This is a genomic window from Bradyrhizobium australafricanum (assembly GCF_020329495.1).
GTDB classification, from domain to species: domain Bacteria; phylum Pseudomonadota; class Alphaproteobacteria; order Rhizobiales; family Xanthobacteraceae; genus Bradyrhizobium; species Bradyrhizobium australafricanum.
Window position 1 is genome coordinate 1 of record NZ_JAGKJL010000024.1, and the last position, 57,671, is coordinate 57,671.

Here is a 57,671-nt window from a genome sequence, read left to right on the forward strand (position 1 = left end):
CTTGGCACACCGAACTGAAGCGCTCATTCAGGATGTTCCAGTCGATCAGCGCTGCCAACCGCACCAGCGGATGACCCATGTCGATGATCTGATCAAGCGCCGGAAGCAACAGGTCTTTCTGGCGATCATCCCGCGGCTTGCTCATCGCATTCCCCAATGTCGACGACGCCGTCAGGGAATCACGAATCACCCAAAAGCAAAACCTAAAACGCAAGAAAGCGAGGTCCAATACCCCGCTTTCCTGCAAAATCGAATACTACATCAAGACCAATTCTGCTTATTTCTCAAGTCAATCCGCATTCTTCACGGACGACTTAGTAGGTCCCTGATTAGTCACAACGCACCAATAAGATCTGTAAGAAGCGGCCCCAGCGAGGAGTTCAAGCTGGGGCCAAGCTAAGTCCGCCGAGCCGCTGGTCGCCAAAATCAGCGGCCGTACTAGGGCTGAAAAAATACGAAATGAAAACTAACCTGGCTTGCGCTCGCATCAAGAATGAATTTGGGTTCCGGAAATAACGCGCGTGACTCTCAGCGAAGAAGAGTCAACATCCCGACCGGGAGGTATCATGATCTCGCCATTTCGTTTGCTCACCGGTTCCGTTTTCAAAATCCGGGCAGGATTTTCGCGTAACCATCGGTCTGGACGAACATGCTGTTAATTAATCGCATCTTCTTTGCGAAGGCGGGAAGGAGCCAAATAGGCCCACAAAGCCGCTCGCTATCATCTGTAGGCAGATGTGATCGTTTGGGCCTTGGACCGGTGATGGCATCATGAAACCTGGACCTGATTTGTTGTGAGCACTGACATCCCGTGCGGATCATTGGAAGGCGATCGCTCGCGAAAGGAGGTTTGGTCTCTCGGCCCGGAAATGAAACGCCACGAATTTACGACCGTTTGCAATTCATTTACAATCACTCGTTGTATGTAGATCAAGCTTGCGTGTCAGCTAGGGTTTTCATCGCGCGACTTAGCGGCAGCTTTCGCCGATGGTAGCCATGGATCCGGACATCTTCGCGGATTTGCTCGCTGACCGAGCGTACGACACGTTTCTTCCGCCAGTTCCTGTTGAGATCGATCGGAATGCAACGGCCTCGAGGAACGACGAGAAGGTCGTTCCGTTCGTTCAGGTAGACATCGTACATGGAAATCCTCACTCCGGCTGAACATAGGCCGAAGCTCGGATTCTTTGGTGACTTGGACGACACAGTCTCGAGAAAGCGCACAGGGCATTTGCTCTCGGTAGGCCAAAGGCTGCGCGGCACGATTTCAGCTTCATCGTAAGTAGCGGAGCTAAGCTGAAAGAAAACTCCGCGCTGGGACACCGTCTCGATCGGCGCGAGCCTCAGCTCTCGGTTTGGCACGGCCGTATGCTCGTCGTTGCCGCATTGGGCCGGCAAATGACGGTAGCATTCCTTGTTGCTTGCTTGCCGCCTGACGTCGACGATCTAACATCTGTGTTCGGTATCTTGACCGGCTATTTCCTGATGACTCTTTTTGAAATGGAGGAAGTTACAGACATCAAAATGTTGTATGTCGTTCAAGCGGAAGCCATACGCCGATATATGGTTCACGAGGAAGACCGGATCGAAAGCGAACGCCTGGAACCCGTTCGAGCAATCTAACCGAACATAGTCATCCGTGCGCACCACCTCCCGAACGGCAATGCCGCAAAGATCATAGTATTCGCGGCGAGCCAACGTTGCCGTCTCGCTCGTCGAAAAGAGCGACAAAGCTAGATCAAATGGCGTTTTACAGACCAGCGTCAGAAAGTCGATCGGCGCATCCATCGTACCAAGAAAATTAAATGGCAGTATGCAAAGCACCCTTTCCTCATATCGGCGCATTATCTCATCGACCAGCCGTGTTCTTTTGAAGAACTTTCCGGCCTCACAACGGATCACTGCTCCTCTCCTGCTCTTTAACCGGCGCACACGAGGTGGACTTATATCGATGCCAAGATAATCGTTATCGTCGCTTTTGATGCCGATAAGGCGATAGCCGCTACAGCCTACTTCTATGATCAACTCGTATCGGGTCGCATCCAGGAGATCGAGGTAGAACAGTTTCTCGCGGCGGTGGAACCGACGCACCTCGGCGGTGAAATAGGTCGGACGCATGAGACGTATGCCTTCGTCGCCTAGATAAATTGCCCGATTGACTTGCTGGGATCTGCAAGTGGAGGAGTTCACCGGTGCCTCATATCATTTCGTTCGGATGAGACGTAAAGTCTGCGGCATCGCCGTCCGATGCCTGTGGTCAATTCATCGCTCAGCATTTTCGCGGATGACGCCATATCTCCCACGGTTTGCTCGGGGCAAATGAGGTCCACCACCGTGCCTGGCCGTGTCCAATTCTCGTCCAGGTCAGTTACATCAATGGTAATAACATCCATCGAAACGAACCCGACGATAGGGACGCGACTCCCACATATGAAGACATGCCCTCGATTGCCGAGCGTACGCGGAAATCCATCGGCATAACCAATAGCGGCCGCCGCGATCCGCATCCGCTTCTTCACGGTGTAGGACCTGAAATAGCCAATGGCTTCTCCGCGCTCGACTACACGGGATTGGATGATTTTCGTTCGTAGACGGACGACTTGCTTTGGTTTGAAATCGGGATCATCGGACGTCGAGAAACCGAAGATTCCCCCGCCCGCTCTTATGAGATCAAAGTGAAATTCATATCCGGCGAGCAGTCCCGCCGAATTCGATAAAGAAAGAATCGCATTCGGGAACAAATGGGCAAGTCTGCGAAACCGATTTAGTTGTTCGAGGCAGACCTCGTTTCGCCACTCTGCACAAGCGAGCTGGCTCATGAACAGCACGACACGCATTTCCGATAACCCGCTTCCATTCCCGGCGATCGTGTCCAGCTCATCAATGGAAAAGCCCAACCGAGACAGGCCCGTGTCGACATGAATTCCTGCTGGCAGCGCGCGATTCCGAAGCCGGCAATGCCGAAGCCAAGCCTCCAATTGCTCCCTGCTGTTGAGAATTGGCAGCAAATTGTGCTGCTCGGCCGCCAGTTCCATGCCTGGCATAGCGCCGTGGAGCATATAGATCTTTGCGAACGATGGCACCTCATCGCGCAGGGCAATGCCTTCCTCCACATCGGCTACGAAAAAGTGCGCGCAGCCGAGCGAAGCCAGAAAGGGCGCGATCCGTGCCGCGCCAAGACCGTAGGCATCGGCCTTGACAACGGCGCCGCAAGCGCTGCGAGGCGCAAGCGCCTGGCACTTGCGATAATTGGCTTCAATGGCGCTGAGATCGACGATCATGGTCGATCTCGACGTCTCGCGGCCAGCAGCTGCAAGATCATGCTGGGGATCGGCTTTCATCCAATCGTATCTGGCATTTGTCTTCTCATCACGGCACGCCGGGAACCTATCGATGGTGAGAATACAGGGATCCTATTGCCTCTTCCGCACACGCCGGTCCGAAGCGAAACCCGTTACCCGATCCGCAGCCAATGACATACAGTCCGGCGACATCTTGAGCCGGACGAGAGAACGGGACACCATCGTCTGAATAGCAATCGCAAAACACACGCGCTGATGCCACCGCAGGCATGTCAGGGGAAAACCATTTTGCCAGGATTGCGGTGGCTCGCGCCAGATCGTCCGAACTGACCTGCAGCCCGCCGGCGTCAGGCCTCACATCCCATTCTTGCGATGTGAAGCTGAACAGCCAATACCCCTCCTCCATCATGGGAATGAGGAACGCGTAATCATCGAACAAGCCGATCATTGGACAGTTCGCGGTAGGACGCGCCGCCAAGTGAAGCGCAACGACCTTTTTTACTCGCAATCGCGGCTCGTCCGCGAGATGCGCGCGCAACGGTGATCCTTGAAGCCATGGACCGATTGCCAGAATGGCTCGCCTTGCCGAGCGTTCGGTATCATCGGAGGCCTGAAGAAGGATACGGTTTGACCCCTGCCGTATCCGTTCGATAGATGTGCCCTCGCATATCGAAATTCCCCCGGCTTTGAGCCTTTGGGCCAGATCCTGAAGAATGGAACGGACCGGGCAGTAAGACCCCCGATCCAGCATCACGGCCATATCGTCGGGAACCAAAAACCGCGGCAGCGAGGAAAGCCTCCCTGTGAGCGCGAAGGATGTTGATGGGGTGGTATCGCCCACGCAATTCATCTGAGCGAGTTCTCCCGGATGACGCGTCAACCAGAACACGTCACAGTTCCGACCATCGGGCCACCGCCCATCGGGATAGAGCTCTCGCCAAATCTTCGAACCGCGAATGAACAGGCTTCTTTCCTTTTCATTACGGCCGATGTTAATCTGGATTCCTGGAGCAAACCCGCTGGCACCTGCCCCTACGGTCTCTCGTTCGAAGATGACGATTCTGTCCCGAGGATTACTACGCGCTGCAATGAAGGCGGCACTCAGGCCCATGACCCCGGCTCCAATGACCGCGAGGTCATGAATGCTGTCGGTCATCGGGCCCGCTCCCAGGCGATGGACAAAGCGCTCAGAACTTCGCCACCACGATTTTCAAGATAGTGGGTTCGATCTGGCTGCAAAAACACCAGATCGCCGGCCTTGATAGCCAACTCTCCGTCATCCGTTATCACCCGCCCATGGCCGCTCGTGATGCGCCAGATCTCGCAGGACGGATGGGAATGAGGCGCCGACACCGCGAACGGATCCAGTCGGAATTCGATGAGTTCGACGGGACAAGCGGTCTCGGAATCTTGGACGGGCTGCAAGACTACACCGGGACTATAGACCGTCATTTCACCCAGGGTCATCAACTGTGCATTCTTCATCGTATACTCCGAACGACTATCGGCCGGTCCTGACATGGCGCAGACCTGTTCGCCGGTCAGCAGGAGGCCTCGGGATCAACGCCATCCCACCTGACGGCACCGGTTGCAGGGCCGCAGTCGTAAGCTACGCGGCCGATGATCGAATTGAGGATCAGCGAAGCACGCCAAGGAACCAGGCTCAGATTTGTATCGGCGATGCCATGCTGAAAGCGTGCGCCATTCTGGACGTACAAACGACACTTTCCGGGACCGTCAAAGCGCGCCGAGAACTGCTTGTCGACCATGATCTCTTGGGAGCCACCTGGGGCATCCAAGACCGTGAGCCGACCTGCGATCGGCTTTAGAAACGAAGGGATTTCGGTGCGATAGCCTGTCGCTAGGACGACAATGTCTGCGACAAGCTGTGAACAAGCGCCCGTCTCCTGGTGGCGCAAGCGCAAGCGAAAGGGAGAGACGCCGAGCAAGTCCTCAGCCGTCGTGGCCACGCGTATTTCTACATGCTCTGGATAGGACCGCTTATGAACTTCGCGATCGTACAGTGCATTGTAGATAGCGCGCAGCGTCGAGCCATTGACGCCGTCGCTGGCCAATATCTGTCGCTCAAGACTTTCCTTTCGGGCCGCCGCACTCTTGTCAAAGAACCAATCACCATGTTGCGGAAAGAACCATTCATTGACGAAAGGACTGTCTTCGAGGGCGAATATGTTTGCGCGGCATGTCACCCAGGTCAGAGTTCCCAACGGACCGCACGCACCACCAAGCAGGTGAAGAAATATTTCGGCCCCGCTTTGGCCGCCGCCTACGACCACAACGCGCTTGCCGGAAAGCTCACGCCGCTGCAGGAGAAGGGCACTACCGTGAAACACCTCATTTGGCGGTGCATTACGGCCCCACTCGGGGACAGACGGTACCCTGCCAACACCAACCACAATCGTACTCGTTTGGTAATTGCGGCAACCCGTTGTGATATTGAAGAGCTCGCCGCGCAATTCGACTGCGGTAACGTGCACGCCAAATCGAATGTTTGGCAGCTTCGCCGCCGCCCAGCGCAAATAGTCTTCAAATTCACTGCGGCTGACAGACGCCAGTCCCCGCACGATAGCTTGATAAAGACGCCTTTTATCATGCAAATAGGCGAGGAAGCTGTATGCGCTCGTTGGATCCGCCGGCGTGACTAGGTCTTTCAGCGGGCTAGTTTGCATGACCGAGCCTCCTATGAGCAGGCCGGGATGCCACCTGAGCGTCTCCGAACTCTCGAGGATGTTCAAGGAAACTTCCGGAATTGGAGTTGCGAGCGCTGCCAAGCTCAGATTAGCCGGACCCGCGCCGATCGCGACTACGTCATGGTTATCGCTTTGCTTGGGCATCCCGTGATTCTCCGCAAGAAGCTGGTCAGTGCGCCCGGCCGGCCGAGAACACCTGTGTCGTAAGAATTACGGCATTGGCGACGACAAGCATCATCATGCTCATCAGAAGATGATCGAAGCTGCTGGCCTTCACGATTTGTCCGGCGATGCTCGGAAATCCGAACAAGCCGACGAAGTAGGAGAGCGTGAATACCTGAGACGCAATGGCCAGGGGGGTCCCATCCCGGTCGGCAAGATCGACGGCCATGCTGTTCAGCGTCGAATAGCTTAGACCGTATCCCAGCGCGAACACCATTGTTCCGATGATGTAGATCGCTGTACTGTCTACATTGACGAAAAGGATCAACAGTCCCGCAATGGTGCACATGAAGAGCACCGCGACCGCGCGTTCAATGCGGACTTTTCCAATAATCGTTGCCACCGCAAATCGCATGAAGACGGCTGTCAGCGTGAAGACAAGAAAGAACGTGTCGGCAGATTGCGCCCGCGACGCGGCGTAAAGCGTTTGGAACGTGAAAAGACCGGCGAAAACGCATCCCCCCACGCCGATCATGATGATCGGATAGCGCGTGCTCGATCTGAAGATCTCCATCACGCCTTGCAGGGTGAGACCTATATTCGGCATCCTCGGTTGAGAAGCGTGGGCGCCCCTCCTGCCCGCAAGCTCGAAAAAGGTCGCGGCGACAAGACATGCGGCGGCGAACAGGGCATAAACTGCAATATAGGATCCTGCAGTCTCCGCGACGGCGCGCGCGAGAGGAGCAGCAAGTCCGATACCCAGCATTTGAGACCCTGAAAGCAGGGTAAGATACTTGATCCGAGCCTCAGACCGCACGTGTCTCAGGACTTCAAGCGGCGCCAGCATATAAAAGCCAGACCACCCAACGCCGAGAAAAAATCCGCCTGCGTAAGCGAAAAGCGTCGAAGTTGACGCGGACGCGAAACATGCCATCGCGATCGTCATCATCACCGCGGCCGCGCTGATAGTTCGCGTCAAGCCCACTGAATCCGCGATCCGGCCGACGAGGAGCGAACACAGTATTGTCGCGATCGTACCGGTCGAAATGACGGCGCCAGCGGTCGTGGCGCTCTGCCCAATGGACCTCAGGGCATCCACGAGGAAGAAGCTTGAGCCATAGGATGTGGCCAGGCTGATACTGCCAAGCATGAATGGGATGGAAACTTGCAACGGGACTGCACTGGGCAGTTTGTCCGCAGGAGCGATGTTTGCGGCGCGTGTCATGCTGCACCCGGAAGGCATCGTTCAATATCCGCAACCGCCAGCCTGCGCCCACCGATCTGCGGTGCGGTTCCGCATCGTTGGAATGAAGGCGTCGATGCGCGTGCAGCGACGGGATGTGCGCCATGACCGAACCAGTGCCACAAGGCTCCTGCTATCTTGGGCATCAGCGGCCAAGCCAGTATGCTGAATCCCATAAGCCAAGTGTAGGCGCAGTGATGGTCCGGCGCGCCATCAAGATGATCGACCCAATCGATAACCGGCCTCGACGCTTGTGATACGCGTAGATGATCGAGCGAAAGCGCGGCGCACTGTTTCTCGTAGAGCCCATCCAGCGTGGCCATCATCGCGCCATCGACGTGACATCCAGCGAGAGCCGGCATCGCGTTTATGGATTCCGTGCAGCGGTCGATGGCCGCAGATATCCTATCGAGAACTGCATTGTAACGATGGACCAGTTGTTCTGGCACCAAATCGGTTTCAGCTTCTTCCGGGCAGATTTCGGACAAGTACACTCTAAGTACATCGACGGATATATCTGGAATCGTGGCGATGTCACCTGCCCAGATCACGTGCCCGCGACTGGTCGAGAACTTCGATCCGTTCAGCCGAAGGAAGTGATTAAAGAAAATTCGATCGAACGAGCGAAACGAGTTCTGGCCTAACGCGCATCCAGTAACTCCGACAAGCATCGGAATGGTGTTATCGATACCGGTACCGCCGATGAGGAACGCATCGGACTCGCGCGCAAAAGGACTTGGCTTGCCCGCGTCCTCCGTGTCCTTTTGCCCGCAATAGAGAGAGTGAGCGTAGAGTAACGAGGAGTAGCTAAACAATATCTGCTGGGTGTCGAAATGCCGCGACTTCCAGGCCAACCCGTGGAGTCCCGGCACGGTCAGCCGCATTTGCTGTCCTTTGCGCGCGACATATCGATGTCCTATCTCCAGAAAGCCGGCTTCGATGGCAGTATCGTCCCAAGCTCGTAGAAGCAGGTCCTTTTCCGGAATTGAAAGGAACGCGGAAATATTCTCCGGCCACTCGACAATCCGCCCGCGCCTCGATAACGGATTCAACGCTTCCTCGGGCTCGAAATGATGTCCACACCGTTCGCAGAAGAAGCTACCTGCTGCGGCCAGGCAAACCGGACAGGTGGCACCGAACCAGCCTCCGATGCAGAACCGCTCTTCTCGTGGTGTGGCGGCAGAACCCGTATCGTCCATTGGCAAGTGGACCGCGGAGAAATGTAGCGAGCCCGCTGCAGATAAGGCGCCCATGAGCGCGTTGCCGACCTTCGAAAAGCGCCGTAGATTCCTGCCATATGCCGGATCATCGAATTGATCGAAAACGATACCTACCGAGGCGAGATCCTCGACAATTTTCGTATGGAAAGCGTGGGCTAAGTCGGACGGATCGACGTTCTCACGGGCCGCTCGAACAAGGACATGATTCTCGAAACCGTCGGTCGTCAGTCCCGAACGGACATGATGGCCCGCTCTCTTGAGGTGCTTCTGCACAATATCCATTCTGAGATACGGCCCCGCGGCATGGCCCAGATGTGCTCTGCCATTGGCTGTCAAGTTGACGGGAGATACGTACACATCGACGGGACGCGCATTCGCTACGTTTATCCGTGAGATCGTCGGGCTTCTTCTCATATCCGCACGAGTGACTTCTATGAACAGATATCTGGAGCGTCCAATCAAGTACCCCGACATTGCCTCTGGAAACACCAAGGCGCACGCGGCTTGCGGGCTCGTGGACGCGATCGGGCTGAGTATTTCGAACTGGGCTTCAGACGTCGAAGACCTGCAACGTTCTGTTCGAGATTTCAGTGCAGACGACGCTCTTTCGCTGGATACTCGACGTATCGCTCCACCACAGCTAGCAACATAGGTAATCTCCTGCTGACGCCGTGAATGAAGCAAGCGGCGCGCCAACTGAAGTCGCTGTTCTGCGCGCTTTCTCAGGGCCTGAGTACGTCAGCTTTCCGACATTCGTCATGAATCGCCGGCGCGGCTTCCATATTTCCGACAATGCGTTGACGGCGGCCTCAAGCGCCCTCCGGTCGACGACGTTGGGATCGAACTGCTCGGCGCCCTATAGGCGCACTTGTTTGGGTTCCGGATGTGAGCGTAGCCTGAGGCCCATTTGATTGGCGCTTGACGTCTATTTTGAGCACGTGGCGCGGTTGGGTCGCTGATGGCATCGAGGTATTCGCTTTAGCCCGGCGCACCGCCGACATCTTCCGGAGGACAGCGGCCGGCGGCCTCAAGCAAGAGGGGAAGTCCGTTGTCGTGTAGTCGAACCACTTATCGAGCTTGATCGCGAGCGTGTGGTGGCCACCCTCGGTAGGGCTCAGCGGGACAGCTTTGGCATTTTGAACAATTCCTCAGCCATTGATTAAGGCGCGGGAACATGGAGGTTCCCCGATTTTGAAGCGCGGCTCGTGTCGGATTTACCGTTCGTTCTGGTAGTGGAAGACGACGAACCGCTCCAGGAAATCCTTCGCGAGGCCCCGAAAAGGCGGGCTGGACCTTCTGACGGCCGCGTCGAAACCCGACACCGATGATGGGCTTAGCGTTGCTGTCCTCCGCACGAAGAAAGTGGATGCCTTTGCCGTAATCCGATCCAGCAGATCATTTCCGAGATCAGCCTCTCGATTGCGCATCGCCCGAAAACTAAGATTGTTGGCATCACATCGGCAGCTGCTCACAACTGCCCAGCCCCGCCTACGGAGCAACAAACAGATGAGAGCGCGTAATGTCAACCTGATCGTGATCGCCGCCGTCCACCCGCTGATGCAGTAGTTATGTCGGCAACGCTGGTTATGCTTGCGCCAAAATGTAAAACGCTCGGCCTTTCCTTTTTGGGCTCGGCTCTCCCAGTCTACCGCGTCAACGTCGCCAAGCCGGACTTGTTCAGACATTCAACAAAGCCGGGACATCCCAGAGCCGTTCGACCCAATCATCAATCGGTGCTGCGGTGCCGGCCGATCGGCGACGAGGTGGTCGAGATGCAGCGGCACGGGCCCGGGCCACTCTCATTGTGCGGATCGTCCAACCAGGGTCCGCGTAGCATCCACCACAAATACGCACAATCGGAGCCGTTCTGCTGCTGGGTCATGCGAGCTGGCTGCAGCCGGCGCGCAGTCTCTGCGAGCTGTTCCGCAACGGTGCTGTTGCGCGATCCGGCGGAATCGTAGTGATAAGCAACCACCCGTTCCGGCGCGTGGCGATCCAGCAGGAGTGGCGACCAATGGGCAATGTCACCTAGACCGTCGTCATCAATGACAGAAACAAAAGCTGGCTGTGTCGTTGCCATTCTGGTCGTGGACAATCCCCATTGAGGTTTCCTGAAGATCATTTCGCTGCCAGTAGATGACTTTGCGTGGGCCCAACCAGCCGCGTCTGCGCCGCAAGAAACTGATCATGCCTCTGCGACTGCTCGTGCAGCAGAGCGTAATCGGCCGCGATATCGTCAGCTGGCAAATCCGTGGCGCCGTCCACGAAGCCGGCATCGGCCAGGGCTCCCGGGTACAAACCCCGATTTGAAATGTTTGACATCACAAGTCGTGCGGTGTCGAGGGAAATCGAGCACAGATCCAGCACTGCGATGGATGTCTGACCGGGAGCCGTAGCAGTCTATAGTGACGTGGATCGTGGCATCTCCTCCTTAACCGAGCCAGATTGCCCAGCGTCTAGCCCGCCACCGGCGCAAAGATAGCCGTGCAGCTCGCTAAGACAAGCATCCGCGCTCTTGAGTTCGCGCCGGTCCTGTGGGGCAATCGTGAGATTGGCGAGCTTATACACAGGATTGCGCTGCTCCATCAGCTTTGTGATCATCTCGTCCCGGTCTGCGGTTTGTATTTTCGGACGGTTGGTGTCGTGTCGCAGGTTGCGCCTGATCACGTCCTCGTTGGTATTAAGCCAGATCGAGACCGCCTTCTCGCCGACACGACGGCGGACTTCTTCGGACATGAAGGCTCCGCCACCGGTTGCGAGCACCAGCGGCCCCCGATCGAGCAGACGGCAGATCTCATTCGCCTCGAGATCCCTGAAATGCGCCTCGCCATCCTCCGCGAAAATCCTGGTTATGGACTTGCCAGTCTTCGCCTCGATCTCTTTATCGGAGTCGACGAACGTCAGCCCCAGCTGCTTTGCGAGTGCAGGTCCCACAGTGGATTTCCCGGCCCCCATCATGCCAACGAGCACGATCGGGCGGTTGTCGAGGGCGCCAACAATCTCTGTAGCGCGTGCCGACCGCGCTGCGCGTGTCGGCCGGGTCACGTTCGACACACGAGCAGGGCGAGCGCCAACGCGATTGCCGGCTTCGGCTTCCCAATGGGGGATCTCTGTGGCACCCTCGGGGATGACAACCCTGTTGCACGCCCGTCGCACGCGCTCCAGGAGCTGCTCGGCTATAGACTCATCCGGGGGCTCTTCGCTCCCTCGCTGTAGCCGTCTGAGCTTCTGCAGCTCCTTGTACGTCTCATGATTGTCGAGCTTGGCCTTGTAGCTGTCTGCCGTGTGAAACTCGAGCTCAAAACGGTAACCGCCAGGCGTGCCGAACACTGTCTTGATGCCAGCGAAGGTCCGCGATCGCGTCCTGAACCAGTTAGTCGTGCTGACCTCGCTATACCCGCTCTCCTCGAACGCTAGAATGGCTTTCTTGAAGGCACGTGTAAAATCCCTGTCAGAGAATTCGAAGACGTGGCGTACAGCGTTGTTGAAAAGCTGGACGCCGGTCTCAGAGCTGGCCTGGAGTCCGGTGAGCTCGTCTGTCATTGAGCTTGGCGATCTAAGACGCTTAGCCAAATGGGGCATCTTCACCTCGATGCCGGCCACCTTAAGGGCTTCGGCAACCGCCTTTGCCGTCCGGGTGATGTCCTTCTCTTCGGCTTGAGCGCGGGAAACCTCCATTTGGGCGCGCTGTGCCGCCTCCTCGCGAGTCAACGTGATTGTGGTGGCGACATCTTCGGTAGCAAGCGTTAGATCCGAGGGTTCGCGCAGAATCCCCCGCTCGGCAGCGAGCTTGATCGAGGCTTGCATGATCGAAGCCGCCAGCGTCGGATTGTCCTTGAGATCCTCCAAGGCTGCATCGACATCGAAACGACCTTGGTTGAGGGTAGCCGCCAAGCTCTTGGTGTATGGAGCCGACTTCAACCCGGGTGTCTGTTGCAACAGGCGCTGAAGCTGCCTGCTCTTGATCATAAAGGCGTAAGCGCCAGTGTCGGATTTGTAGGCGTCAGTTCCGACTTTGATGCCGATGCTCAGCAGGTTTTTTGCACTTTGCACGAGGTCGTGCGGCATGTAACCATCCGGTCGGGGGTCGATGCGCGTAGGGTAACGATCGACCAGAAGCTGGACGCGGTCCCGTGGGTGAGCCGTTGCCGGATAGGTCTCGGCAAGCGGCGGAAACAGCTCGCAAAGCTCTTGGCTCATTGCGAGCTGTCTTTCATTCGCAGTAGCGGCTGTTTCGGGCAGGAGTTCGGGCGGGACTTGCTGGTCGAGACCAGCCGCCCACGCCTCGAGTTCGGTGAGAAGCAACTCGGCCGTCTCGCGCGCGATGGGATGGTGTGCCAGCTCGATATCGTGCCGCGCCTTCTCGAGCTTGTCCCGGACGTCGTGAGCACTAACCTGTTCCTGCTCCAGGAGGGCGCGGATGTCTCGCTTGAGCTCTCGGTCAATGCCTTCGTACGTGCCGAATATGGCACGTTCGGCAAACCACTGTCGGGCTTCATGTGATTGAGCCAGAAAACCTCGCTGCAGGCCGGTATAGGTTTCCAGAACGTTCCGCGTGGCGGCGAGAATCTGGCTGGCGCGACCGAAATTATAGCGACCGTCCTCAATCGCCGGGGTATGGGATTTTGGCGGCTTGAGCGAGCGGAGGCCGCGAGCTTGCTCCTCTTGGTCGAATTGCCTGACATGCTCGTAAAGCTGCGGCCGGTCGGCAATGATAATGGCCGTATCGCCATCGAAGTCGCCGTCGAGTTTTTTCTGCTCATCAGGCGGGATGGCAACCAGGGATCCCGGAGCGAAGATCTCAGTGGCCTGCAGGATCCCGATACAATCGAGCGCGCTGTCCGCCGTTACGCGGTCCTTGCCCTTGATCCAGCTCGAATGGCACTTGACGTCCTCGGCGGACATCACCAAGCCACGGTCGGCGAAGTCGGCCGGCCACATTTCATCAGGCACCACGATCAGAAGCCCCTTGGCAAAGAAAGTCGGATCATCGACTGCCAGTTCCTCCCCCGACTTCTGGGCGACGTTGAAGCTGTATTGTATGGTCACGCACTGATCGAGAAACGCCGCAGTCGGGTCCCCATCCGCAGCTGACCTGACCCGATCGAGGGCGAACGGGCGGAGGTTGGGTTGATCGTAGGGCGATCGCCCGATCAGCACGCCACCACCGGTCAATGTTTCGCTCTTGAGCCTCGGCACATGCAGACAGCCATCACCGGATGGGATGGCGATGGCGCCCGGACCATTGATGTTCGCGGCTGTTACGACCCGAAACAGCTCCTCCGACGTCAGTTCTTGCTTTACCCGACTCTCAACCCAGCTCATCGCCTTCTGCCGGGCCTCATCCGCTACTTGCTCGCTGCGCGGATAATGTTGCAAGGCCATCGCTGGCAAGGACGCTCTCGTTCCCTCGGCAAAGGCATGCACGCGGTCAGGACCTTCCTGCTCGCCGGCGCGGCGAACAGCTGGCATAAGCTTGGCCAGCGAGGCTCGGATGAAGCCGCAGCCGTCGTGCGGTCGCAATGCAATGGGTCCGTCCGGCCCCCTCAGCTGGAAGGGATGCCCCTCGTTGGCAGGGCGGTCCGGCAGCAGCGCCAGTTTGAAGGCGCCTTCCAGCGCGGAGTCGTGGGGTGACAGACCTTTGATCGCCGGAGGCGCCGCAAAGCCTCTGCGCTGAGTATAATAATAGGCCTCTTTGAAAGGGGCCCACGCGCGCGACAGCTGCTCGAATGCTGTACCCGGCGCGGTTTCGGCATAGGGAATCGCCAGCAGCTTCCCCCCCGAAGGCTTTGCTTGCTCGTCTCGAGTGCGGGTCGCAACTTGAGACACAGTCAATCGTGGCGGCTTTAACCTGCTGCCGCCGAACAGGTCCATCCGGTATGGGATACCGTTTACATTTACCGTACGCGCTAGCATGAATGCGCTTGGGGGTGCCGGCAGTTGTACCGCGACGACGGGCAGGACCCCCGAAGTCAGGCGATGGAAAATCGAGTACCGCGTCTCCGGCTCCATGGCCAACGGCCCCCCATGCATGTCCACGACCGGCAGCTGCATCAGTCCCGCCTCACCCTGCGGAGACCTCGGGGCGTGGTCCATGGCTCGCAATACCTGATGCACGTCGAACGCCGACGGAGGATGTTGCGCCTGGATCGCCGCCGCATCCTGCTCCATGAACAAGTCCAGCGCGTCCACTGGACTGTCAGCCTCGATCTGCGCAATCAGATTCCAGCTCATGCTGGACAGATCACCTTGAATCAGGTCGCGAGCGCTTGCCAGGATCTCTCTCGTGCCGCGCTGCAGCTCTTTCTGCCTGGCCCGTAAATTTGCCCCGTTGCCCTCGACATAGGGTGACCTGAACAATCGCTCCAGCGCCGCACGGGCCTTGAGCGTCTGATAGATCGATAAAGCGGGGCTCCGGCTCGCAAGGGGCCCACGGCTCCGCTCCGCATCGCCCGCGTTCAGATGCGCCTTGATCTTTTGCTCGAGCACGGGCTGAAGGTCGTTGAGCACGTTGAGGGCCTGCCTGCGGTGCCAGCGCAGTGGCTTCTCTAGGCTGCGCGCGAGCGGCAGCAGAGCAGCACTCAGATTACCCATAGTTTCAAGGTTGTTCTCGGCGGAAAAACCAGGAGCTGAACGCAATTCAGACAGCCGACTCAAGCCTGTCGGCGCGAGCAAACCGAGATCATCGAATAGGCCAGCCTTACCCAGCGCCTTGAAAATGTTCGTGATGCTCAGAACCTCAGCCTTCAACAGGCGATCATTATCATAGTGCAGGTAGTGGGCGAGCTTGTGCAACCGATCCTTCGGCAGAGCAGCATCCGTAATCTCCCCACTCTCCTCCGCTCTCATGATCGTTCGGGACAGAGCGTTGGCGAGCATCGCCAGCTCAGGCGTGGTGAACACACTAAATCGCTGCGCTCCAGCTCCCAATTCGCGCGCGATGTCCATGGTGGACTGACAGCATATCGGCTCCTCAGGCCACTTGCTGAAGCCGTTCAGAAGGTTCGCCACTGCCTGCGGAGGGAAATTGGAGAGCTGATGCTGACGGGTTTCCTGGGCGATTGCCATTGTTGCTTTGAGACAATCCTCACTCTCCGGCCATTTGCTGAAGCCGTTCACCAGGTTCGCAAAGTCCTGACGATTGAAATCAGAGAGTGCAAACTCATCGCGCGCGCCGCGGCGGAGGACCTCACCCGCAATGGCAAACGCAGCCTTGCGACAGTCCGGCGCCTCCGGCCACTTGCTGAAGCCGTTCACCAGGTTCGTCAATCCCTGGGGGGTAAAATCAGAGAGTTCGGCGCGGCGAAGGACCTCATGCGCGATCGCACAGGTCGCGCCGCGACAGTCCGGCGCGTCCGGCCACTTGCTGAACCCGTTCACTAGGTTTGCCAGTGCCTGCGGGGCAAAATCGAAGAGTTCGGCGCGAAGGACCTCACGCGCGATCGCAAACGTGGCCTCGGGACAGTCCGGCGCGTCCGGCCATTTGCTGAAGCCGTTCACAAGCATCGCCAAGTGCTGGTCGCTAAAATGCCGGGCACCGCGACGAAGGATCTCACCCGCGATCGCAAACGTGGCGCCGCGGCAGGCCGGCGCATTCGGCCATTTGCTGAAGCCGTTCACCAGGTGCGCAAAGTCCCGACGATTGAAACCAGAGAGTGCGAACTCACCGCGCGCGCCGCGGTGAACGACCTCACCCGCGATCGCAACCGTAGCGTCGCCACAGTCCGGCGCGTCAGGCCACTTGCTGAAGCCGTTCACCAGGTTCGCCAGCTCCTGCGGAGTAAAATGAGAGAGCTGGGTGCCGCGGCGAAGGACCTCATGTGCGATCGCAGACGTGGCCTCGCGGCAGTCCCGCGCGTCCGGCCACTTGCTGAAACCGTTTACCAGATTAGCGAGGTGCTGGTGGGAAAAATGGGAGAGTTCGGCACGGCGAAGCAGCTCACCCGCGATCGCAAACGTCGCCTCGCGACAGTCCGGCGCGTCCGGCCACTTGCCGAAGCCATTCACCAGGTTCCCCAGTTCCTGCGGAATAAACTGAGAGAGCCGGGCGCTGCGGCGAAGGACCTCACCCGCGATCGCAACCGTTGCGCCGCGACAGTCCGGCGCATCCGCCCACTTGCTGAGCCCGTTCACCAGGTTAGCCAGTTCCTGGTAGGTGAATTCAGAGAGCCGGACATGGCGGTCGCGGCGAAGGACCTCGCCCGCGATCGCAAACGTGGCGTCGCGCGTATCCGCCTCGTCCGGCCACTTGCTAAAGCCGTTCACCAGGTTGGCCACTTGCTGGTGAGTGAGTTTAGAGAGCGAGGCATAACGGTCGCGGCGAAGGACCTCACCCGCGATCGCAAGCGTAGCGTCACGACAGTCACGCGCGTCCGGCCATTTGCTGAAGCCGTTCACAAGCATCGCCACGTGCTGGCTCTCAAAATTCCGGGCGCCGCGGCGCAGGACCTCGCCCGCGATCGCAAACGTCGCATCGAACGAGTCCCGCGCGTCCGACCACTTGATGAAACCGTTCACCAGATTTGCCAGTTCCTGCGGTTTAAAATGGAAGAGCTCGTCGCGGCGAAGGACCTCACCCGCGATCGCAAGCGTAGCGTCACGACAGTCCCGCGCGTCCGGCCATTTGCTGAAGCCGTTCACCAGGTTAGCCAGATTCTGGTGATTGAATTCCGAGAGCCGAGCATGGCGGTCGCGGCGGAGGATCTCACTCGCGATCGCCAACGTGGCCTCGCGCGAGTCCGCCTCGTCCGGCCACTTGCTGAAGCCGCTCACCAGATTCGCCAGTGTCTGCGGCTCAAAATCGGACAGCCCGAACTCACGGCGGCGAAGAACCTCAGACGCGATCGCAAACGTGCCGTCGCGACAGTCTGGCGCGTCCGGCCATTTGCTGAACCCGTTCACAAGCATCGCCAAATGTTTCTGATCAAAATCAGAGAGCTCGCTGTTGCGGCCGGCACGACGGACCACGCGAGCAATAGCTTCCGTGCCCTCACGAGTTCCCGCCTCCTGCGTCCACTTGCTGAAACCGTTCACCAGCAGCGAGAGATTTTGGCTATTCGCCGCGCCAAGTACCTTGGGTTCATCACGACAAAACTCGGCAATTCTGATGACTCCATTGCGGCATGTCTTCGACTGCTGTTGCCGACCGAATGATGACGCGAACAGCGCAAGAGCAGCGGGTTTGAGTTCGCGCAGTAACGTGTTGGAAAGCTGCGACACCCGAGATGCCACCGCCTTGCAAGCTTCAAGGCCTTCCTGACCGCCGGCCTCGCGACTCACAGCGTTGCATGCCGTGGCGTAGCCCAAGGATTCCCTGCGGCGGATATCGTCCTCGAAGTGGGTGACAAATTGGCTTCTGAGCTGGGCGGCAGCCTTTTGTATAAAGGCCGCATGGATCTTCTTGTCCGCCCGCTGCAGTCGCTTGTCGTTTTCCACCACTGCACGTGAGAATTGGGCAATGTCGCGAGCGAAATAAATGGCGTCCAGAGCGGCGTTAGATTGCTGTTCTGAAATCGCAGCTTGCCTGCCCTGCGGGGCGACATAATCCAGGCGCCGCCGCTTTGGCGCTGCCTCCAGGTCCGATATAGATTGCCCGTGCGAGGAAGAGGCACCTCGTGAACTCCTGGGCTGTTCGGCACGGCGGCTCTCGGCACCGGAACGCGACGCACTTTCTTCCCAATTTGGCGCGCCGCGATGCGCCAAATACCGCAAAGCTGGCTCGTCGACATGCGTATTCACGGAAGGATCGGTTGACGTGCGGCGTCGGGCATCGCTGGCCGAAGTCGGCCTTCGGGCCGAGCCCGCAGTCAGGTCCTGATTTTCAGAGCGCAAGCCCTGCAAGACAGAACTGAACTTCGAGCGATCGTTTCCGCCGCCAAGATCTGCTTCAGGGCTGGACCAGTCCATCTCTGATCCGCGGGCTTCCTTCGCTCTCCAGTCGGCTCTCGTCAAAATCAATCTCCCATGCGAGCTAGAATGCGCCGATTCCGACGGTGGCAGAGGCCTGCGGCGTCGGCCTCAACGACTTTTGCTTCAGAGCGGAGCCCCTTGGCCGCGTCGACAGGACGTCACTCGCCACTAACCTGACGTGCGAGTCAGTTTTGTACGATTGTGCGCTCTAGCGCCGAAGATATGCCCTGGACCTGACGGAAATCTGATTAGCGTACAGCCGACTCGGGATTCATCGGAGTAGTTTCATTGGATTGGTTAAGCCGGATGAGAGTGGTCATAGGCGGTTTGACTTGCGCATGCGCGACGCCATTAGGCTGGCCATAACCGGCTGGTGGTCTTCGACGAACGGGCATCAACCGTGTCCGCGCCATAGGTTGTTTCAGCAGACGAGCGTGTCAGGGCTTCGACGGCGTCAATCGGTGGATTCGGTCGGTCAGGATCGTCCGGGCTACGTTCCGGGCGCCATTCACAGCGGACTCGCCGCTGATAGTCGGCTTGGTGACATCGGTTTTGGCGGCCACGATTTTGTGCCTCGCCCTCGAACTGTCACCCTGGCCGGCATCGAGTTCGTTGAAAATGGTGTGCTTCGCACACGGGGTCTATGCCTGAGCCGTCCTCCCGGGCCATAAGAGACGGCAATCGGTTGGCGCCTAAACCCGGCTCGACGAGGGTTGCGGCAAAGGTGTTTGGATATCGGATGGTAGATTGGCCACCGGATGGTGAACGACGCATCTGCTGTGTCTTGGAGCTTTGCAGCTTCCAGGAGCGCACAAACGTCGCCGATCGTAAATCATACCGTTCGGCCACTTTCAGAGCCGCGAACTTGATCGCTTGATCGGTCGGATGCGCTTAGAAAGCAGCCGCAACCGAAGGCGCGCCTTGCCAGTGGATCTCAAGTTTATGGCAAACCCAGATCACTCCGTCACGATTTCATCCCGATGGCGATTTCAACGAATCCATCCACGTCCTCACCAAGGCTCGCGCGACACCAAGATAGCCGCGATCCGCCAGGGGCCGATGCCGTGCACCCGCTGGCGGCGCGGGACAGTTCATTGCTGGGTCTCTGAACGGTCGATAGCTCGAACCGACGGCCGCAAGGCTCTAGCAAAGCCCGGCTCCGCTGGTTCAACGATGGGCCGGCGCTCTCACGCAGCCCGCCTGAGCCTAACGAATCCTCCATCCATTAGCTCGGCATTGTAAGCCCGACCATTAAGCGCAATGGTTGTTGGGTTGTTCGGGCTAGGCATGAAACCCGTTTCCCGCAGCTTCTCGATCAGGGCTAGAGGCGCCCACTGCTCCGGGAACGGGAATCCCCTGCGCCGGGTCTCAAAGATAAATGCTCCGAAATCTGGTAGCCCCGCCGGTCCGGCTCCAACATTTTGATCCTCCGGAGGGTTATGGATGAGACGCACGGCGTTGGACGGGTCCAGAGCAGCCGTGTAGCGGTGCCCCTGGATCTCATAAGTCATGATCGGCTGGTCGGTGTCAGGCAGGAGACCCAAGTGGCCCAGTCTCTCGACCATTCGGCCGGGAGCGGATTGAGAGCCGTGGGCAAACTTCTCGGGAACGGCGAATGAAACATCGTACGCCGTCTCCTCGGGCACGGCGGACGAGGATGGCCCGGGCTCATTGATGATCCGACTGAATAGATCCTGATCCTCTTGTGTCCAGGTGAACGCTCCTGGAGACCCTGGGGATCCACCGCCGTCGATCTGGTTACAATCCATACAGCTCTCCTTCTGTTTTGAGCACATAATCTCCTGCAGATCCGCCCGGCTTTTACTGTCACCAGTTCAGTCATAGGCCGCATCAATCGAGAGACGAGAGCCTATGCTAAGAGGCTTGGTTTTCGAAAAGCTGACGAGGGGGCAAGCCAAACGCAGGCTGCAATTGTGGATCACGGCAAAGGTGATGCCGCAGATGCGCGCTTCCCGAAACGAAGTCCAGGCCGTTTGTGATTTCTCGAAGCCGAACACGCTTTCACACCAGAGGCCGTGGTGCCTGACAGTTCCTCCCAAACGTGCCGGAGTGTCAGCATAGCAGCCAGGAACATTAGTAGTCCAAGGAATGCACGAGTTATCCGACGTCCGATATCTCGCGGCGAAGCAAACGGCTGGATGGGCTACCTATCGATGTCGGGCGGCCGCTATATCAACGTGCCTTCATCTTCGGGGCCGCCATGAGCTCCATTACAGCAAATTGTCGCATGCTAAAGGAGGACGCAGCTATCAGTGCGCCCCCCCCAACTTCAACGGGGCGCGGCCGCTCTCGATTCGGCTCGGTTCCGCGAAAACCGGGAAGGACACGGGCACGGTCGGAACGGCCGATTGAAAGCCCGATGCTCAGGTCATCCTTTGTGTGACGACCGTCGATATATCATGTCCGTTCAGGTTGCTGTAGCGGTCGGCGAGGCTTTTGAACAGCTCACCCATTTGGTCCGACCGAACGGTAAACTCACCATAATTGGGATCAAAGAGCGTCGTCATTCCATTCGACGTGGACGTTGCCATAGTGTGTGCGCCACCTGCGGCGAACCGTAAGCCGAGTAAATAAATCGACGGGTCGGCGGTGACTTCGTTCACTATCTGGGCAATACGCGAAGATGAGCCAAACCTATATCGCGTCTGTTCGTCAGCTGGCTCCAAACCCGCTTCGCGCAGCATTGTGCTTTTTGCCTGAAGGTTGTGAGAACCTCCCGCCCTGTCGTTTCGCAACTCAGTCTTGATATCTTCATACCGCCGCTGCCGCACCGCCGCCGAGGCATGGTTTTCAGCGCCCGGGCGCAGCGCGCCCATTCGGGATGCAGGGCTGCTGTGCTGATTGCGGAGCCACTCCGCTGCCAAACCGACGCAGATGCCGTTGACATTGGCCCCGGGCAATTCAGCCGTCCTGTATTGAAACAGGGGACGAATCGGCCCCCCCGGAGAGGACGGATTGGAATCTGAGGACTGAGAGGACGTGCTGGGGCTCGAGGAGCCCGGGCTGTAAACGTTTGCGTCTGAGGTATGAGGCCTGCTGCAGCAGAGTCCCATTCGGTCAGACAACTCCTCAGGCGGCAAGCTCTCTCGTTGCACGCACTCGGTAAGCGCTTGCGCAAAGCTGCCACTGTCAGCGGACTGATTTGATTCGTCGGCCTGATCAGAGCGTATCGATTGGCCACCAACTCGATTATACATGATGGTTCGCCTGTCTCTTCAGCGTACGTTTAGTCTAAAGCGAGTGCGGGGAGCTCACGCCCTGCCTACGAATGATATTGCTGCAAGCTGTCGACGAGCTGACGAACTGATAAGCTTTGGAAGAGCGTCGCACTCGAGCCCGACTATTCGGCGAGCCCACGCTTCAACCGCCGTTTCCGATTTCAGACGCAGGGCAGCGGCCGACAAGCAAGCAATTCTGGCCGGAGTGGTTGCCCCCGCTGAAAACAATCATCATCCCGCCCGCAATGGCACAGGCTGCTCCAGCACATGAAACATCTCTTGCGTCCACTTTATAGAGCACCTCCCGCCTGGTGTGCGGATATCAGAGGCAAGACTTCCGCACTTGCGACTGGCGGAAAGCCCCGACATGTCGGCGGCCCCCTGCCTTCCGGCGGTGCAGAACCACCCCTGCGGCACCGGCTCGGATCTTTTCTTCAGGAAATCGTTGTCCTCGTCATGCCGTTGCGCTCATTCGTGAGAACAATATTGCCGCTTCGGATGGCTCTAACCCGACGATGCCCACAAAGCTTGCTGGCGGCATCGGGATGTCCCGATGGATTGGTTTCCACAGATGCAGACAATACCGACTGTTATTGACATATTGCGAATGCGGCGGATGCAATTGCATCACGCATTCTTCTTCGTTCCAAAATAGGTCCTTTACGAAGCACATCTCCTCCCAGTTTGGACAACGCCGCGGCGTCGAGACAGCGACGTGCTCCCAGCTAGGACGAACTAATCCACTGATTTTGAGCTCACACCCGCAAGGCCCCTGCACAAGAAACAGGCCATGAGGGCCCGATCCAGGCACACTGGCGAACCGGCCGTATTTTACCCGGCCGGCCTCCAGCTTCTCTATAATCTGCGCTCGCACGCCCCCTCCTTTGCTTCCCGGATCGCCCTGAAGTCCACATAGATGACATTGTCCGGAAGCTGATGAACTGGCGCCAGCTCAGTCCTCAGCGCAGCATTCCAGAACCACTCTTCAGCGAACCATCTGCTGAGAAAGCCGCAGATGTTCATCATTACTTGCTCCCCTACTATCGGTTTTCGGATGCTCATATCTTTTGAGAACCAGATGAATGCTCTCACGGACGCTGAATACGGGCCCTGCACGCTCCGCTCCATGCGACACAGCCTACAGATGGATTTCCAAGCTCATCGCAACCCGATGGGCGAGCCCGCCGAACAACTCCGTCACGAAGTCGAGCCTCACGCGCCCACCGCCGAACAGAGCCGGCCTTAGCAACGGCACATCTGCCTTTGGGCCTCTGACACCTCAAAACAATCGCTCATTGGCCTGCCCGCTCGGATCATCGGACGATCTGCTCGAACATATGAAGCGGGCCGATAGCGGCCCATCAACTCGTGGCCGATGAATCGATTGTCATCCTGGCAGCTCTTTATGATCGCCTCTGATGCTTGCTTGTTCATCTCATTACGGCTCGCAAACCACGTGGCCAGCGCGTGACAATTCGAGGGCTGCGCCTCGGCGCCGTACTGCCATGTTGTACCCGATAGATAGCAGCACCCGCTTCTCGCCGGGTGTGAAACAGTGCCAATGCGTCATCTATGTGACGATGCTCGAGCCGTATGAGCGCTAAATCGGCCGAGCTCGCATTAGAGTAAGGACGGCCGGCCACCGGAAATATTGGGGCTAATACCATCAAGTTCTTTCGAAGCGATTCTTCGTAAGGTAGCGGTCAGGGAAGATGACTAGTCCATCTCATCGACTCTCAACGTCGACCATCGTCGCTCCTTCAGACTATCAAGAGATGCAAATCCTAACGCACTGTCGCCAGTATAGCGCTGGTGGCGCATTCACTCTACCGGCTATTGTTTGATTTCAGGCATCGATGTCGCAAACTCTACTACAGGCAGCTAATCCATTGCACCGGAGCAGACGGACATCATTTTTTCTCCTGTCAAAGGAGGGCGCAACACCTCTCCGGTCATGGCATACTGATTGCTCTGGTGACGAGACACGAAATCAACAAGACGCGTTGTATCCAGGGCCAATTCACAACGCGACGTAGGTCTTGATTCGTAACGCCCCGCCTGAGCTGACGAAGCGCGATCCAAATCACCAAGCCGGATGCCTGTCACGCGGCAAACAGCTTCTCGATTCTCGATCCTTGAAAGAACACCGCGAACTCATGAATGACACGAGACTTCTAAAGAAACGCGATTCTTCGCGTGCCAGCGCGTCGTGTGGTGAATGATGCATTGGCGCACACCAAAGCAACCCATGATGAGGCAATACGTCGCTGATTTCGGCTCTTTGCAAGCGCAAAGGCGGTGGAACCTGTGGCCGCTGGTCGGGCTGCTCTTAAATGCGCTGCTCTGGGCCGGTATCTACTGGATCACCACAGCGTTCCTTTGAGCGAACGGACCCGATGCACTGGCGACAGTCACGATGAACAAGGTGGCGCACGTGCGCTTCTCGAAGCCTCTTTGGGCCCGCACTGATCCAATCGTGCGGGGGATGGAACAGACGCGCCGTCAGTTTGACAGTTGAACTCCGTTTTTAGGCAAGCTCCAGGGCGACACTTAGGCGCAACTACCTCGCACCCCGTCGGGCCCTTCCGACGCAAACGTAATAGCAGACGCAAGAGGATGACATATCGGGGTCGGCGAAACCGATGAGCCCATCAACATCCTGCCACGAGTCCATCAGCATCCTGCCTGGAGTGACGTCGGCTATTACCGACCAGATCCACAACTGCGGGCGGACAAGTGCTCTGCGAAACCACGCACACGAATGGCAACAAGAATCGGGCGATCGGTGTCCACTGTGTCGCGATTAGCAGATCCCACACAGCCACCTCGTCTCCCCCCGAGATCCCGACCCCCGCTGTGCAGATCTGCGCACACTGCATACAAGCCAGCAACCGGCATTGCCCGGCGCTGAGCATCATCGCCCTCATAATGAAATTGCGAGCCGATCGGCGGGACCGGTCGTCGAAGCGAAGTGAGTCCTCACAACTCTTAGTCGGGCCAACTATCGTCGGCGGTTCGGCGCGCTTGCCAGTCTTGGGCCCGCCGAGCGAGCTTGTCGTATTCCATCGCGATCTTAAGAAGCCTATCTCTGGGTCCTCCGTAAGCGAGTGCTTCCGCTTTCTTTCGCGTTGCTTCAGCTCGGCCCCGCCAGTGATCGGGTTCGTAGAGTTTGCTTTTCGGATTCATGGTGGTGAGCATGCAATCCGCAGATCAAGGAAATGCGACACCAGAACTCCGTACAATTACGTAAGACCGAGGCGCACGGCCACGGCACAATCGACAGCAGCATCTCTGGTTATGCGCTGACACTCACGCCGTCCCGGCCTCACGCAAATCCCTCGTTCAGTGATACGACCTGCCATCTTCCAGCCGAGACGCTCTCTCGCAGCGTCGGTGTAGGACGTAATATGATCATCCAGAACATCTTTGGCTGGCGCCCACTAAGAGGCTTGAACCGCACGCTGCGTCAGATTGTACGATCCTCGACAATTGGAACCGTCTTCGACAATCTAGCCGCTTCCTGACAGCGATGATTGCTCACCCGGCGCGTTCTCCCCGGTTAAAAGGTCTCCTTCGCCTGATGCAAGAACGACAATCGCAGCCTCACCGACTTGAAAGGATATCATGACTGAAAGCCAACGGATCGCTTTGGCCTCGCTCCTCAACGCTACCTGCGGCGCGATCGCTCTTGCTGCCATATTGACAGCTGCAATTCCCGATCCCGTGCATGCGCGCGATCAAGCGCCGACGGAAGAGGAGAAAGAGGCTTGCATGGAGGACGTGTTCCGCCATTGCAGCAACCACATACCGGATCGCGTCGCCATCATTTCATGCCTCAGATCAAAGCAAGCGAGCCTCAGCCGGCAGTGTCGATATGTGGTGTCAGGTCGCGACAGCGGCACCAAAAACAGCAATTCGAAGTGAGGATTGATAACTAAGCGGCAGTTCCCTTAGCACACCGGTCGAACGGGAGCTCCAGGCCACCCCAGCAATCTGAGAGCAAATGAGCGCGGCCGATCGAGAGTGGCACTAGCGCTCGCGGTTGACAGAGGCAGCGGCGTTTCGCCCGAGCAATCGCTCTCCGCGTTGCTATAGCTCAAACGATAGAAACCTATGCTAAGTTGAGGTACGCGTTTGATCCTCGGTTCGTGTTTAGACGGCCGCATTCTTGGACGCGTATTGAGTTCGTCGGCCGACGATTTCGCGTTGATACGACGCCGAATCGAGAACTTGACCCTCACGTAGCGTCAGGTTGTAGCGTCGCCGAGTGACCCACAGCTTCACTGCTCGTTTCATTCAATGAGACGTCTGTTCCTCGCGAACGTGCCGCTGCCGCAAAGCCGCCGCCACCGATGACATGCCTCCTCAGCGAAAGTCCCGGTCGAGCGCGAGCGCCTGAGGTCTGGACAGGAATCGTGTAAAGTTCGATGGAAGCGCTCAAATCGATTATTGGCAAAGTTGCTAGCGGCGCCACTCTGAGTCGAGAGGAGTCCGCGTTCGCATTCGACGGTGTGATGTCGGGTCGCGCAAGCCCCTCGCAGATCGGCGGCTTACTGATGGGCTTGAGGGTCCGCGGCGAAACAGTCGAAGAAATCACCGGCGCGGCCTCCGCAATGCGGAAGAGAATGCCGTCCGTCGAGGCAGGATGCGACCCCATTTATATCGCCAGCACGAACGACACCTCTTTGTGTGCGGTCAACGTGTGGACCTGCGCCTCCTTCATCGTCGCGGGAGCGGGCGTTGCTGTCGCAAAGCATACCAACTGCGCTGCGTCTCTAGGTTCGGGCAATACTGCAGACGTCCTCGCGCGCATCGGCGTGAAGATCGATCTTGAGCCTGACGCCGTTATGCGTTGCGTGCGCGATGCCGGCATCGGCTTCACGTTTGCATCGGCCCGCTATCCGGCAATGCAGCGCGTAGCCCAGATCCGAACCGCGCTTGGCACCCACACTATCTTCAACCTCATTGGCCCTCTGTCGACTCCGGCCAAGCTTAAGCGTCAGATTGTTGGGGTCTGCTCTCGTGAATGGGTACAGCCTCTGGCGTACGTGTTGAAAAATCTTGGCGCCGAGTCGGTGTGGGTGGTTCATGGTTCCGGTGGACTCGATGACATAACCCTCGCCGAGCCGACCTTTGTTTCCGCGCTTGAGGCGGGTACAGTCCGCACCTTCGAAGTGAGGCCGGAGGAGGCCGGATTCCCTCGCGGCCTTAGCAAGGCACTGGATAGCGGCGATCCCGACAACCTCGCGCTGCAAAGCATACTCGATGGCGCACCAGGTCGAATTCGCGACGCATCACTTTTTACGGCTGCGGCTGCATTGATTGTGGCCGGCCGGGCTTCGACGCTGCAGGAAGGCGTAGCGATTGGGCGAGAATCGCTTGATCGCGGCGCAGCAGCCGCTCGACTTAAGCACCTGATTGCGGTTTCCAACGCGTGACCGCTGAGTCTGTCGATGTTCCAATCCTCCGACCAAGGACGACATGCACAAACGTCAGAGATCGCAACCGTTAACGTGCGTCCCTTCCGCGCGGTTCGAAGAGCATGCGGCGCCTACCCGCCTAATTATCGCAATTCCCGTCAAGTATCATGGCGTGAGAGGTACCCTTCCGCTTTGGCGAGGGAGCCAGCTGCAACACGTCGTTGCGTTCGGGCCGCATCAAAGTGCGCGCTGCGCCTCAAAGGAGATAATCGATGACGGCCCCGCAGGACATGGAAGCGCTCGGCTCCATAGCACTGATCGAACACATCATTCGAAAATTTCGAGAACTGATCGACACAGATAGTTCAATTCCGTCGGAGCTGCGGGGCGCGCTACACGCTACGCTCGACGAGCATCTTCTTGATGCAAAGAAGCGTGTCCTCTTAAAAACACATTAGCATCAGGCTGCGACCAGAGGCGAAGAGCATCAGCACGGCGCCGACAACCGGATCATCCGCATGGGCTCGCGGAAACACTCCAATCCGGCCGCAATCGCCTCGCCGATTCATGAGCGATGGGCAGGCTCTTTGCCGGACAGATCGGCGCGTTTTCTCGTTGGTCGCCCCTCCAAGACAGGTGGCGGCAGCTCGCATTTCCGCCTGCTATGGCTACGCCCCGCGCGATACCGTCCTGCGCATCATCCTGGTGGCTGAGGCTGTTGAGCAGTAGCGGATCTCAATGTGTGTTCGCTTCGGACGCTCAATTCCGACATCGTGCATCAATGTCGAACGCGCCCGCAAGCACGCGGATTGACGCTATGGAAATGCAATTTCGCAAGTATCGAAAATAGCAACAGCCACTATTCGCCCCAAAAGCGCCAGCCCACGACAATCCCTCAAGATCAACTATTGCTTCAACACCTACCAGCTCTGGTAGCTCCGTTATGGGGAGCCGCGTAGCATCATCCGCTGCGGCAGATCAAGCTCAGAGGGACATCCGACCTCCTACGGCTGCGCCCTGACGGCCGTCCACGCTGGATCCTGGCGCAATTGAGTGGAACAAGTGATGTACGTCGCATTGGAAGGCATCAGATAATGTCCAGCAACCCGTTCGAAGCAGCGATGATACTCGACGGCATCCGCCGCTGGGTCGAGATCGAATCTCCGACGGAGCGGCCAGATCAGATCAACAAACTTGCTGATCTCGTGGCGGAGAGCTATCGCGACTTGTCGGCTTCCGTTGAGCGCGTTGCGGGACGTGACGATCGAGGCGATCATTTGATCGCGCGCTCGTCCTGGGGCCAGGGCGTGCCAGGCATCCTGGTGCTGAGTCATCTCGACACCGTTCACCCGATGGGATTCATAAAGCGCCTGCCGTTCAAGGTCGAGGGCGATAAGGCATTTGGGCCCGGTATTTACGACATGAAGGGCGGCGCATATCTCGCTTACCATGCATTTCGGCAGATTTGCGCCGATGATGTTCGCCCGCCGCTGGGCATCACCCACATCTACGTATCCGACGAAGAGATCGGCAGCCCGACTTCGCGGGCGTTAATCGAGGCAGAAGGCCGCAAGGCCAAATATGTGCTCGTGACCGAGCCCGCGCGCGACGGCGGCAAGATCGTCACGGGCCGCAAGGGCATCGCCCGCTTCGACGTTTTGATCAGAGGCACGCCGGCCCACGCCGGCGCGCGTCCCGAAGACGGCTGCAGCGCAATCCGCGAACTCGGCAATGTGATCCAGGCTCTTGAGACGATGAACGATCTTCAGCGCGGGATCACAGTCAACGTCGGTGTGGTCCGCGGCGGCACCAGGCCGAACGTAATCGCCGAGGACGCTTATGCGGAAGTCGACATGCGGGTGCCGACCCTGGCTGACGCCCACAAGTTGGTACCGACGATCCTCGGCATTAAGTCGCGCACCAAGGGCGTCACGGTGAAGATCACGGGCGAGTTGAATCGCCCGCCCTATGAGAAGAGCAGCGCCGGCGCGGCGCTTTATCAGCACGCCAAGCAAATCGCAACCGAGCTCGGCTTCAAGCTGCACGACGTCTTTAGCGGCGGCGGCTCGGACGGCAATTTCACCGCGGCCCATACCGCGACCCTGGACGGCCTGGGTGTCGACGGCAAGGGTGCCCACACGCATTACGAGCAGCTTTACATCTCGTCGATTGAGCCGCGTGCCCGGCTCCTTTATCGCCTCTACCAGACGCTTCAATGATCTCGACCGGCGGGAATTGCGACGCCTACGGACAAAGACCCATTCGCGCGGTTCGCTCGAACGGCGCGGGAAAATAAGCTGCCCTACCATCAGGCGCACGTTATCATACACTTCCGCCGGAAATCGGCATCGTCTCGCCGGCGCGGGACGGATGCGACTGAATCATCCAATGATAGTGCAACGGTCAGACCGAAATCCGTTGCGGCGCTGACGGGAGCCTTGGATCGCGGAAGCATGGATCCTGAAAGGGCGCTCATCGGCTGCGAACATATGCGGCGACTTTCTGACGCAGATCGCGGTACAGAATACGCTCGAGGCCGTAGCATTCCGCACCAACCTCAGAGTATTGGCGGGAAAGGGCTTGAATCAGACGTAACGTTAAGTTGTACGATCTCGAAACTGGCACGAGGTCTCTTCTGCCGTCGGGATTGTGAAGGATTGCGAATGTCTGGCTTGATGAGAACCAAGTCACAGTGGTTGATCATGATCCCCATCTCAAAGAGCCAAGCGGCTGAGACAGCTGTGCAGCGAGGCCTGATCGCGTTGCGACGTCTCGCAGGCAGTCGCAGATGGCCCGGCATTCCAGAAGCGGTACTAACGGGCCGTCTCAGGCTGCCCAATCTGAGGACTCGTGAAATCAGAGGCGATCAACCTAAACCTCGCTGCCGACTTCTTGCAGGGGACCGTTGCCTCCCAAATCTCAAGACTGACGGCCGGCCACAGTACCAAAAGCAGTCAAGAAGCAGCTTTTCGCTCCATCCACGCCAGCTTCCCGCGCTGGCACGGCGTCCGCACGCACGACAGCCCATGCGGCGGCAGGGATTTTCAAGAGATTTGCGCTGCAAGCGTCGTTCGGTCTGACCGCTGCGACTTCGGAAGAGATTGCCTTGTATTCTGGAGCAGCAAGTTGAAAGAGCCTGACGGCGCCAAGCAGGTCCTGCTAGTTGACCATATTGAAGGCCAATGCCGGGCCATTGTCGGCTTCAAAGATGACGATCCGAGATCGGCATACATGTGCGGCGAGCCAGTCTATCAAAGACCAGGCAAGAAGCAGTCGTCGTGGTGCGCCTATCACTACGGGCAGATGCACGCGACCGCCGTCGATCGGCACGGGGTGACTGATCAAGTACGCGACATACCTAAACCAGTATCGATTGCTCGTAACCCATGACAGCCATTAAGACCCCCGCTGTTCTGCAGAGGCCGCGCGCTAATAGCCAGGGTCAGTCAGCCCGGAATGACGCGATCGAGACCTGTTCGACGCAATGCCGAGCTTCGGTTCAATTGCATTGGGGGTAAACATTCAAGCAGACAATCATTAGGATCGCGGCACATTGGTTCAACGGAATGCGGCGCAAAGCCGCCTTACGTTCACCGCCTCTGCGCAACGCGCCGTATCGAGTTCATCGTTCTTCGTATCGCGGTGTCTACTGATCGTATCAAATGCTCGGGAGATCGGCGTTGCCTCGGATCCTAATCATGAATGCCGGTACGTCACAAATGTCGGGGGACGGTCTGACAGCGGCTCAAATCTCCTTTACCGCCAACTCGGCTTCACGCTCAGCATGGTTTGCACAGGAGGGCGACCTTATAATCTCACCGGTCGCCATCCGGCCGGACTTGTTGTCCTTCATTGGCGCGACGCTCGATTTCGATGCCTCGAGCCTTTCGCTTCTTGTGCCTGAATGCGGCGGCACAGCCAGCGTTCTTGATGATTGCACGCTGCTGTCAAATATTGTTGTTGAGAGAATCAACAGCCACCTTCGGCAGAAATCGTCCTGGAGAATATATCCCTGCTACCCTAGTGAAGGCGTCGCGCGCTTGGCGGCCCTGCTGCGTATTCCACAGAGCGGGAGCGAATTCGCTCTGCAGCGGGGGCCTGATCTATTGAACCGCAAGAGCCACTTCCGTCAATTGGCTACAAGTGTCGGACTTCCGTTGCCAAACGGGTGCGTAACCACGAACTCAGACGATCTATTGCGGGCGATTACCTCGCTGAGGTCTGAGACCGGCAACGTAATCGTCAAGTTGGACAATGGAGCCGGTGGGGTCGGAAATGTTATCCTGACCGGTCACGACAGCGGTCCATTACCTGGGGCACGAGATACCAGGCAGATTTCTTGGCCGTCGTTTAATCCAGAAGCACTTTGGTCTGAGATGACCACAGCATCGTGCAAGACACTGGTCGTGGAATCGTACCACTTGGCTCGGTCTCCCTTCTATCTCGAATACGAAATCGAGGCGGACGGTTCGATCGCCTTCATCAACAGTGGAAGCATTCGTCTGCGTCGAAGCAGCGACCAATCCGAAAGGTCTCTCATTTGGACAGGACTTGAGCTTCCAAGCGATCTGAGGAATGAGCAATGGCTGGCCGCCCAGGCGCATGCCTACCGATTTGCGGAGCTTGCACGAGGCCTGGGATATCGCGGAATGATCAACATTGATGCCATTTTCACGAGCGATGGGCGACTTCTATTTAATGAGGCGAACGGGCGGTGGGGTGGAGGCTCGGTGTTACACAACATTGCCGTTCGGCTGCTGGGTTTCGACTACTCTGGATTCTACGTTATTTCATCCGTCAGAAATGTTCGATCACGCTCTCTTCAAGCGGCACAAGACCGTTTCGTCAAGGAACGCTTTCTGTTCGACCGCACGCGCAAGGATGGTGTGATCCCGCTTGCTGCTGATGAGGATGCAGGCACGGTCGAATGCCTCGCAATTGCGCGCGATCGGGCCGCATCACGCGAGCTACAGCACCGACTATTGACAATGAATTGAACGAGATCTCAACGTACCCTCTTGCGTCGATTGCGAACTCGCTCGTGTAGCCACTCGCTAAGACTGGTGGCAATCGATGCATAATTTCGTTCATAGCGCACGGAGTTTGCAGGCTACAGAGATGCCATCGCGGATAATTTCCGCGAATACGGCATCGTCGCGTGCACGTCGAAAGCCGTCCCTCGAGCGCGATCGTCGAGCGGAATGTTGTGACCACTTCCCGCATCGACGCCACCAACATCAGATCCTGCAGCCGCATGGTCTTCGAGAACGCGGCGTCAGTATCGGCCGGAATCAGTTCCTCGGCCAGGAAGGCCTTGAGCGGCAGATCGGCGAGCGCCATTTGGCCGCAAGCCTCTCGACCGAAACGTCAGCACCGATGCCGGCGAGCTGATCGTCCGACCGCTCGGGCGTCACCTTGGCCATCAGATCCCTGAGGTCGGCAACGCCAACGACTGTCCCTCCGATGGTTGTCCTGTAGGGCATGATCGTTGGTTATCCCTGGATCAAGGCGAGCGCTTCGGCATGAAGTCGCGGCGTTGCGGCCGCCAGGACGCGCCCTTCCGAGTGAATCGAGAGCGGGCATCCCTCCCAATCGGTGATGCAGCCGCCGGCGCCCTGCACGATCGGCACCAGCGCCATGTAGTCATATGGCTGAAGCCCTGTTTCGAGAACGATGTCACAGTGTCCCGACGCAAGCAGGCCATAGATGTAACAATCGCCGCCGAAACGGCGCATCCGCGCAGCTCGCGACAGCCGCTCGAATGGCCCCATCTCGCCTTTACGGAACATGTCAGGCGATGTAGTGTAGAAGCGCGCGTCGGCGACGCTCTCGCATGTGCTGGTCCGCGCCAATCGATCGCCGAACCGCGCCACGCCGGGCTTCGCCACCCACCGTTCGCCGGTGAAGGGAACGTCGATCAGGCCGCAGAACGGCTGCTGCTGATGAGTCAACGCGATCAGCGTGCCGAACAAGGGAAAGCCGCTGATAAAGCTTCTGGTGCCGTCGATCGGGTCGACGATCCAGGTGAACGCGCCGCCAGGCTTGGCTCCGATCTCCTCGCCGATGATGCCATGCTCCGGAAAGCGCGCCTGGATCCTTTCCCTGAGACGCAACTCGACCGCTCGATCGGCGATCGTCACCGGGCTCGCATCGGACTTGGCGGCGACATCCAACGGCGTGCGGAAATAGGACAGCACGATGGGCCTGACCGAATCGGCGAGCTCGGCGGCGAATGACAGATAGAAATCGGCATCGTCTGCCGTGACGGCATATTGGGCCATTACAGCGCCTTCAGGAACAACGGCCATCGCGGATCGCGGATGAGGGAGTGCGTCCGCCTGTGTTTCCAAATGCTTTTTTTGCAGAAATCGAAATCCAGCTTCGAGACGGTCTGCAACATCGTACCTGTGCTCCACTTGATGTCCGCGAGCGCCTCGTGGACGATGGGACTGCTCTTACGCCTGCAGGAATTGAAAACCTCAACCGCATCGATGCGGCGTGTGCCTTTGCAGATCGCCATGCTCGGCGGCTATCTCACCCGCACACGTGATCATCCTCCAAGAAACATCACCTGACCGAGCATGATCGGTGATGGGACCCCGTGGGATTCCCCAGGCACTCTTCGCGCCTGACTAACCCAGGCCCCCTGACCAAAAGCTGACGGCCGCGATCAATTCCGCGGCTTCCGGACCTTTCGCGGGCGTGATCCACCACAATCAACTTAAAACGAGATGCGCCGCAAGCGTCCAACTTGTGAGGGTTTTCCAGCCGCGCAGCCAGTCTCTGTCCAAGCCCCTCCACCAATCGTCGTGACTTAGTGAACCTTGCCGCCGTTAGGTTACGGCAGCGGCTGCGAGTTCAAAACTGAAGGGCTGGCCGTCAACAATAAGGGCGACTTCGCCAACCTCGGTTCGCTTTTTGCGATTTCAGCCTCCGCAATGAGGCTGTTGCAATCACGTCCGGAGTTATCCGCATCGGATGCGTACGTCGAACACACGTCCTCAATAGCGGCTGTCGCGTGCCATGGAAAACTGCCCCCCATATTGCCTCAGATGACAATGTTACCGAAGCGCCCCCCTGTGTCTCCTGAAGCAGCCGCCGCGAGCGGTTTCCGGTCCCGAACGCCACGCCGTCCCGCCGATGGTGCAGACCAAGTCGTGCCGTCCTGTTCGTACGGCTGTATGTCCGACTGTGCCGAGAAGGTGCTTTCCTTCCACGCTCGGCGCCCCGTGATTGCTAGGCCAAGCCACGTCAATTCGGGGTTTGACGTTGCCATTATCGACGAACGGTGTCAGGCGTTGTCAGCATGAGGCGCACCGCAAATATGGTCTCGGTCCGCAACCGATCCTCTCGGCGGTTCGCCCGTCGTCAAGCCATTCGGCCAATCCGGCTCATAGACCACCAGAAGTGCTTTCGATGGTCCTTCGGTTTACGCCATCGCGTTTTGAACAGAAGTAGACCAGGGATCGGCGCTCACCAGTATGCACAGGTTTCACCTCGTGGCGGAGCTTACACGTTGTGACCAGCACGGCTCCAAATGGCGGTCGGAATACCTGCTGTTCGTAGGCGCTTGGATATACCACGAACTCCCCCCCTTCGAAGTTCTTCGCGAGTTGCACAATAATGGAGTACTCGAAATCGGGGTCGCTCGCAGCATCCAAATGGATGCCAACAAAAGAACCAGGAGGCATCCGATGCATTTGGCATCGGCGAATGACAAAGTCTGATGATGCTCCCAATATTTTTTTCAGTGCGAAGCTGCGGTCTTCTCTTTCGAGGAGTTCGATAATCTGCCCCGGGGCTGCACCATTCGCGTTGCTGGGAGGGCGACCCGGCGGGTCTACCCGCACGCGTTTTACGAAGACATTGTGCGAGTCGCCGGCATCTCCTTCCCGCACTTCTTCCTCCGGAATCTCAGTCTGCAGCTGATCGATCCTTGCCAGGTCATCTTGGGTGAACAAAGTCTGCGGACCGATCACCACCGTGCCCTTCACCAACAGCTCTATGCGATATTTCGTCAGATGTTCCTCTGAAAGCAGGCGGGGCTTTTCATTCGCTGCGCGCGGCATTCGTGGTCACTCCAAGGTGTGATCTTCAAGACGGTATTCCAAGCTGCCTTCATGCATTGAGCTGAGCGCTTGCTCCCAGTGCTCGCCATCGAAGTCGTCTATTCTTGTGATTTCGATGGTTTTTCTATCTAAACATCGAACATTGACACTGAATCCAGAAGGGTTCGATCGCGGTCTATAGAAAGGCTTTACACCGCAAAACCGACAAAACGTGTGCCGGGCGATATTCCTGTTGAACTGGTAGGTAGTGAGGGATTCTTCGCCGCGCTCTACGCTGAGCTTGTCACCAGCCACGAGCAAGTGCAGAAATCCAGACATTCTACAGATTGAACAATTACATCGAACTACCGAGACCTCTCGCGGCGCCCGGACGCGGAACTTGACGGAACCACAATGACAACGGCCGTGATGCTCGATCTCCGCTCGGCCATCTCCCTCAGATGGGGGAATTCGAAGTAGGTCGCGGCACCACTGCACGTTGAGCCGATAGGCTTGATCGAACTCGCCCATGAAGCGAACACTACGGTCGACCGGGACGAGCTCGCGGACGAGCCGGCTTGTCATCTCTCCGTGATATTTCTCTGCGGGATCGTCACCGCCGACATGGCTCCGGAAGTATTCGAGATCGCCGGCCTGCACATCAAAGATCCTGGTCAAAGTGGACCACAGTGCCTGGATCATTTCCGCAGCATGTAGCTCAAAAGCGACCATGTAGGCGCAACGGATTAGGGGATCTTTCGATGACAACCCATCATAGAGGCAATGCAGGTAGCGCTTCGTCGTGGCGCTATAGTTAGGCTGTATTGCTCGGCCGAGTAATCGCGACGCATCTTTTCTAAGCAGGTTCGAGTGGAAGCTTTCGGTAGCCAGAATTTCGGGTAACGCCGCCTTGCCGCCCTGGAGAAGTCGGCCATAACCGCCGGTCTCATCCCAACAGATGAAGTTTGCGACCACGCTGGTCAGCTCAATATCCCTGGTAACGTCCCGATTGTGATGCATTACGTCGAATATGAGGTTCTTTTGCGAGCCCGCCTGCAGGTACGGGAACGCCTGTGACATCGCCAGGTATTCAGGCATCAGGCTCACAACCTGTTCTTCGGACATCTCCGCAGTGAACGGATGCGGGCCAAACCGAAGTCGTGCTTGCTCAGTCAAGTGCTCACAAAATATCTGCGAGGGCTGATCTTGTTTGAATTGAGACGCTTGAGAAGACCTCATTTGGACCCTGTTATGAGGAGAGAACGATCATTCGAGCGAGGGCCACGGGTTAGCGGCAGCGAGATCAAATAGTTCGCTGGTTCGACGTTTTTGGCCGCATCAAATCGTGGCGCCCCCGCCATCTTCGCAGTATCGGCGCTTGCCTGATGGGCTTGGCCCGTTCATGAGTGTATCGAAGAAAAGCGCCGCCCAGTCGAAGCGGCGCCGCGCTGACTTCCGATCCACAAGCAATCCGATGCTGGAGTAACCCGCGCGCCACTCATCGCTCGCAGAGTCGTGGTGAAATACGGCGGCCGCCTGGCGCGTGGTCCTCAAAACCAAAGAGATTGCCGCTGGCTTTGGCTCGTTCTGCGTGCATTCGTTCGCCATCCTGTGTTCTTGCACGCTTGCAGCAATTGCTGTGCCAATCCGACACTGCTCCATAAGTTCCGGAGCACGTTGAGAGAACCCTCGCGAGACTCCTCGTTGCAAATGTCTTGAAGCTGACAGGCTCCTGCACGGCGGTCAGAAAACGGACAACGAAAACGGATACGCTTCAATCCACGGGGCATGGGCTAATAGACTGAGAAAGACTGCTTGAGGACCGTCTCCTACCCGACCAAATGAACCGCCGGGCGTCACGGCTGTTTGCTGAACTTCATCTCAAGTCAGGTTAGCTTGCGGCCATTGATGCGCAGGAGCACTCGTGCTCCCGCCAACCCAGCCTAAAAAAATATGCACCGATTTGGCGGCCGCCGAAAATATGCCCGAAAGATAAGGCGCCTTCCGGTCGGTCGCTAATGTCTTGAACGACAAAGTCACGGCCTGATAGCAATTGGGCCGGCGTAGGGTTTGCCGCGACCGGCCTTCGACTGGGAAGGAAACTCGCGGTGTCACAAATGTTCGTTCAGCACGCCTCTGTCAAATCGCGTCTTAACGCGATCCTCCGTGCGACCAGCGGCAATTTCCTCGAGCAGTTCGACTTTTTCCTATTTGGCTTTTATGCCACCGCCATTGGGAACGCTTTTTTTCCCGCAGAGAGCGAAACCGCCTCGTTGCTTAACACGTTTGGCGTGTTCTGGCTGGGCGCCTTAATGCGTCCGGTGGGCGCGATTATGCTGGGCGCCTATATTGACAGGATTGGCCGTCGCCAAGGCCTGATCATTACCTTGTCGATCATGGCAGTCGGCACCGTGATTATCGCCTTCTGTCCGAGCCATGCGACAATCGGGATTGCCGCTCCCATTATCGTTCTAGCCGGACGGCTGCTCCAGGGCTTTTCCGCCGGCGTCGAGGTCGGCGGTGTTTCAGTCTATCTGGCAGAGATCGCAACCCCAGGCAATCGTGGTTTCTACACTTCGTTCCAGTCGTCCAGCCAGCAGGTCGCGATCTTTGTCGCGGCGATCGCGGGTTACCTGCTGAACGAATCGATGCCGGTGGAGGCCGTGGCCTCCTGGGGTTGGCGAATTCCTTTCTTTCTCGGCTGTCTTATCATCCCGCTCATCTTCTTCCTTCGTCGAACGCTGGAGGAAACTCCTGAGTTTCTGGCGATGAAAAAGCATCCCGCAGCAGGCGAGGTCATTGCCTCTGCGCTTGCGAATTGGCGCACCGTCGTCCTCGGGATGATGACGGCCATGCTGAGCACGGCGACCTTCTATTTTGTTACCGTCTACACGCCCACGTTCGGCAAGACCGTCTTGAAGCTGTCCACCCAGGATGCGCTCTTGGTGACACTCCTGGTCGCCGTGACCAACTTCATCTGGAATCCAATTGGCGGCGCCGTCTCCGACCGTATTGGCCGTAAACCAGTTCTGCTCGCCATTGCTAGCCTTGCCTTGATGACTGCCTATCCGGCTTTGAATTGGCTGGTGAGCGCTCCCACTTTCGGCAAAGTGTTGGCAGTGGCGATGATGTTCTCTTTCTACTTTGGCACCTACAGCGGAACTATGCTGGGCGCTCTGGTTGAGATCGTACCTGCGCATGTGCGCACAACCTGCTTCTCCCTGGCCTTCGCACTCGCGGCCGCCCTGTTTGGTACTTTCACTCCACTTGCCTCGACTTGGCTCATTGAACGAACTCATGACAAGGCTTCGCCCGGGTTCTGGCTGATGTTTGCAGCCGCACTCAGCGTGATCGCTGCACTCACGATCTATCGAGGAACTTCTAAACCATCGAAAGCCGTGCAGCCTTTGCGCCCCGAACTGCCCGACAGCGCTTTAGGCGTGGAGGCCGCATCGCGCTAGCGTGTTGCTCTCAGTCGCTGACTGCTGGTCTTCGTTTATGACAAACTCATGCCGGGCTCTGCCGCGACGCTTGGCAGTCACCTTACGGCGCGTGTAGTGTTATTGCCGCGGAATGCTTGACCGCTGAAGAGGGATTCGCAGCCGTCAGTCGGCAGCGGCCGATCGTCCTATCAGCATTTCCCGGCCGAAGCGCGGAGGCGAATTCTCGCAAACCTCCTACGTGAGGACGGCACGGCTGAATGTCGCCGCGTTTCATGTCCGACATCTTTCTCTGACAGTTTTCAACGGGTCATATCGCTGCCAAAAGCACAGCTTTTTGCTCGTTTTGCGCTGGCCCAGATCCTGCATCGCGTCCAATTGCGAGACGAGATGAGCGGCGCCAGGATGAGAGTCATGATTGCGCTATTGATCCATTCATCGACGGTGGGGAGCCGACGACGGCGATTGGCGAAGTCACGCGAACGGAAGAATAAGAACCGTGCGAACGTCGGTCGTGCCACCGGGCTATTCCTGGAGGCAAGTCTACGCTCCACGACGCGTGCGCCAACACATCGATACCAAGCGATACTTGTGCGGGGGTCTGCTGGCAACCAACGACATTTGGCGCCGCTTGCGCGAATCGGTGCGACTTCGAGCTGACCCACCACGCCGCATCGCGGGCCTGCGCAAATGCAGTTTCTGAAATGAGGTACTTACACGTGCTCGATCGACTGGATCCTCACACTTTCAAGCTGCATCCGCAGCGCGACGCCGTGCTCAGCGAAGTGCATGCGCGTCCGTTTATGCAGCTTATTCCACCATTCAAGGTGATCCACTACGCATTTCTTGCGAAGGGCGATGCGGCGGCAAGCGATCGCCGCGGCTTCGTCGCATTTTGTCGGGATCGCGACCTTCCCTCACCGCAGGCCTCAGCGAAACATCACCAGATTGATATCGGACCTGTGACGCTTCGTTGGGAACAGCATGCCGAGTTCGCCACCTTCACGTGGATAGTCAATAGTCCGGCCGATCGCCAAGCGGAGGGCGCCCCGGGCGCGGTTCACTCCCTGATGCGAGCGTTGCGGCAGGAAGGACAATTGCTGGTCGCAATCAAGTTGGACGTAGAGCAAGACGCCTGCCCATTGACACGGGCCGAACAACTTTTCGACAAGAGCAGCCTGGCTATGGCCCGCATAAAGGGCGGAGAAAGTGTCATGGCTTCTGATTTTCGCGTTGACCAAAATGGTTTCACCAAGATTCTTGTCTGCGACCTCGGCTTGACGCCGCACAATCTCGGCGCATTGGTGCAGCGGCTGCTTGAAGTCGAGACATATCGTCCGCTGGCGCTGCTTGGTCTATCGACAGCTCTTGAGCTCGGTCCATTCGTCGATCGCATCGATAGACGTCTCGGTGAGGTACTCGAGGAAATGCAGGGCGCGGAGGGATTGAAACTAAACAACCATCTACTTGCCGAACTGACCTCGTTGGCCGCCTCGTTTGAGCGAGGTGCGACCGGAAGCCTGTTTCGGTTCGGCGCTAGCCGAGCTTATTACGAATTGGTCCAATCCCGTTTATCTATCATCGAAGGCAGCGAGATCGCGGACTATCCGACCTGGTCGTCGTTCCTCGCGCGCCGGGTGGCACCTGCGATGCGAACTTGCGAGACGACTGCCGATCGCGAGGCAACCCTGTCGGTCAAGCTGGCGCGTGCCGCTGATCTGTTGCGAACCCGCGTTGACGTCGAAATCGAACGCCAGAATCGGGACCTGCTGCATGCTATCAATGAACGCGCTGGGCAGCAGCTTCGGCTGCAGTGCACGGTAGAGGGTTTATCAGTCGCGGCGATAGGATATTATGTGGTCAGCCTATTTGGCTACCTTGCCAAGGGAGCGCATGATGTCGGACTTCATGTAGAGCCCTCTTATCTAACCGCAGGGTGCGTGCCGATCGCCGTCGGTGTGATCTGGCTGGTCAGCTACAATACTCGCAAGAGACATCTCAAGCACCGCGACGAGCCGTCCGTCATGCGTGAGTAGGCCCCCCTTTCAGCTATTAACGGGAGAACTTAGCGACGTTAGTCGCCTGGCCGCCGGACGCTGCTCCTTCGCGCCGTCAACAGTGCGCAAATCCGACTTTGGCCAATTGCTGCGGTAGGATCGAAGATGCTGCTGCCGTCTTCCGCAAGCTATCAGTCCGCCCGCGATACGACCGGTAGCATGACAGATTATCCCCTCTCCCAGGGCAGTGATGGACCGACGGGGTGCCGCTAAATTGCATCGCTGAGACTGGCCGCAGGCGACCTCTCCGGATTGGCAGGCGAGACCGCTCAGGTTCGGCGAAGAAAAATCTCGTTCTCCAGGCCAGGTGGTCCCAGCATGGCCGTGTAGTTCACACCCGAAATTGTCAAATTCGTCTCCGGCTGTGAAGCGCTCGGCAGCACGTCATGCAAGCGCATTCCTTCTTTGAGGTCTGGCGGCGCCCATTGGTCGCCGTGCTGCCAACCCGTTGGGAGATACAGCTCTACATCTGGGACCCCGGGCACCAATCGCACCGAGTCATATGGTGCGCCGGAGCTCGAGCCGTCCACACCCACAGCGGCGAAGGATCTGGTTGATTAACGCTGTCGGTTGGCGAATGTCTGGGTGAAGCAAATTTCTCCAAAAGCTTCGCCGCGTCGAAGCTTTCCACTGGCGAGCGGCCAGCTTGACCCAAGCTCGGCCAAATCTCGTCCGGATCTACAATTTGCACCGGCGACGGAACGGCTGGATCTGGCTGATTCACACTGTCCAATGGGGATCCGACAGGTGAAACGAGCATCTCCCGAAGCGTCGCCGTATTCGAGCTTTCCGCCCGCAACTGATCCGGATCATCCGAGGCATCCCGAAGCCCCGCTGAGTTGTGCAGTGGCAGCGGGGGGACCGGTTGATCTTCCAGTAGCCGCCAAAGCTCTTCCGGGTCGAAACTTAACTCCGGTGACGCTACGGCCGGATCATCCCCCGCATGCCAAGGGGCGGCTTTGCTGGAAGCGCGCTCCGCGTTGCGGTAATCACGAACCATGCCCAGCCCACTGACAATGCTGCCGTTTCCGGGAAACCGCTCTTTGGCAAGTTTGACCAGCTCCGGATATTCCAAATTGGTCATTCGTTGGCCATCTGCGTTGAGCGCTCCAGCAAATCTGAGAAGATTTTTGACGTAGACGTCGATGGCCTTCTTGGGGCGCGCGCTGGTACGAGCCGCAGCCTCAATGAGGCATTTGTCTTCGACTGCGGGAGCCTGATCTTCACGAGGTCGGCGTGCAGCTAAGATGCCAGGCTCACGATGCTCGCGAAGCACCAGCAATGCGGCGTCCATTTCATTGTCATTACCGAACATCCCCTTGGCGTGGACTAGCAGCGCGTTGTGATCGAGCGCGGCCATCGCTTGCCCCTGAGACTCGAGCGATTTCGCCAGCCTACGAAGAACACGATCATACTTCTCGGCTGTGAGCGGTGCCCATCCCCGGCGTGCCGCAGCTGCCTGAACCGCGCCGTCGATCAGAATCTTGTCTTCCGCAGGGGGGACATAATGTCGATCTCCATCGGCCACCCTAGGCTCGCGATATTTGTGAAGCGCCCCCAAGGCGTGGCGCATTTGCTCGTCGGCGGGAAAGTACAACCAAGCGTGGTCAAGCAGGGAAGTCTGATCGAGACCGGAAATGGTCTTGCCTCGGCAGACAAGATCATTCCCAAGTTTTCGTAGAGAAAAGGCATAGTTCCGAGCCGTTTGCTCCTGCAGATTCCTGCGCACAGCGTCTGTTTCAACCGCCTCTATGAGGCTCTCATCTTCGCTGGATAGCTGAGGATAGGCCGGGCGCGGAGTATCCCGGGCGACGGCGGCTTCGGCCGCCTCACCCAGTCGCTGCTCAAAATCCGTTTGCCCAGCTTCGTTCGCTTGCGCCCCCTGAGCTGCCTGCTGTCCCCCCAACAGATGATTGGAACTTCGCGGGCCCGAAGAGAATGGATCGCAGTTTCTCGGGTCCATGGCGGCCTCATCTGTTTTAGGGAACTCAAGAAGCAGAGATTACCTGCTATCCGTGACTGCTGATGAAAAGCTGACGAGCCCGAAGCGTCTGACGAGAAGCTTAGAAAGGCATTCCTTTATGTGCGTCTGTTTTCTCGCACGGTCCGCTTGACAACCGGCATAAAGCCCATCTCGAGGCGACGAAGCTTGCCTTGACAGCTCGGCAAGAGCTGATTGATGGAAGCGGCCGCGATGGCGAATGCCAAGCGGGTGATCCCGATCGCCGCGACGAGCTCGCGACGGAACCGAACGCGAACTCAACAGGCACCTTCTCTGAGGGCAGCACCGGGCAGGTTGCACATTCTCAGTCAAGGCAGCAGGTGGGCGAGCACGGCCCGCTTTCGTATTTGGATCGGTGGTGAATTGCAGCCGGGCTTGTCAGCTTCTCGACAGCCAGCGCGAGCAGCATAAGCCGTCGAGCGTGGCGGACCGGACTACGACTAGCGTGGGACCCGCCCAGTTTCGGCCAACTCGACGCATTAAGCCGCCGGAGGCATACCTCGCGCTGAGGGCGCCGGCGTGAGGACGGCGCCAATCTCGCTGAATCATCAGCGCCAAGCTCTCCATGCCTCCGCGCTTGTCGGAGTGAGGAGGGACGCCAGGGCGTTGACGCGTTCGGGATTTTTCTCACCAAACTCTCAAGATCAAGCATCGCGGGCTAATGCGGCAAGATCGGTCTCGAGCTTCGGCTGTTGCTTGAAGATTGCGTCAATCAATGCCTGTGCGGGCTGCTCGGCGGTCTCAACCAGCGCCGCTTTCTCGGCGCGCGCAGAGGGTGCGAACACTCGCTTCACAACGGTCGGCGAACCCTTGAGACCGCATTTGGAGACGTCCTCGACGCCGGCATCATGCGCGCTCCATTTCACAATCGGCGCACGCGCAGCCCGCAGCGCATCCGCCATTGCGCCGCGCCGAATCTGGTTGGTAGCCTCCAGCATGGTGACAAGACAGGGCAGCCTGGTATGCAGCACCTGGACACCGCCTTCGGAGCGCCGTTCCGCTTCAATCGTACGCGCTGCGAGATCCAAGGATCTGACCTTGGCGACGTAGGTTAGCTGCAGCACGCCAAGTCGCTTTGCAATGCCGGGACCGACCTGCGCGGTATCGCCGTCTATGGTCTGTTTGCCGGTAAAAATGAGGTTCGGCGGCCCGTATTCCTTACCAATCTTCCGAATCGCTGTTGCCAGTGCATACGTTGTGGCTAGGGTGTCGGAACCCGCAAAGCAACGATCGGTCAGCAGAACGGCACGATCCGCGCCAAAGGTCAGCGCTTTTCGCAAAGAGTCTTCGGCCGATGGCGGCCCCATTGTAAGCACGGTTATCTCGCCGCCGAAACGATCGCGCAGCTCCAGCGCGGCCTCGAGCGCGAACAGGTCATAGGGGTTGATGATGGTAGGCACGCCCTGGCGCATGATCGTATTGGTCACGGGGTGCACGCGGATCTGCGCAGAATCCGGGACTTGTTTGATGCAGACGACAGTGTGCATGGAATTGCTCCAAAAAGTTCGACAGCTGCGAACGGAACAGCAAATGTTGTACCATCGCGTCTATCTTTGGATTTCTCTAGGAATTACGAACATTTATATGGGAGAATGCGGCCCCCTCTAGCTCGCTGCTCCAGGCGAAAGAGTACCGACGCGCGTCGGAGCTGCGACAGCGCCATCCAGCTACGAATGAGTGACGCCAAGACCGCTTGCGAGATCACCTCCGTCCATCAGGCGCAGGCAGAATCGCGATGCACATAACTGAACCCCTTGCCCTGGAGCTCGGCCGGCTCGATTCCCATATGGTCTGATAGTCCCGCGCTCAAGATGGATCCTCGCGTGAGGCCAAAACATGACTGCAAAGAGGTCGAGGCTGGTGGCGCTCAATATGTCGACCAGGATACGCCATTTGCAACCACCAACTGTCTGATCTGAGGCGAGCCTCAAGCTCCCTGGATCAAGCCTGTCAAGGCCTCCAACATCTTCAGGGAGCAAATCGCTCCCGGGTGGGCCGACGACGACGAATTGGCCAATCATTCTCTTCTGGTCGCCCGCTTAGTGATTCAGCCGGCGACCGCCCACTCCACCTCGTGGCCAACCTCCTTCACAAGTTGTTGTGAAATTCAGCCCAAGTCGTCCATCCAGAGCAGTTTCGTGTCCATTTTGCTCAAGCAAATCTGCCGACAAAAGAATTTTCTAGGCGGGCGTCAGTCCACCTAGATCGGAAAGTTCAAGAAGGAATTTTACGCATGGCCACCCCCCACCCGTCCCATCCGGAGCACCCGGACGTCCCGCCCGGTCCGCCTAGCGAGACGCCCGGCAAAGATCCGCTGCGGCCCAGCACGCCGCCTGGACATCGGCCCGTGGGCTAAGTTTGGCCAAACACAACAAACCCGGCGCCGACCAGGATTGGTGGACGATCTGGCCGGAGTTCTTCGATGCCGAGCTGGCGGCGTTCGCACGGCTCAGGATTGAGCCTCGAACTGTTCACAAGGGCAACGGGATCCTGATCCTCGAAGCGGACTGGCCGGTGGATGGGCAGTCCGCGTCGATGCTGTTGCGCATCGGGTATTCGCCTCTGCACCCCTTCTTTCGCCCGACGGTGGCTGCACCGAACGAGAGCTTCGAGCGCCATCAAAACCCCATCAGTCGCGAGCTGTGCCTCCTTACGCAGGAATCGGAGCAATGGGAGTCCAACCAGTTCGTCGCCGACTTTGTCCAAGAGCGGCTGAACCATCTCCTGCGCGCCCTTGCGGCGAGAAAAGAGGGCCGCTGGAACGATGCAGCCAAGCTCGAGGAGCAGGCCGCTGACCCGTTGATGCCGTATTGCGCAGGAGCTTCCGAACGGACTCGGTCATTCGTTTCGACGGCCATGCGCCGCTGCCGCCCGGGCCGCACAGTCTGCTTGAGGTGGTCTGCTCGGCTCGCTCCAGCCGCACGAACGACGCCGCGTTCGAAGGCGTGCTGCGGCAACTAAAGACCAGCAGCGGCGCGGCCATCGGCAAGAGATTCGGCTTTCCGACGGAACCACAAGACGCTTAGCTGCTCACCGGCCGATGGGGCAAGTTCACTCCGCCCGCGACCATCGATGCGCACGAGTTGCTCAGGCTTGCCCAAGCAGAACTTGCGCGCCAGGCGGTGATGCAGCCGCTAGCGTGCGCAAAGTCAACGAGGCGGCGCGTGGCTCCCTCTCAATCACCGGCATCGTGTTTCCGGAGGAAGTCAAGTACGGCTCTCAGAAGAACGGCGCGGGATGGCTGTTCCTGATTACGCGGCCTTCACTCGCGGACGGAACAACTGCGGGTGCGCGCGATCGGTCCTGGGCGAGCGAGCCGGTAAGGGCGACGTGTTTTCACCGCTGCCGATCGCGAAGTCGCTCCTGACGAAGAAGGCTGTGGTCGTCGGAGCCGGCGCGATCGGAAGCTTCGCCGGTCTAGAACTGGCGCGCGCCGGCGTGGAGAGATCACCTTTTTTGATTTCGACATGGTCCAACCGGGCAATAGCCTGCGCTGGCCGTTGGGTCGCTCGGCCTGGGGAAGAGGCAAAGCCTCGTCTCTCGCGAACTTTATGCCGAGAACTATCCATGGACGAAAGCGAGCTTTTTTACGGGGCGTCTCGGCGAGGCAACCGCGATGCCGCCGCGATCCCGCCTGACTCCGGCAACGTTCTTGAGCCGGTGTTCGATCTGCTGCGTAGCGCCGATGTGGTAGTTGATGCTTCTGCGTCGGAAGAGGTGCAGCTTGCACTGGCGCATCACTGTAAGCGCTTCCGTGTGCCTTACGTGGTCGGCTGCGCGACGTACGGAGTCGCGGGCGGTCTGGTCGCGCGTTTCCTGCCAGATGCCGAAGGCTGCTTTGTCTGCCTCAACGAGCACTGGAAGGACGAGCGCATACCCCAGCCACGGGTTGACGATCAGGGCGTCGTAGTCCCGATCGGCTGCAACGCTGCGACCTTCACGGGGGGCGGACCTGCAGGAGATCTCGCTTGAAATCGTCCGGACTGTGGTCGGATTGCTATCGGAAGGAAGCTACGATTCAGGCGATTGGACCGTGGCCGTGTTGACGCTCAAGAAGGACGATGGCTCAAGGACGCTGCCTCGCTGGGAGGTGTACCCTGCCCAGCCCATCCAAAGATGCTGCGGAGCCAAACGATGACAGTGTGGCTGTACTCGCGCGGGATACACTCTATGGTAGAATATTCGCGGGGATCTGTCCTCCCTCGAGAACGGAGGCATCCTTCTGGGCTGGCGTTCGGGAGAGGATTATACCGTGGTCGATCTCCGCGGTCCCGGTCCACTCGCATTTCACGGACGGCATTGTTTGTTGCCGGATCACAAGTGGCAGATGGCCGAGATCAAAAGCGCATTCGAAGCGAGCGACGGCGATCTCGACTATCTCGGCGACTGGCAATCGCATTCCGATGGCGTAGCTGAGATGAGCGATCTCGATTCGGCGACGCTCTTGCGGATAGCTCGAATCGTGACTGCGCCGCAGATGCTAATCGTCGCTGGTAGTCAAACAGACTGGACTCCTCGATGCTGGAAAGGGGAGATCGTCCGTCCGTTGTTTCGGCGCAGATTGATGGCCACCCCGCAGGAACTCAAGGCGTTCGACCCTCGAGGTTTGGCCACGGCGGACCACCTCGCCGGAGCCACCTGTCCGGCAGCTCGAATTCCCATCTAAGGTCGTGAACCCACATGCGGCTCCGCGATGTAAGTGAGCCGAGTTCCGTAAGAGGACATCCCTTGATTGTCACAACATGTGACGCATATTAAGCGACACATGTCGCGAGACCACCATGACAGCGGCCGCCGAGAGTCCTGTTGGGAACGTGCCGGGCAATGACCTGCAAAAAGTGGCCGATCTGCTCGGCGGACCCCCGTATCCTGTCGCGCCGCATCACAAGCGCCCTCGACGCCCATGAACTTCTGCTGGAGGGACTGCCTGGATCCGCGCTGAGCTACTTCGTCCGCCACCTCCTCTTCATTCAAACAGATTCGCTGGAAAAAGCCTTCGGAATGAGCCTTCGCACCTTTCAGCGGCGCAAGGACGCTCCGGACAAGCCGCTCAGCCAGGAGCAAAGCGGGCGAACCTGGAAGTTTGCCGAAATTCTGGCCAAGGCCACGGACGTGTTCGGATCGCAGGAGGAGGCCGAGCAGTGGCTCGAGCGTCCGGCCATCGGTCTTGACCAGCGCCGCCCGATCGACCTGCTCGTCACGCCGGCCGGCATCGAACTCGTTGAACAGTACCTTACGCGCCTCGCCTACGGTGTCTATGCGTGACGTCTTCCGTAGAGCCATTGGGAGGCGACAAGCTCATCGCCTGGCGCCTCGATCCGGCACGTTACGCGTCGACCTGGGATAGTGGCGAAGGCGCTTTCCTGGCCGGCGGCCGGCGGAACAGCATAGGCGTCCGCGTCGTCTATTGTTCTCTCGATCCGGCGACAGCGATCCTGGAAGTCGCGATTCACAAAGGCTTCAAGACGGTCGACACAGCGCCGCACGTACTGACCGCGCTTCATGTCATCGACGTGTCCGACGTTCACATCGTTCGCCTCGCCGACGTTCCGAACGCCAACTGGCTGCGGCCTGGAATCCCGGGCGCAGGACAGCAGGCGTTCGGTGATGCGCTCCTGGCCAAACACCAATTCGTCGCCATTCCGAGCGCGGTGTCCAACCACAGCTGGAATCTAATCTTCGACCCGACCAAGGCGAAAGGCGCGTACCAGCAGCACATTCAGGAAGCGTTCGCACTCGATACGCGTCTTCATCCTCGGCCATCTAAGTCCTGATGGCTTCATGGCAGCGACCGCCGGACACCAACGAACGACAGTCTGGTGTTATTGCCGATAATGGCGCGGTGTCGCTTTCGAACCCACTCTAACTTGGAGACCATCTGCGATTTATAGGCTTGTCCAGGCTCGGACAGTGGGCGCCCTTCCGACTTGCACCACCGAGTCGATCTCTGTATTGCCACCGCTGCTCGCCCCGCAGGTCACTTGTCGCCCGGATGCGGACGCGAGGCACTGCGCGCGCGTCTGGTGCATGCAATCGCAGGGATATCCGACGCCTCTCCCCTGCACGCACCATGGAAATCTCGAGCTCTCGCCGGAGTAACAGTTACGTATCCCGCGATCCCAAACGCCAATGCAGCAAACAACAGAGACAAGCGCATTGGCGGCTTCTCAGTTCGACGCCCGACTGTTCCAACGGAGCGAACGACCCGTAGTTCCCCTTAGAAGCTCATTAAAGATGGCTTGATGCTGCTGGCAGCGGACGCTGGGGTCAGCAATGAGGAGATCGCCGCGGGTGTCGGGGTTCGCGGCTCGACGGTGATCTGCCTACGCGCCGTGCATGCTTCGCCCGAGTCCACGGCCTACGACATCCGACACCTCTCAGACTTGCTCTAGGTTCTACGTTAGGCGTCACGCGCCCGCAAATCCTTCTCTCCCCAGCCTCCCTCCGGCTCGCACAGCAATCTGCCAAAGCACGATTGATCGACCTACAGAGAGGTGACGAATCTCATCCCAATGCCGCATTAGGCAATCAATTTGGGCAACTTTGAATTTGGAGAAAGGTGGCTCCACCACACGTTTGTCCTCGGTTCTGATGGCTACTCCAGCAGGCCAGGCGTCTGTTCCACTTAGGATGCGGATGTTTACCACCATCGGAATGACGAAGGGCGCCCTGTCATTCAAGCGGCTGGTGTCGACCATCGCTTGTCTTGATCGAGCAGAGCAAAGATGTCGTCGGCCGCGACCGGCCGACCGATGAGGTATCCTTGCACTTCGTCACAATTGGCTTTTCGCAAATAGTCGAGCTGCTCGGCGGTTTCGACGCCTTCGGCGACCACGCCGATCTGCAGGTCCTGCGTCAGTGTGATGATTGATTTTACGATCGCCGCGCTCTCTGGTCGGCTCAACATGTCTCGTATGAAGGACTGATCGATCTTGATGCGAGTGTAAGGCAGTTTTAGTAAATAGGTCAGCGACGAATATCCCGTCCCGAAATCGTCAAGTGCCACCGTCACTCCCAATTGTAGGAGTGCGTTCAGGATCGATGATGCCGGCGCGTACTTCGAGATCAGCATTGACTCGGTTATTTCGATTTCGAGACGATGAGGAGCAACTCTGGCTTGGGAGAGGGCCTGCACGATTGTCTCAAGGATGCTGACGTTATGGAACTGAGCTGCCGAAAAATTCACGGCGATCCTGAGGTCCGACGGCCAGTTCGACAGCGTCGCGCAGGCGCGTCGCACCACCCACTCACCGATTCCGTGGATCAGTCCGGTCTCTTCGGCGATTGGGATGAACTCGGTCGGGGAAATTACCCCACGGACGGGATGCCGCCAGCGCAGCAAAGCCTCAAAGCCGGTGACGCGGTCCTCTCGAATATCAAAGAATGGTTGGTAAAGAAGGAATAGCTCGTCTCTGTCGATCGCGAGTTCCAGATCCCGCTGCAACGCTCTGTGCTCGTGCGCTGATTTGTCATCGGAGATCTCATAGAAACAGATCGTTCCCGGACCCGCTTGCTTGGCGCGATAGAGCGCAATGTCGGCATTCCTCAGGAGCTCATGAGGTACGTCGCCATCGCGCGGCGCCACTGCGATGCCGACGCTGGTCGCTCCCGCGATCTCACATTTTTCGATGGCGAATGGTTCGGCGAAGGCGCCGACGAACCGCTCGGCGACTTCGAAGGCATCCTCAACCTTGGTCAGATTGGTCATAACAAGCGCAAATTCATCGCCGCCGATGCGCGCAACAGTATCAGTCTGCCGTACGCATCGCTGTAGTCTCGCCGCAGTCTGCACGAGAAAGTCATCGCCAGCGGGATGGCCGAATTTGTCGTTCACTTCCTTGAAGCGATCGAGGTCGAGGAGAAGAACCGCGAACTCCTCGCCCGTGCGGGCGAGCCTGTTGCGGGCACCTTCGAGGCACTCATTGAAGGCAAAACGGTTCGGCAGTTGGGTCAGCGGATCCCGTCGACCCCTCCTTTCGGCCTCCAGTTGAGCAATGGTGCGTCTGGTAAACGCGAAGGAATTGGCGAAAACGCCGCGCAGGAGCACGAAGCCATAGGCCACGACCAGAATAGCGACGAGCAGATAGGCGAAATCGTCGTTTCTGCCGAGGCAAATTGCCGTACCCACAAAGATCGGAGCCGTGAACGCAACTGCCGCCACCGGAATCGTGGCGAAGGCGAATGCGCCACCTGCAAGCATTCCAGAGCAGAGACACGTTATGACGAGCTGCCCGCCATTGGAGGCGCTCGCGAAGAAAGCCACCGGCACAATTGCCCAGGCGGTTCCGAGAACCAGCGCATTCCGTACCAACCGGTGCATGGCCTGGCGCGACACGAACTGGGGCTTCGTCATCAGTCGTGATGAACGCGCTTTCAGGCCTATCGATAGCGCGCCGCAGACGACAGTCGCCGCCCAGATCAGGGCAACGTTTCTGTCTGGCGAATGCCAAAGCGCAATGGCGAGCTCGGTCGCATTGCAGGCGTTGGCCAGCATGATGCCCACCGAATAGCCAAGCACGAGGGAGACCTGCTCGGCACGGATGTATCCTGCAACCGTTTCATCGGTGGCCGGCCCGCCAAATGCCGCCAAATCTCCGGCTAGGAGCTTCGAGAGCCAGGAGCTCAGATATGCTCTCATTCCGGGACCCTGCAGGACTGGTTATAACGTTTGGCGCCAGCTCCGGAAGGTCGCGGCAAATCTTTGACAAAAGATAAACTCTTGATTGTACCAGCCGCCTAGCGCCGCCTCACGGCGCGCAGGAATCATTGCTGAGGGTTTGGCCGGTTACTGCGCAACTCCGTTCGTTTCGTACAGACCTATTGCTTTGATAGATCGCTAGTTCGAGTTAACTCGCGTGATGACAGTTTCAGCGCCATCTGGATGAAACGGCGAGGTGTGAGATCGATCGGGCTTGACGAAGGTTTGGCGACGCAGCATTCCGCGGTTGAGCCGCTTGCTCCGACGACCTTCTCTTTGCGTGGCCCTCGCAGTTCGCTGTCTCCCTGCACGGCACGCCAGCCAATAAGACCGCCGGTCTTTCGGCAGAGGTGCCGTTGATCCCTTTTGTTCGATCGAGCCAGCCTCCTCGACCCGTCGGTCCACGCAATCAAAACTCGACAACCCGGTTGGATGCCCGCGCAGCAAAAAGAAACGCAGGACAACTGGAGCTGATCGCCGTCAGTTGACGCCGCGATGACGCTTTCTTTCAATTTCAATGACCGCACGCAAAACTGCCCGACATGCCTCGTCGTCGCTGACGGAGCGTCCCTTTCGTACAAGCCTGAGGCTCACCACATCCGGGCTAGTCGCTCAGCTGATGGCGCAATGGATGGGCAAGCTCGGCTTCGAGCTCGAGATCGTGGCCGACTACATCTTTAGCGAGGTCAAGATGATGGTAATGCGATGCATCATGCATCGGCGATTTGAACGCAACCGGCAAGGCGCCAGCTTCTGGAAAGACGAATAGTCAGCCGCTACCGACTCGGGCATGGCGTCGAGATCAAAGGGTTAGGCCGGGCGAAGTTTATTTCGATCGGCGGGCGCTGACAGTGTGTTTTCGTCGGGCCGAGAACTCAATCAGAACGCGGCCACACTTCGTTTCGGCTTGATATTGGCTGTTGGGATAAAGATTATCACGACATGGGAGAGGCTTATGCCTCTCAAAAAGATTGTCGAAAGCGAAATCGTCGTGGTTGGGAAACGCCAAAAAATTCATCTGTCGTTCCCTGCCTCTCGGGCGATCCAAATCGTTCCGAAAGCAGCGATTTCGCGGCCGTAAACGCCCGGACTGGTTCCCGATCCGAGTCATGCCGAATTAAAACCTGCGCTAGGCGATCATCTCCATCCATCTGAAAAACGACATGGAAAGAGTGCTCGCCGATTTTGACTTCGGGAATCTATATCTCCGAATAGAAAGAGCCATATTGTTCGCGCGGGTCGATTTTCAAATTTTCTGAGCCAACTGCGGCGATGATTTCCGTGTTTTGCATCCCCCAGCGGGTGCTCTGCCAGCCGGGCACGTCAGGAGGCGCTGTAACCATCTAAATTGAACTCACGGCTATAAGATACACCTAAGCTTACCAGCACAATCAAAGGTCGAGCAAGCGCCGGGCCAAGCGCGCAAGCGAAAAGACCGGAGCTAGCAGTCACGCCACTGCGCCGGAGGAGCTTGTGGCCGGAGAGGTTGTTCTGATGCCTTCGTGGCAACGACCGCCAAACACCAACAAACGACAGTGTCGTGCTACTGCCGATAATGACGCGGTGTCGCATTCGAACCCACTCTAACCTGAGACCATTGGCGATTTATAGGCTTGTCCGGGCTCGGCCAGTGCCGGGGCCACCCTTCCGACATGCACTAGCGATGTCGATCTCTGTATTGCCGCCGCTGCTCGCCAAATGCCGCACGTGGATTGAGCCTGCACGTCACGTTTTGCCCGGACGCGGACGCGAGGCACTGCGCACGTGAGCAGTTACGTACCCCGCGATCCCAAACGTCAACGCAGTAGACAAACAGAGACACACGCATTGGTGACTCCTCAGTTCGAATGCCCGATTGTTCCAACGGAGCGAACGATCTGTAGTTCCCTCGAAGCTCCATTAGAGACGGCTCGGACCCGCTGAGAGCTCTAAAATTCGCGTGTCGGCATATGCACGCAGAATTCCCGGCGTTCAGTGCGTGCTCATGTCAACGCCGCGATAGCCGGTCCGACGCGCCGCATCGATCATCGACCGATGTCCGCTTTACGCCGGCACACTCCGACTGACGGCTGCAATCTCGCTCTAAAATTTCATTCAAACTCGTATGCGGGGTCTTCGACCGAGTGCCAATCCCTCATATAAGAAATTGCAAAGTTTCTTACTTCCTAATCTCGAAACTGCGCGACGTGGACAAGGTCTGCGTTTCCTGCGGGCCGAGCTGCCGGGCAAGGTCGCGTCCGCTCTCGGCCGATGCGTTGTTCTGTGTCACAGAGGTCTCCTGGGAATTGCCGATTGCATTTCTTCTGCCGAGCGAGTGAACGGCTCGATCTGGCGGTAGCAGCCGATCTCGCGCGCAATGTCCATCATTTGATGAGGGTCTCCGGCCGCGGTGATGAAATCCTTCACCGCCTTCATTGCCGGCTCGTCTCCGAACTTGCCGCGGTAACGCAGCATGTCCACGACTGCCCTGGCGGGGCTCGTTACCGGTACTCCGCCAAACGTCATCGTATCCACGCTGATCCGCATCATCGGCTCCTGCCAAAACAAGGTGCGGACTGGATCGCGCCGACTGTCCGTCGCCGGATTCTTGACGTTGTTGCGGTCGACGGCATACCAGATTTACCAAGGCATCTCGTCGGACAAGCGCCGAACTGAAGCCGCTGAACTCAAGCAAACGACGCCGCCGGGATTGATGGAGCAGGCAGCGCGGGAGTTTCTGAAGCGCCGCTGATTTACGGGCGCGGCCGCGCCGCCGGCGAGACCGACATGCCTCTGCAGAGCCTCCCCGACAAATCGAACTACACCTGGCAGGACGTCATGGAACGCGAATTCCGCTTTGACAACCCAGATCTATCTCGCGGCAGCGTCCCGGCAAAGAGCATCTGACGGACGCGACTGATCGGCGAATGGCGTCAACTAGCGAAGCCGAGCCCGCACTCTGACGCGCAGCCCGGGATCGAGACGTTCGTACGCGATCTCGCCTTCGAGCTGCTGGGTGAGCAGATCGACGATCCGCGAACCCAATCCTCCGGGCTCTGCTGCGCCCGAAACACCGATGCCGTTGTCGGCGACCGACAACTCCAGGCAGTCTCCGCCGGAGAACGTGACCACTACGTGGCCCGGCCTATTGGCGGGAAATGCGTACTTCAGCGCGTTGGTGACGAGCTCGCTCGCGATCATGCCGATCGCGAGCGCGTGTTCGTTCGGCAGATCGATGTCGTCGGAAACCACCTGGAAGGCGACGGGTCCGGACGGAGCCAAGGATTGGAACACCTTTCCGACCACGTTGGTCAGGAAGTGGCGCATGTTGACGGAGCGCGAGTCCTGCTTGAGCGAGAGATGGTCGTAGACCTCGGCCATGACCTGCAGCCTGCGCGCGGTGGCGTCCAGAGCGACTGCGACTTCGGGCCCGCCGTTCTTGGCCTGCAGCCTCATCATCCCGCTCAGGACGGCGAGATTGTTCTTGGTGCGGTGCGCCATTTCCTGCAGCAGCACCGCCTTGGTTTTGTCGGCCAGCATGACACGCCGGAGTTCGGCGCGCTGAAACTCGGCAACAGCGGCGGCGCCGGCCGCCGTGATCGCGAAGAGAACATTCGTGGCGAGGAAGTCGAAGCCGACCGCTCCCGCGTAGCTGACATAGGAGCCCACGCAAACTGCGACGATTGCGGCAAATATCCCACAGCCGCTGTCGAAGAGCAGGCCCGAGAGAAACACGCCGGGCAGCAGCAAGAAGTATCCTGGCGTGCCGGTCTGCATCTGGAGCGCCATCTGCAGCACCGCGCACGCCAGCATGATGCACGCAGAAATGCAGTATCGGACCACGCTTGGGAGCCTGTGCTCCAGGATCAGCGGGTAGAGCCTGTTGATGGAATTCAAGAACTGCGCGAGGTTGTCGGTGATCGGCGGGAGCTCCTAAACGAACGCAAACTTTATAGTCGGACGCTGAACCAAATTTATGCCTGCGCCGACGATTAGGCCGACTTCCGGGTAGTGAGATCCAGCAGGGCGCTGTCCGCTGCGCCCCGCAGCTCATCGAGGTCGATCCTTCCGGCGCGAGCGGCCCTCATCAAGTGCATCGCGACATACTTTCGGCTTTCATGGTCGCCGCCGTGGCCGGATAGCTGGCGGCAGACCTCTTCCAGCACGAGGTCCAGCCTCGCCCGGATGCGCGCGTCGAACTCGTTCATCGCGGCCTCCATCGGCTCGCCCGAGATCACCCCGACATCGTTGGGGCCGTGCCAAGGGCGCTTCTGCCGATCCGCCTCAAGTCATCAGCCGAGGTCTTTCCGTGGCTCGCCGCTTCGAGGATCTTGGAAGCGACATGAGCGCGCGCGGCGGTTTCATAGCGGGAAATATTTTTGCAGACTTCGTCCAGGACCGCGCGCAGCAGCGCGGTCGTTTCGGCATCGAACATCGAGAGCCCCGTCGTCAGGAAACCCGCCAAGAACATAGGACCGCTCCGTCAATTCCGAATTCACCCATGTTAAGGCGGAGCGTGGCAATTGAATTCTGCGACGCAGCGTATGTACCTTGACGAAGTCACTCGCCTGTTTTGAAATCGGCGCCATTGTCGCGTGGGGGTGATTTTGGATAGCGAGTTTTCAAGCAGCAGGCGCTACGCGTCCGCGATCTCACCGAGAAAGCGGATCAGTTCACAAGGAAGCGGCTGCTGGCTCTGGCCGACAGATACGACGCCAAGGCGGGTGGGCCCTCAAACGCATCGCGGATGATCGACCGGCAGGTTCCCCGCGCTTGGCCACTTTCGAACTCCGGTCACTCGGGCGAGGCATATAAATATCTAGGCCTGGCGCGGCCGTCGAAATCAAGTGCGCCGCTTGCGACGGAAAGGGACGTCCTCCCGTGCAGAACATCGCCGCCGGTCGCAGGATCTATTCCGGCCCTGCAGCAGGTGCGATGGCAAGTGTCGGATTTACGAGGCCTCCTCACCTACGGCGCCCGCATGCCGGCGGCTCTGCGGCCGCGACCGGCCGACTGACGAAGGCTCAGGCGGGAGCTGAGCTCTGGTTGTGCTGCTGGCTCGGTCGGGCGATCCGTGCAGCGCCCTGCCAGTGGCGGGCGAATGGTGCGTTAGATCACTGAGTGACACGATGCCGACGAGACGCTTGTCGCGGTCCATGACCGGCAGCCGCCGCACCTGGATGTCGCTCATGTTGGTGCAGACGTGGGATATATCCTCGTCCTCGAAGCAGTATTTCACCTCGTCCGTCATCGCGTCGCGGACCTTGGCCTTCGGCCCTTGCCTTCCGCGATGCCGCGCACCGCGATGTCGCGGTCGGTGATCATGCCGACGAGCCCGTCGCCGTCGGCGACGGGCAGAATGCCGCAATCGCAGTCCTTCATAAGCTTCGCCGCGCGCAGGAGCGTGTCGTTGGGACTGGCGAGTTTCGCATCGCGTGTCATCACCTCGCTGATCTTCATGGCCATCTCCTATGTACGCCACCATCCGGAACTCTGGGGAACGAACCCGGTGGCTTCTTCGAATCCTTACCGAACATCGGCTCAACGGAGCCGGTGTCTAACCCGTTTCTGGCCCCGTTCGATGGCGCCCCGCCACGCCAGGCGTCAGACGGCTGCCCTCGTCGCCCTGGAGATCGGGAACGCTCGATGGCGCCTCTTCGTCCAATTCTCGAAGCCGATCGATCCGACGTCTGAGGCCGTCCGGCAGTTCTCCGTCTTGGCCAAGGGACGCTTGCAATCTTTCGCCGATCTCTCGGACGATTGCGCGGCTGTGCGCGTGGTCGATATCGATGCGGTCTCGCATGGCGAACCTCCTTGCGAACCCCCACGAACGAGGTCCCAGCGCCCGGCAGACCGAGCAGATGTCGAGACCGCCGCCTTAGGCTATCAGCCGCACACTATGCCGTGATCGACGTTCATCCTCACGTATCTGCTACAGCGGATCAGCGAAGCCGGGCTCATCCGAACTCATTGGAGCCGACTCCGGCGAGCTCCCCAGCGGCCGTGGTGGCACGTATCCCTCGGCGGCCACGTAGCTGACGGGTCGCTCCGAGACCATAATCAGGTTCCATATTCTTAATTATAACCCTATAATGGGTTGATTATTGGTTTCTGGAAGAATAAATAGCCCTTAAAGGGGTCGATTGTGAAGCTTACCGTACAGACGTTTTTGGGCGGCGCGTGGCATGACGCCGCCGTCATAACGCTTGCCCATGCCGAGAATGGGATCGGAAGCCGGTCTCCG

At 58.5% G+C, this 57,671-nt stretch carries 42 protein-coding genes and 4 pseudogenes (1 of these 46 running past the window's edge); 17 read left to right on the forward strand and 29 right to left on the reverse strand.

From position 1 onward, the window contains the following. The 15 genes and pseudogenes from J6525_RS21790 to J6525_RS47900 all read right to left on the reverse strand — a co-directional run. Positions 1-157 (reverse strand): annotated as a pseudogene (locus J6525_RS21790) (IS5/IS1182 family transposase); the annotation flags it as partial. A 773-nt stretch (positions 158-930) separates the two neighbouring features. After that, on the reverse strand, positions 931-1,143 hold the full coding sequence (locus tag J6525_RS21795; RefSeq protein ID WP_082653740.1) for a hypothetical protein: 213 nt from the start codon (positions 1,141-1,143) through the stop codon (positions 931-933). 303 nt (positions 1,144-1,446) lie between these two features. Then, the gene (locus J6525_RS21800; protein ID WP_225646219.1) at positions 1,447-2,118 is read right to left on the reverse strand and encodes a hypothetical protein; all 672 of its coding nucleotides are present in this window, start codon (positions 2,116-2,118) and stop codon (positions 1,447-1,449) included. Positions 2,119-2,186: 68 nt separating this feature from the next. Beyond that, positions 2,187-3,341 (reverse strand): alanine racemase, encoded by a 1,155-nt coding sequence (gene alr / locus J6525_RS21805; protein WP_225646220.1) that lies wholly within the window; start codon positions 3,339-3,341, stop codon positions 2,187-2,189. A gap of 46 nt (positions 3,342-3,387) precedes the next feature. Then, on the reverse strand, positions 3,388-4,458 hold the full coding sequence (locus J6525_RS21810; protein WP_225646221.1) for an NAD(P)/FAD-dependent oxidoreductase: 1,071 nt from the start codon (positions 4,456-4,458) through the stop codon (positions 3,388-3,390). Then, positions 4,455-4,787, reverse strand: coding sequence for a cupin domain-containing protein (locus J6525_RS21815; RefSeq protein ID WP_092090057.1), 333 nt, complete (start codon positions 4,785-4,787; stop codon positions 4,455-4,457). Before J6525_RS21815 ends, J6525_RS21810 begins: the two co-directional genes overlap by 4 nt. 56 nt (positions 4,788-4,843) lie before the next feature. Continuing rightward, a complete protein-coding gene (locus J6525_RS21820; RefSeq protein ID WP_225646222.1) occupies positions 4,844-6,154 on the reverse strand; it encodes a lysine N(6)-hydroxylase/L-ornithine N(5)-oxygenase family protein in 1,311 nt (436 codons plus the stop codon). A 25-nt stretch (positions 6,155-6,179) separates the two neighbouring features. Further along, entirely contained in the window at positions 6,180-7,397 is a 1,218-nt protein-coding gene (locus tag J6525_RS21825) for an MFS transporter (protein WP_225646223.1), read from the reverse strand. Beyond that, positions 7,394-9,109 (reverse strand): class I tRNA ligase family protein, encoded by a 1,716-nt coding sequence (locus tag J6525_RS21830; protein ID WP_312009814.1) that lies wholly within the window; start codon positions 9,107-9,109, stop codon positions 7,394-7,396. Before J6525_RS21830 ends, J6525_RS21825 begins: the two co-directional genes overlap by 4 nt. Positions 9,110-10,361: 1,252 nt before the next feature. Then, positions 10,362-10,715, reverse strand: a complete 354-nt coding sequence (locus tag J6525_RS21840; protein WP_225646224.1) for a hypothetical protein — start codon at positions 10,713-10,715, stop codon at positions 10,362-10,364. A gap of 320 nt (positions 10,716-11,035) precedes the next feature. Next, a complete protein-coding gene (locus J6525_RS21845) occupies positions 11,036-18,541 on the reverse strand; it encodes a shikimate kinase (RefSeq protein WP_225646225.1) in 7,506 nt (2,501 codons plus the stop codon). Between the two features lie 1,190 nt (positions 18,542-19,731). Further along, positions 19,732-20,313 carry a hypothetical protein gene (locus J6525_RS21850; RefSeq protein WP_225646226.1) on the reverse strand — a complete coding sequence of 194 codons (582 nt, stop codon included), beginning with the start codon at positions 20,311-20,313 and terminating at the stop codon, positions 19,732-19,734. A 66-nt stretch (positions 20,314-20,379) separates the two neighbouring features. After that, the gene (locus J6525_RS21855; RefSeq protein WP_225646227.1) at positions 20,380-20,562 is read right to left on the reverse strand and encodes a hypothetical protein; all 183 of its coding nucleotides are present in this window, start codon (positions 20,560-20,562) and stop codon (positions 20,380-20,382) included. 366 nt (positions 20,563-20,928) lie between these two features. Then, complete coding sequence (locus tag J6525_RS21860; RefSeq protein WP_312009815.1) at positions 20,929-21,762, reverse strand: YopT-type cysteine protease domain-containing protein; 834 nt, start codon at positions 21,760-21,762, stop codon at positions 20,929-20,931. Positions 21,763-22,237: 475 nt separating this feature from the next. After that, positions 22,238-22,657, reverse strand: a complete 420-nt coding sequence (locus J6525_RS47900) for a DUF7694 domain-containing protein (RefSeq protein ID WP_092090049.1) — start codon at positions 22,655-22,657, stop codon at positions 22,238-22,240. A 2,750-nt stretch (positions 22,658-25,407) separates the two neighbouring features. Here J6525_RS47900 and J6525_RS21865 point away from each other — a divergent pair. From J6525_RS21865 to J6525_RS21890, 6 genes are all read left to right on the forward strand, one after another. Beyond that, entirely contained in the window at positions 25,408-25,707 is a 300-nt protein-coding gene (locus J6525_RS21865) for a hypothetical protein (RefSeq protein WP_225646228.1), read from the forward strand. Between the two features lie 503 nt (positions 25,708-26,210). Then, complete coding sequence (gene trpD / locus J6525_RS21870) at positions 26,211-27,221, forward strand: anthranilate phosphoribosyltransferase (protein ID WP_225646229.1); 1,011 nt, start codon at positions 26,211-26,213, stop codon at positions 27,219-27,221. Between the two features lie 254 nt (positions 27,222-27,475). Next, on the forward strand, positions 27,476-27,661 hold the full coding sequence (locus tag J6525_RS21875; protein ID WP_057016764.1) for a hypothetical protein: 186 nt from the start codon (positions 27,476-27,478) through the stop codon (positions 27,659-27,661). Between the two features lie 636 nt (positions 27,662-28,297). Continuing rightward, a complete protein-coding gene (locus J6525_RS21880; protein WP_225646230.1) occupies positions 28,298-29,422 on the forward strand; it encodes a M20 family metallopeptidase in 1,125 nt (374 codons plus the stop codon). Positions 29,423-30,053: 631 nt separating this feature from the next. Further along, on the forward strand, positions 30,054-30,593 hold the full coding sequence (locus J6525_RS21885) for a hypothetical protein (protein WP_225646231.1): 540 nt from the start codon (positions 30,054-30,056) through the stop codon (positions 30,591-30,593). 308 nt (positions 30,594-30,901) lie between these two features. Next, a complete protein-coding gene (locus J6525_RS21890; RefSeq protein WP_225646232.1) occupies positions 30,902-32,200 on the forward strand; it encodes a preATP grasp domain-containing protein in 1,299 nt (432 codons plus the stop codon). Positions 32,201-32,366: 166 nt separating this feature from the next. On the opposite strand, the pseudogene eutB reads toward J6525_RS21890, so the two are convergent. Continuing rightward, positions 32,367-32,686: pseudogene (gene eutB, locus J6525_RS21895) on the reverse strand (ethanolamine ammonia-lyase subunit EutB); the annotation flags it as partial. 9 nt (positions 32,687-32,695) lie between these two features. After that, a complete protein-coding gene (gene hisN, locus J6525_RS21900; RefSeq protein ID WP_225646233.1) occupies positions 32,696-33,484 on the reverse strand; it encodes a histidinol-phosphatase in 789 nt (262 codons plus the stop codon). A 69-nt stretch (positions 33,485-33,553) separates the two neighbouring features. Between hisN and J6525_RS21905 the strand changes: the two genes are divergently transcribed. Continuing rightward, entirely contained in the window at positions 33,554-33,778 is a 225-nt protein-coding gene (locus J6525_RS21905; protein ID WP_225646234.1) for a hypothetical protein, read from the forward strand. Between the two features lie 816 nt (positions 33,779-34,594). On the opposite strand, the gene J6525_RS21910 is transcribed toward J6525_RS21905, so the two are convergent. Then, a complete protein-coding gene (locus J6525_RS21910) occupies positions 34,595-35,272 on the reverse strand; it encodes a 2OG-Fe(II) oxygenase (protein ID WP_225646235.1) in 678 nt (225 codons plus the stop codon). A 6-nt stretch (positions 35,273-35,278) separates the two neighbouring features. Beyond that, on the reverse strand, positions 35,279-36,427 hold the full coding sequence (locus tag J6525_RS21915; protein ID WP_225646236.1) for a GFA family protein: 1,149 nt from the start codon (positions 36,425-36,427) through the stop codon (positions 35,279-35,281). Between the two features lie 941 nt (positions 36,428-37,368). Here J6525_RS21915 and J6525_RS21920 point away from each other — a divergent pair. Next, positions 37,369-38,712, forward strand: coding sequence for an MFS transporter (locus J6525_RS21920; RefSeq protein ID WP_225646294.1), 1,344 nt, complete (start codon positions 37,369-37,371; stop codon positions 38,710-38,712). A gap of 698 nt (positions 38,713-39,410) precedes the next feature. Further along, positions 39,411-40,727 carry a DUF3422 family protein gene (locus J6525_RS21925; RefSeq protein WP_225646237.1) on the forward strand — a complete coding sequence of 439 codons (1,317 nt, stop codon included), beginning with the start codon at positions 39,411-39,413 and terminating at the stop codon, positions 40,725-40,727. Between the two features lie 484 nt (positions 40,728-41,211). On the opposite strand, the gene J6525_RS21930 is transcribed toward J6525_RS21925, so the two are convergent. After that, positions 41,212-42,711: a hypothetical protein gene (locus tag J6525_RS21930; RefSeq protein ID WP_225646238.1), complete on the reverse strand. Its 1,500-nt coding sequence runs from the start codon at positions 42,709-42,711 to the stop codon at positions 41,212-41,214. 683 nt (positions 42,712-43,394) lie between these two features. After that, positions 43,395-44,237: an electron transfer flavoprotein subunit beta/FixA family protein gene (locus J6525_RS21935; protein WP_057016774.1), complete on the reverse strand. Its 843-nt coding sequence runs from the start codon at positions 44,235-44,237 to the stop codon at positions 43,395-43,397. A gap of 871 nt (positions 44,238-45,108) precedes the next feature. Between J6525_RS21935 and J6525_RS21940 the strand changes: the two genes are divergently transcribed. The 5 genes and pseudogenes from J6525_RS21940 to J6525_RS21960 all read left to right on the forward strand — a co-directional run bounded on the left by J6525_RS21940 (position 45,109) and on the right by J6525_RS21960 (position 48,524). Continuing rightward, the gene (locus tag J6525_RS21940) at positions 45,109-45,711 is read left to right on the forward strand and encodes a hypothetical protein (protein ID WP_225646239.1); all 603 of its coding nucleotides are present in this window, start codon (positions 45,109-45,111) and stop codon (positions 45,709-45,711) included. Between the two features lie 606 nt (positions 45,712-46,317). Further along, on the forward strand, positions 46,318-46,722 hold the full coding sequence (locus J6525_RS21945) for a ThiF family adenylyltransferase (RefSeq protein WP_225646240.1): 405 nt from the start codon (positions 46,318-46,320) through the stop codon (positions 46,720-46,722). Positions 46,723-46,942: 220 nt separating this feature from the next. Next, entirely contained in the window at positions 46,943-47,416 is a 474-nt protein-coding gene (locus tag J6525_RS21950) for a Mov34/MPN/PAD-1 family protein (protein WP_283848636.1), read from the forward strand. A gap of 115 nt (positions 47,417-47,531) precedes the next feature. After that, positions 47,532-48,015 (forward strand): annotated as a pseudogene (locus J6525_RS21955) (Xre family toxin-antitoxin system antitoxin). A gap of 17 nt (positions 48,016-48,032) precedes the next feature. Further along, positions 48,033-48,524, forward strand: coding sequence for an RES family NAD+ phosphorylase (locus J6525_RS21960; protein ID WP_225646241.1), 492 nt, complete (start codon positions 48,033-48,035; stop codon positions 48,522-48,524). Positions 48,525-48,635: 111 nt separating this feature from the next. Here J6525_RS21960 and J6525_RS47530 read toward each other — a convergent pair whose 3' ends face one another. Together J6525_RS47530 and J6525_RS21970 are read right to left on the reverse strand one after the other, a co-directional pair. After that, the gene (locus tag J6525_RS47530) at positions 48,636-48,779 is read right to left on the reverse strand and encodes a hypothetical protein (RefSeq protein ID WP_376708542.1); all 144 of its coding nucleotides are present in this window, start codon (positions 48,777-48,779) and stop codon (positions 48,636-48,638) included. A gap of 647 nt (positions 48,780-49,426) precedes the next feature. Continuing rightward, complete coding sequence (locus J6525_RS21970; RefSeq protein ID WP_225646242.1) at positions 49,427-51,388, reverse strand: putative bifunctional diguanylate cyclase/phosphodiesterase; 1,962 nt, start codon at positions 51,386-51,388, stop codon at positions 49,427-49,429. Positions 51,389-51,965: 577 nt separating this feature from the next. On the opposite strand from J6525_RS21970, the gene J6525_RS21975 reads away from it, so the two are divergent. Then, positions 51,966-52,217, forward strand: a complete 252-nt coding sequence (locus tag J6525_RS21975; protein ID WP_225646243.1) for a hypothetical protein — start codon at positions 51,966-51,968, stop codon at positions 52,215-52,217. Positions 52,218-53,105: 888 nt separating this feature from the next. On the opposite strand, the gene J6525_RS21980 is transcribed toward J6525_RS21975, so the two are convergent. Beyond that, entirely contained in the window at positions 53,106-53,348 is a 243-nt protein-coding gene (locus J6525_RS21980; protein WP_312009816.1) for a DUF3551 domain-containing protein, read from the reverse strand. Between the two features lie 365 nt (positions 53,349-53,713). Then, positions 53,714-53,902, reverse strand: coding sequence for a hypothetical protein (locus tag J6525_RS21985; RefSeq protein ID WP_225646245.1), 189 nt, complete (start codon positions 53,900-53,902; stop codon positions 53,714-53,716). On the opposite strand from J6525_RS21985, the gene J6525_RS21990 reads away from it, so the two are divergent. Continuing rightward, positions 53,901-54,179: a hypothetical protein gene (locus J6525_RS21990; RefSeq protein ID WP_225646246.1), complete on the forward strand. Its 279-nt coding sequence runs from the start codon at positions 53,901-53,903 to the stop codon at positions 54,177-54,179. The two genes, J6525_RS21985 and J6525_RS21990, sit on opposite strands and share 2 nt — an antisense overlap. A gap of 185 nt (positions 54,180-54,364) precedes the next feature. Here J6525_RS21990 and J6525_RS21995 read toward each other — a convergent pair whose 3' ends face one another. The 4 genes and pseudogenes from J6525_RS21995 to J6525_RS22010 all read right to left on the reverse strand — a co-directional run bounded on the left by J6525_RS21995 (position 54,365) and on the right by J6525_RS22010 (position 56,887). Further along, positions 54,365-55,216 (reverse strand): sensor histidine kinase, encoded by an 852-nt coding sequence (locus J6525_RS21995; protein WP_225646247.1) that lies wholly within the window; start codon positions 55,214-55,216, stop codon positions 54,365-54,367. A 203-nt stretch (positions 55,217-55,419) separates the two neighbouring features. After that, complete coding sequence (locus J6525_RS22000) at positions 55,420-55,635, reverse strand: hypothetical protein (RefSeq protein WP_057016778.1); 216 nt, start codon at positions 55,633-55,635, stop codon at positions 55,420-55,422. A 26-nt stretch (positions 55,636-55,661) separates the two neighbouring features. After that, complete coding sequence (locus J6525_RS22005) at positions 55,662-55,862, reverse strand: hypothetical protein (protein WP_057016779.1); 201 nt, start codon at positions 55,860-55,862, stop codon at positions 55,662-55,664. A 589-nt stretch (positions 55,863-56,451) separates the two neighbouring features. Next, a pseudogene (locus J6525_RS22010) lies at positions 56,452-56,887 on the reverse strand (CBS domain-containing protein). Positions 56,888-57,596: 709 nt separating this feature from the next. Between J6525_RS22010 and J6525_RS22015 the strand changes: the two are divergent. Next, on the forward strand, positions 57,597-57,671 hold the 5' portion of the coding sequence (locus J6525_RS22015) for a type II toxin-antitoxin system HipA family toxin (protein WP_225646248.1). 1,230 nt of this gene lie beyond the right edge of the window; only the first 75 of its 1,305 coding nucleotides appear in the window; it begins with the start codon at positions 57,597-57,599; the stop codon falls past the right edge of the window.

Coding starts and splice junctions, on each gene's coding strand:
- J6525_RS21845 (WP_225646225.1), bottom strand. CDS start 18,541: ATGGACTGGTCCAGCCCTGAAGCAGATCTTGGCGGCGGAAACGATCGC.
- J6525_RS21815 (WP_092090057.1), bottom strand. CDS start 4,787: ATGAAGAATGCACAGTTGATGACCCTGGGTGAAATGACGGTCTATAGT.
- J6525_RS21970 (WP_225646242.1), bottom strand. CDS start 51,388: ATGAGAGCATATCTGAGCTCCTGGCTCTCGAAGCTCCTAGCCGGAGAT.
- J6525_RS22005 (WP_057016779.1), bottom strand. CDS start 55,862: ATGTTCGATGCCGAAACGACCGCGCTGCTGCGCGCGGTCCTGGACGAA.
- J6525_RS21990 (WP_225646246.1), top strand. CDS start 53,901: ATGTCCACGACTGCCCTGGCGGGGCTCGTTACCGGTACTCCGCCAAAC.
- J6525_RS21935 (WP_057016774.1), bottom strand. CDS start 44,237: ATGCACACTGTCGTCTGCATCAAACAAGTCCCGGATTCTGCGCAGATC.
- J6525_RS21810 (WP_225646221.1), bottom strand. CDS start 4,458: ATGACCGACAGCATTCATGACCTCGCGGTCATTGGAGCCGGGGTCATG.
- J6525_RS21860 (WP_312009815.1), bottom strand. CDS start 21,762: ATGTATAATCGAGTTGGTGGCCAATCGATACGCTCTGATCAGGCCGAC.
- hisN (WP_225646233.1), bottom strand. CDS start 33,484: ATGGCCCAATATGCCGTCACGGCAGACGATGCCGATTTCTATCTGTCA.
- J6525_RS21910 (WP_225646235.1), bottom strand. CDS start 35,272: ATGCCGCGCGCAGCGAATGAAAAGCCCCGCCTGCTTTCAGAGGAACAT.
- J6525_RS21865 (WP_225646228.1), top strand. CDS start 25,408: ATGACTGAAAGCCAACGGATCGCTTTGGCCTCGCTCCTCAACGCTACC.
- J6525_RS21840 (WP_225646224.1), bottom strand. CDS start 10,715: ATGGCAACGACACAGCCAGCTTTTGTTTCTGTCATTGATGACGACGGT.
- J6525_RS22000 (WP_057016778.1), bottom strand. CDS start 55,635: ATGAACGAGTTCGACGCGCGCATCCGGGCGAGGCTGGACCTCGTGCTG.
- J6525_RS21985 (WP_225646245.1), bottom strand. CDS start 53,902: ATGCTGCGTTACCGCGGCAAGTTCGGAGACGAGCCGGCAATGAAGGCG.
- J6525_RS21920 (WP_225646294.1), top strand. CDS start 37,369: ATGTTCGTTCAGCACGCCTCTGTCAAATCGCGTCTTAACGCGATCCTC.
- J6525_RS21875 (WP_057016764.1), top strand. CDS start 27,476: ATGACGGCCCCGCAGGACATGGAAGCGCTCGGCTCCATAGCACTGATC.
- J6525_RS21880 (WP_225646230.1), top strand. CDS start 28,298: ATGTCCAGCAACCCGTTCGAAGCAGCGATGATACTCGACGGCATCCGC.
- J6525_RS21830 (WP_312009814.1), bottom strand. CDS start 9,109: ATGTCGGGGTACTTGATTGGACGCTCCAGATATCTGTTCATAGAAGTC.
- J6525_RS21820 (WP_225646222.1), bottom strand. CDS start 6,154: ATGCCCAAGCAAAGCGATAACCATGACGTAGTCGCGATCGGCGCGGGT.
- J6525_RS47530 (WP_376708542.1), bottom strand. CDS start 48,779: ATGCACCAGACGCGCGCGCAGTGCCTCGCGTCCGCATCCGGGCGACAA.
- J6525_RS21800 (WP_225646219.1), bottom strand. CDS start 2,118: ATGCGTCCGACCTATTTCACCGCCGAGGTGCGTCGGTTCCACCGCCGC.
- J6525_RS21930 (WP_225646238.1), bottom strand. CDS start 42,711: ATGGACCCGAGAAACTGCGATCCATTCTCTTCGGGCCCGCGAAGTTCC.
- J6525_RS21980 (WP_312009816.1), bottom strand. CDS start 53,348: ATGGAGCTTCGAGGGAACTACAGATCGTTCGCTCCGTTGGAACAATCG.
- J6525_RS21850 (WP_225646226.1), bottom strand. CDS start 20,313: ATGGATTGTAACCAGATCGACGGCGGTGGATCCCCAGGGTCTCCAGGA.
- J6525_RS21905 (WP_225646234.1), top strand. CDS start 33,554: ATGCTTTTTTTGCAGAAATCGAAATCCAGCTTCGAGACGGTCTGCAAC.
- J6525_RS21945 (WP_225646240.1), top strand. CDS start 46,318: ATGGACGAAAGCGAGCTTTTTTACGGGGCGTCTCGGCGAGGCAACCGC.
- alr (WP_225646220.1), bottom strand. CDS start 3,341: ATGAAAGCCGATCCCCAGCATGATCTTGCAGCTGCTGGCCGCGAGACG.
- J6525_RS21975 (WP_225646243.1), top strand. CDS start 51,966: ATGACCGCACGCAAAACTGCCCGACATGCCTCGTCGTCGCTGACGGAG.
- J6525_RS21825 (WP_225646223.1), bottom strand. CDS start 7,397: ATGACACGCGCCGCAAACATCGCTCCTGCGGACAAACTGCCCAGTGCA.
- trpD (WP_225646229.1), top strand. CDS start 26,211: ATGGAAGCGCTCAAATCGATTATTGGCAAAGTTGCTAGCGGCGCCACT.
- J6525_RS21995 (WP_225646247.1), bottom strand. CDS start 55,216: ATGGCGCTCCAGATGCAGACCGGCACGCCAGGATACTTCTTGCTGCTG.
- J6525_RS21795 (WP_082653740.1), bottom strand. CDS start 1,143: ATGTACGATGTCTACCTGAACGAACGGAACGACCTTCTCGTCGTTCCT.
- J6525_RS21890 (WP_225646232.1), top strand. CDS start 30,902: ATGAATGCCGGTACGTCACAAATGTCGGGGGACGGTCTGACAGCGGCT.